Origin of the sequence: Clostridium sp. Marseille-P299, assembly GCF_900078195.1 — a bacterium.
GTDB lineage: Bacteria > Bacillota > Clostridia > Lachnospirales > Lachnospiraceae > Lachnoclostridium.
In genome coordinates this window covers 807400-865070 of record NZ_FJVE01000007.1, presented here as the reverse complement: position 1 = coordinate 865070, position 57671 = coordinate 807400, and the positions used below count along the sequence as shown (strand labels likewise).

The following is a 57671-nucleotide window of genomic DNA, read 5'->3' as shown; positions in this document are numbered from 1 at the left end:
CGCTGTTATGTCTTTTATGTTTAATCCGCTAGCATCCAAATATTCTAGGTTTGTAAGCTTACTTAAATCTTTTAGACTCTTAACTCCCGTAGATAACTTAAGTCGATAAATGTTTTGTAACTCATATGTTGATATTTTACCAGATGCTTTACCAAGTTTTTCTCGTATTGCCTTTTCTACTGTAGCATCCGTAAAACTTACATATTTACTGCTTCCCGTTGGTAATTTATCATAAGAAATCATTTTAGAGATTATTGTATCCCATCCATTTAGATAGAACTTCTTCCCTGTTGTATCATTATAATCTGGTAGATTTGAAAGACTCCAAAGTGAGATACCACCAAGGTTATAAGTTCTTGCTAAATCAATTTTTGCGCTGATACTATTACTATCCTCATAGATTATCACATTATACGACTTATCTGCTTTATTATAATACTGAATATATGGGCTTTGTAATTCATTATTGTACCCATAACTTATATTCACTCCATTACCATCCGTATTGTCCACACGTTCCTTAATTGATTTATATAATGGCGTAAGTCTTTTACTTCTACTTAAGGTCGTATCTGCTAGAGTCTCCCAATCCTTTGCACTTTTAACATCAAACTGCCACTGAGCAGCGTCAAAAGTAATCTGTAACCATACCTTGGAAAGTTGCGTAGAATCTGTTGCTGCACTCTGTATTTCATTTAAAGCTTTTCTTACCATTTCTATAGGTGCTAAACTATTAATTGGTTCTAATACATCATAGCCTGTATACTGTTCAATCTGATATTTTTGAAGTTTCCCAGTTGGTTCATAATCATGAGCCATAAGAATTACACGGTCTGCGATAGTAAGGATATTTGTATAATCATAACCATCATAATACAATCCTGGATTTACTGCTACGTATAGCTTTTTCCCTATGAGGTCAAATTCATTTTTTAGTTCTCTTAAAAACTGAATATAATAATCGCTGATTGGCTTTCCATAATAAAGAATAGATTTATTATTTCCATCCGTATTACGAAGTCCTTCAAAATCAATGACTGCACCATCATAATAAAGGCCACTTCCCAGAGAAAGATCCTCCTGCATCGCATTTACTATTGCTGATACCATGGCTGAGCGGCTACTCTCTTCAGGTAGTAATTTCACACAATCGCTACCATCCATATAAATACTTAACTGGATTGATTTTCCCTGGCTCTTTGCATATTCTAACGGTTTTAAATAATCGTTCGGATAATAAAAACCATAGTTTCCATTCTTTCCTTTTACAGTATTTAAACTACTTGAATCTTTAGCATCTATCCTGCTCCATGCAAAACTTATGGAGTCTAAATTATCTATGTATGTTTGCATCTTCTCAGAAAATGTTGCATTTGCAGGGTAAAATGCATGAAGCACACCTTGATTCTTAGTTCTCACTGTGCTCTTAGCTGCTGCATTGTCATTTGAGGTGCTTTCATCTGCTAGAACAGGTAATGGCTGCATGATGCATGTTGCTATTAATATCATACAAATGCACAATGTGACTAAGCTTTTCATCGGCTGCTTTAAACTATTATTTTTAAATCGTTTAAAATAATTCCTATTCATCGAATCCCTCCTTATATAATTACACTCGGCACTATGGTATAGAATTTAAAATCCGAGATATTTTACCTATTTTTACTATAATTCTTTTATATTAAAAAGTAAATAGAAAATGTACTTGATATCATGGCAAATCATTTTTCACCTTAAATGGCAAAGCATTTATACTTATTACCTAAAAATCTAAAATTAAAGTTTCGTCCTAAAAAAGGGCAATCTGCACAACTTCTAAAGACTCCTGCTTCGATTTCAATGCATAAGGTGTTCTAACATCTAACGCATTTCCACAGACGCATTCGTTCTTTTGCTTTGTGCAAATTGCCATTATAGTTTTAAAAAGGGCTTTGCCCGAATCTTTATTAAAACAAAGGAACTGTAACATGTACTTCCTATTATTCTTATTACTCTTATTACTCCTATTATTCTAATTATTCTTTTTATTCTTTATAAATCTATTTACTAGTTATCTTAAATTAATGTTTTCCATCAATTCTACAAGCTGCTGCCTGGTTTTTAAATTCAGGAGAAATTACATCAACATATTTTTCTTCATTTTTATGAAACCAGCCATTTGCATAAGAACAAGAAGCCGTTGCCTTTAATTTCTGTTCTCTTAAATACCCTACTACCGTTAACATCGTCTTACCTGCAACTCCCTGTCCTCTATATTCAGGGCTGACATAAACGTGCTCAATATCAATTGTATCATTATTCTTCTTAACAAAATCCACCTGAGATATTATAGTTCCATTTTCATCTACACTTACAATTTGATTTTCTTTATAGTTCCAATTCATTGTCTTATCCTTTCTCTATACAAAATAAAATTACATTATTAATAGTTACAAGTAACTATCATTTAATATTTATATGATACTCCATTTGAATTAATGTAATCATAAAAGCTACATGAATTCCCTTTATTAAATTACCTTAATTAATTTGCCTTTATTACATAACCTTAATTACTTTACCTTTATTACTAAACCTTTATTACTTTACCTTTATATTTTACTTTTATTACTTTACTTTTATTATACTACAAATCTGTATTATATAAAATCCTAATTCATTTCATATTCTAAAATAAGACACACCCACTCCCAGGCGTGTCTTGTTTATATGCTTTGTACTAAAACTATGAATCAATTGCTGGAATCGTTATAAGAATCTCATTTCCATCTATTTTTGATGAAAATGAATATACTGGTTGATAGAAACCTTTAGTATCCATTACATAATCAAGAGTTACGCCATCGATTATAATCTCACCTATATTATCACCAGAATAATAACGAAACTTTCCATCTTGTAACTCTTCATAAGCTTCTCTTTCACTTTTTATAGTTACATCCTTGGTCTTTTCATAGGTTACTAAATTATTTCTTATTTGTTTGATTGTATTATCACTATAATAAGTGCAGTCAATTTCCCCATCAATTAGATTATCACCATCTATATATTTATCAACACTAAAAGAATAATAACCGCTCTTCTCTTTTATAAATTCAGCTTCAAAAGGAACCTTAATTCCATATCCATTTAAAATTTCTAACAAGGTTGCTTCATCGATCTCTTTAGGCTCTACCCCATCATCAAAACTAGAAAAATCAGTAAAATTATAAGTCCCGCCTATATTATAAAACCATATACTATAGGTTGGCTCACCTCTTCTCCAATATAAAGCATTCTCGCTATAAGCATCAATTTCTAGCTCTGGTGCATCAATCTCCATACGTTTGAATATATCTTTTACATACTCTTTCGCCTCATCCTTGGTATAAGTAGGGGCTTTGTATACAGAAGCAATGGATTCAGTTTCATTAAGAGTCGTATTTAAAATTACATTTGTGTTTTTTAAATTCATTTTATTAATATAATTTACTGCTAAATTACCAAATTCTTTGTTTTCATAATAGACAAACATGCCTATAAAACCACATACCGTAAGAACAAAAGGTGTTAGATATCCAGCTATCTTAAGCCCTTTTTTTCTACTTGTTCCAACCCCAGTGATGAAAACCATAATGATACCATACCCTACAATACCACCTAATGTATTGTTAAAAATATCATCGATTTCAAAGATACCCTTTCCAGTTACATATTGAAACAATTCAATAAAAACAGTAAATAATAATGTAGCAATCAAAGTGTAGTGTACTTTTTGAAACCTTTTATTAAGTAAAGGTAATAAAAAGCCAAAAGGCACAAACATAAATATATTCAGTATAATAAGTTGCCAATCCCTAAAACTAAAGGAATACCATGCTTCCTTATAAGAACTAAGAAAATCAAGATTCATACTTCCTTTAAAATTTGAACCTCTACTTAAAAAAGTAACACCAAACACCATAATCATGTATATCGTCAATAGACTTCCTATTAAAACCTGTTTCTTTGAAATACTCTTTTTACCTCCAAGTATTTTTTTATATACAATAAAATAACCAAAAATACCTACAAAACCTAATACCAATAAGCCAATGACTCCTAATACCAGGTATGTCTTAAAATAATACATCACTTCGTGAATTCTCATTTTTTCCTCCGTTTTCTTCAATAAATAATTACTTATCTTTATGCAGATTATTGCCTAAGTTATTAGAATCTATAATCTTGTTCCAGTTTTTACTATATTTTATCATAATGTTAAACCATTTACTATAATATTGTAAACGAAAACCAACCATATTAAATATATGGTTGGCATCTATTTTCTTACTTTTTCATTAACTCAAACTTCATCTTCACCGGATTATGGTCTGAATACAAGAAACCGTTATCCACCGTTTGTACCTGATTTAATTTCACATTATCAGAAATAATAAAGCCGTCTACCATAGTCACAAAGGTAGTTTCTTCATTATATGGATGATCTGCATTTCGGCAAGATGGTATTAATTCACTTCTTTGCTCATCACTTAAATAATCATATACTACCTGAAATCCTTCTGGTAAAAATTCCGTAGGAAAAGCTTTTGCCCAGTTTTCTTCAATTTCTGGTGTACCAAAAATAGCTGGTGAATTTCCTAGCAAATCTTGATTAAAGTCTCCACCACAGATTACATAATTCCCTTCTTCGTAATCTTTTTTCATATCCTCACTTAACATCTTAATCTGATTCTTTACAATACTTTCATCCTTTGTGTATGCGGATAGATGGACATTATAAAGACATAGATACTTACCATCTTCTACTAATATTCTTGTTTTCGTATAGCAACGATCCAAATCTATTAGCTTATACACAGATGTATCAATTGGTAGACTACGTCTAATAGAATCAACCATCGGTAATTTTGAAATCGTAACAATACTAGACTTTGACTTCCCATGTGGCTTTAAAAATGGATACATTAAGTATGCGGAATCATAATTAATGGCAAGCACTGACGAAGAATTATGGAATGCATCAAATATCATAGTACTCTCATTTACCCCATAACTTCTTGTTGATTTAATATCTACCTCTTGTAAAAACATAAAATCTGCGTCTTGCTTTTTTAAAACATCTATACTGCCATTCATATTATCTAAAACTGCTTGCTTATTGTAAGCTCTAGAATATTTTCCTCCATCCATAAAAAAACTGTAATCTGAGGAGTATGCGCCAAACCCTATATTATAGGTTACAATGGAATATTCTGTATCCAATGCTAATGCCTCATCTTTTATCTCACCATTTGTATGAATAGAAAGCGATTGATTGTCCTCAATTCTTTTATAGGTTAGAAAAACATAGGCTACATAAATTAATATAATTATAAGAAAAAGGGCTGCCACAATCCCTAAAATTTTTCCCACTCTTTTCATTCTCATTTTTTAATCCTTTCTTATTTTTCGTTAAATATACTTTTTGCTAAACTTAAGTTTAAGTTTTCATTGCGTATTTATATTTAACCTATATTTGAGTAATGCAGTAATTTAATTTTATCAAAGTTAGCACTCTATTTCTATATCAATATAGCAATTTTAATTGAAAGTCGTAAATGTATAAAACTAATTCTATTTTATTAATTTGTTTTATGTTTTCCTAAAATATTTTGTTAATTCATTGACAATATTCCAATATATAGTATAATGAAACCAATATTTCAACACTTTACTACGCGACAGTCGCGAAACTAAAACTATAACTAAGCGAGGTATAAAAATGGAAAATAAAACTTACAATCCTTATGTTTCTGCTCAAACACAGTTTGATAATGTGGCCAGCCTAATAGATCTCGATCAAGCAACTAGAGAATTACTTAGACAGCCAAGTCGAGAATTTCATGTTACTATTCCAGTAAAAATGGATGATGGTACAACAAAGATATTTAACGGTTATCGAATCCAACATAACGATGCTAGAGGTCCAGCAAAGGGAGGTATCCGCTTCCATCCACAAGAAACTATTGATACAATTCGTGCGTTATCTTTATGGATGACTTGGAAATGTGCGGTTGTTGATATTCCTTTAGGTGGAGCTAAAGGTGGAATTATCTGTGATCCTCATAATATGTCAATGGCAGAACAAGAAAGACTATGTCGTGGGTATGTTAGACAATTGTCAAAGGTTATGGGCCCAGTTTGTGACGTTCCAGCTCCTGATGTTATGACCAATGGCCAGCACATGTTATGGATGATGGATGAATATGAGGTAATCAATGGTGGTCATTATCCTGGAACGATTACTGGAAAGCCTGTTGGAATGGGTGGTTCTTTAGGCCGTACGGAAGCTACTGGTTATGGCGTTATTTACACCTTAAGAGAAGCACTTAAAACACAAAATATTGATATTGCTACTACAACTGCTAGTATTCAAGGCTTTGGTAATGTTGCTGAGTATGCTGCCCGCCTTTATACAAAGCTTGGTGGTAAAATCATTGCAATTTCTTGTTGGGATAACGAAGACCAAAAGTCATATACATACCGCAACCTTAATGGCATTAATGTAGAGCAAATGGTATCCATAAAGAACTCCTTTGGTTCTATTAATAAACAAAAAGCTCTTAACTTAGGCTTAGAATTGTTAGACGGAGAAGAATGGATTGCACAGGATGTTGATATTTTACTACCATGTGCGTTAGAAAATCAGATAACACCTTCAACAATTGCTAAGATTAGTGATCAAGTAAAAGTAATCTGTGAAGGTGCCAATGGTCCAACCACACCAGATAGTGATGAAATTATAAAAGCGAAAAATATTTATCTTATTCCTGATTTCCTTTGCAATGCTGGTGGCGTTACATGTAGCTACTTTGAACAAGTTCAATGCAATATGAATTATTTCTGGCCAAAAGAAGAAGTTTTAGAAAAACTAGATCAAAAAATGACCAGTGCTTTCCAAGCTGTACATAAGCTTTCACAAGAAAAGAATCTATATATGCGTGATGCTGCATATGTTATAGCAATCAATCGCGTTGCCGAAGCTGTAAAACTTCGTGGCTGGATATAATAAAAAAGATTGTGCAAAGCAACATTCTTCTTTATTTACAACAAACGAGCCCAGATCCTTTTGAGGCACAGTTTCAATTTGTACCTACTAAGTGGCAAAAACTTCTGACGTAACGATATAAACATGTGAGATAAAACATGCATTTTGTTGCATGTTTTATCTCTATAAGGCTCAAAATTCTTGAGATTTTTTTTAGGACTTCATTGTTACTTTTTTATCATTCTTTTATATCATGAAAAGGTGGGTAAGCAGCATGAACCAATATAATAAAATATCTAAGGATGATTTGGTAGAAAGGGCGAAAGAATTAGAATGCCTATACTTAATTGAAGAGTCATTAACCAAAGATTCTCTACACGAAAGTCTAGAAAAAATCACGTCCATCATACCCATGGGCTTTCGAAACACAGATAGCTGCAAGGCAGTGATTCAATTTGATGATCTAATTTTCAATCAAGACTCAATAATCTTAGATGGAAATAATTTAGATACTGCTATTATCGTAAACAATAAAAAGCGAGGATACATTAAAGTAATGTACCCAATGCACACCTTTAAAGAGGATGATGTTATTTTCTTAGAACATGAAATCAGGCTTTTAAATACTATTGCTAGAAGAATTTCTGAAACTATTGAAAAAAAAGACTCCTCTCTAATTTACAATTATAGAAATCGCTGGGAAGCAATTCTTGCTTTATTGCAAAAAACAGATCTTGATATCCTACTATATGTCTGCGAGAAAATGCTTGCTCTCTTGGCTTCAATTAATCCAAATATCGTTGATACTATTTTCAAGGAAATGAATTGGGAAAAATATAATCTACAAAGTGAGATTAATTTTCCGCTAGATGCACTTCCTGAAGTTGATATCATACGCTTTAGTAAAATTTTATTTGAGAGTTCAATGAAAATTCTTGAGGATTCTCAAATTTATGACTACATTAGTTTATGGGTTTATCAAGGCAAAACCTATGAATTAATAAAAATAGTTGATAAAAGAGATTCTGATGTTAAAAAAATCTCAGGGGCACTGTCTTCTTATTTAAAAGCAGTAAATAATAATGAAATGTCAAGCGAAGCAACGAAACGGTGGTTAAAAGTAGAATTAACAAGGCGTTTTATCACAAGTAACCCAAATGTTATTGCTAGAATCCATAAACATGTTCATGTAGAAGCTTTTCTTAAACTTCTTGATAATTTTATCTGTTCCCCAAGAAGTATTGGGAGGATTGGTGGAAAAGGTTCTGGATTCTTTCTAGCAAACCAGATTATTGAAGCTCATAAAAATGAATATAAAGAATTTGAAAATATTATGATTCCAAAAACTTGGTACATCTCCTCAGATGAGTTTGGATTCCTACTAGAGGATAACGGATATGATGAATTAAATGAACACAAATACTTAGACATGATAGAAATCCGCACCAGTTATCCAAGAGTGATCCAGATGATGAAACATTCTCGAATGTCACCTTATATTTTAAACGAACTTCATAAAATACTTGATACTTGTGAAGATTTCCCTTTAATTATTCGCTCTTCTAGTCTCCTTGAAGATCAGCTTGACACCTCATTTTCTGGAAAATACAAAAGTCTTTTTATAACAAATAGTGGTACCAGAACGGAACGTTTGAAAATGTTAGTTGAAGGTATTTTAGAAGTCTATGCCTCGATTTTTAATGCGGATTCCATACAATATCGAATTAAAAATAATCTACTTGATTGCAATGAGGCAATGGGAATCATGATTCAAGAAGTTGTAGGCTATAAGGTAGGAACATACTACTTTCCACTCTTTGCTGGTGTTGCATTTAGTAATAATGAACTTCGTTGGTCCCCACGTATTAAGAGAGAAGATGGTTTATTGCGAATGGTTATGGGCTTAGGAACAAGGGCTGTCGATCGTATAGGAGAAGACTATCCGCTTCTACTCTCCCCTGGTATGGCAAATCTTCGCGTGAATAATACACCCCAGGATTTATTAAAGTACTCACCTCAGTATATGGATTTAATTGATTTGAAAAATAATCAATTTGTTACACTACCAATTCATGAGCTTATTAAAGAATATGGTGATCAAATTCCATATCTAAGCCTAGTCGCATCCGTATTAAAAAATGATATCCTTATAGACTCAAATCCTCTCACAACAGATTATAAGAATGACAATATTTTAATTACCTTCGATAAACTTATAAAAAATACTACTTTCGTTAAGCAAGTAAAATCCATTCTCACTTTACTACAAACGGAGCTTGGTTATCCTGTTGATATTGAATTTGCTAGTGATGGTAAGAATTTTTATTTACTTCAATGTAGACCCCAAAGTCAGAACTACGATAATGCTATCGTTGCTATTCCTACTAATATTTCCTTCCAAAGTACCATTTTTACCGCTAACAAATATATTTCAAATGGAAAAGTTACAGGTATAAAGACTGTAGTTTACGTTGACCCATATGAATATTCAAAATTAGAAAATCACGAGGATTATATAAACATTCGAAATATAATCCATGAGTTAAACCAATTGTTACCTCGTCGTAGCTTCATTTTAATGGGTCCTGGCCGTTGGGGAAGTAGAGGTGATATTAAACTTGGAGTTCCAGTTGCTTATTCTGACATTAATAATACTGCCATGCTAATTGAAGTTGCCAGTAAGCAATCAAAATATGAGCCCGAACTTTCCTTTGGTACCCACTTCTTCCAAGATCTTGTGGAAGAAAATATTAAATACCTACCGCTGTATCCAGAAGATAGTGATTCCATATTTAATAAAGCTTTTTTTAGAAGTTCAAAAAATGCCTTATCTAGTATTTTACCGAAATATTCTTACCTCAGCGATGTTGTAAAAATAATAAATATAGATGAAACGTATTTTGATAAAGAACTTGTTATATTAATGAATGGTGATCTACAAAAGGCGATTGCTTATCTAGAACATCCCTCTTCCATAAATGCTGTATCAAATTCTGATTATCATACAATTCCTGAAATCAGTGATTCCGATGAAGATGGATGGAAATGGCGTCATTATATGGCTGAACAAATAGCAAAGCAACTAGATATGAAAGCTTATTCTGTAAAAGGGATCTACTTATTTGGTAGCACTAATAACTGCACCGCTAGTTTAAACAGTGATATTGATTTATTAATTCACTTTGATGGAACAAGTGAAGAAAAGGAAAAGTTGAATCAGTGGCTTGATGGTTGGAGCTTGGCTTTATCTGAGATTAATTACATTAAAACTGGTTATAAAACCAATGGTTTGCTAGACATTCATTATATTACCGATCAGGACATTAAAGACAGAACTTCATATGCAATTAAGATTAATTCCATTTATGATCCTGCATATCCACTGAGACTTTGTCCGTAGTTATAATTTAAGTATTTTTCTAAGAATATTGTGAAATTAAATCATGACAAAAAAAAAGCTTACAATTGTTAGGTATATAGCCTGATTGCTAGCGTTTCAAGGTATAATACTTTTATTTTAATAAAAAAGGGAGTTAGCTATTTGTCCAAGGTCATTTACTAATTAAATGACCTTGGCTATTTATCTAACTCCTTTTTAGTACTATAAACTATTCTATCATTTCTATTATATTTCGATTTTGTATTATATTTTTATTTTTCTTATATATTTGTTTTGTATTATATATTTATTTCTATTATATTTTTATTTCTTAAATAAAATCAATACTAAGCGTTATATTTTTCAATATCTAACTCATTTTCATTCTTCGCAATAATTAATGCACTTGCCGCTGCTGCACTTACATTCGTTGCAGTACGTGCCATATCTACAATTGAACTAATTGGTGCTAGTATTACTATAATCTCAATTGGTAATCCTGCTGCAGCAAATACTGCAGTTGCAGTAATCGTAGATGTTCCTGGAACTCCAACCGTTCCAATACTAACTAATGTAGTAATTAATATTAAAAAGAAATACTGCCCAATGGAATATTCAATGTTTAATCCGTTAATTGCAAAAACTGCTAATAATGTAGGCCAGATACCTGCACAACCAGGCATACCAACATTCGCTCCCAAAGGTACAACAAAGGAAGAAATACTTTCCGATACCCCTGCTTTTCTCAAGCACTTATCAGTTGCTGGAATCGTACCAATACTACTTTGAGTCGTAAAAGCAATTACCTGTGCTGGCCAAATATGTTTAAAAAACTTTATCGGATTTAATTTAGCCAGTGCACCTATTAATATACTATTTACACCAAAAGTTTGAATGAAGCACAATAAATAAGCTACAATCAATACAAATAAAAGTGGTACTAGTTTATCTGGGCCATTATTAGATACCGCATTTGCAACCAAAGCTAATACCGCGTATGGTGTAAATTCTATAATATAGGAAATAACTGTGTTAATTATTTTCGAAGCCGAATCTATAAAATCTTTAAAAGGTTTAACACCTTGCGGATCTTTCGTAGAAAGAGATACTACCGCAATACCAATAAATAGTGAAAATATAATAACTGGTACAATTGCATTCGAAGAAGCCTGACTAAAAAAGTTTTTTGGAAATAAATCAATAACTACCTGTGAAATTTCAGGAACTTCCTTCGCTACATAATCGCTTGGTAGAGTAATACTAGTACCTTTACCAACTTTTAATAGCAATGATATTACTATCGTAATTGTTGATGCAATAAATGTTGTAAAGACTAATAAGCCTGCGCTTTTTAGACCTATGGTTTTCAATTTATTTATATTCTCTAAATTTGTTACACTAGAAATAACACTAAATAATAAAAGTGGCACTACAAAAGCCGAAATTAGATTTGCATACACTGTACCAATTGGTTTAATAAAATTTGTGTGACCTTCAAAGATGATTCCTAATACCAATCCGAATACAAGAGCTATAATCGTTCTTAGACCGAAATCCACCTTTCTTTTACTTAAAAAAACTAAAATGCCGATTAACAGAAGTGCTGCTGCTAATGCTCCTATTGCTATAAAATCGGTGCTCATATTTATCCTCCTTAAATTCTGTTGCTTTTAACATATAAATTATTAAAATAGTCTGATTCCATCCATTACAAAGAATCTTAATTATCTTTTTTGTTAAAATTAGAATCTACAACAGGAGCAACAATTTGTACTAGCCTCTCTTAAGATTTTTTTCGTAATTTCTGTCAAAGTTTTCATATGGATCCCCCTTTTATATTGTATTCATATTGGTTTAGTATGAATTAGACTTATTTTATATTATAAAGGCTTGTTTTGTCAATTACTAAATTTAAAATTAGGTAATTTTTATGAAATAATTTATTTAGTGCACATAAAAACTGGATTAAAAACCTTCTCTTGTATGAGCTAATAGTCTCCTATTCTATCTACAACAGAGACAACTATATACCAGTGCATACCAATTAACTTAAATAAAAAAGACCCGATATATCTCAATACATCTGCTCTTGACTGGCTTCCCAAAAAACTGTTATAAATGCTTAATCATAATGGGAAATCAGTTACAAATGTACTTCAATATACCGGGTCTTTAAAATTTACATATTATTTTCTTGCTCTTGTTTATATTCCTCTAACAATTGCAATATTCTAGGTGTGCATCGTCTTCCTCCACAACTTCCACTTCCTGCTGAAGTTGCCTTCTGAACCTTTTCTAAGGTATCCGCACCTTCTCTAATAATCTTTTTCATCGTACTTTTACTAATGGATTTACATATACAAATTTTTGTGTATTTATCTATAATATCTTGATTTTCTTCAGACATAACTGTTAATTACTCCTTAAATTAAAATTAAACCATTGATAACCATATATTATATACATTCTTCATATATAATTTTCAACATGGTTATCAAATATTCTAACCTTACTATAAAACTTTCGCTAAGCCATGTCAACTCCGTTTATTCTATTACAATTCACCCTCATTAATAAGCGAGGCTTCAAAATCAGCTAATTTCTTATTAAAAATCAATTTATCTGCTATAACAGCAAGTATGATTCCAAGTAATACATAAAAAACTCTCTCTAAAGCGGTTATAAGAGTACCATTAACCAATGAAACTGTTGCAACTACAGACATTGTTACACAAATCATTTTATCTCTATAATTTGTAGTATAGCTATCTAAGTATCCTCCTACTAAAACAATCAATCCTCGGATGGTATTATCCTTAATAAACATAAACAATATCAATATAATTATCGCACCGATAATTGTTCCTTGCAATCTTTGTTTTGATCTTATCTTACAATTCTCTGAATATAACTCTATTAATGAAAATATCGTATAAACAATCCATCTTCCCTGTTGCAATTCAAAATAACTTACTATAAACGCAGCAATCGCAGTTAATAAGCCAATTCTAAAGGCATATGCTGCTCTTACCTTATTTATTTTATATTTTTCAAATAATTGAATATATTCAAATGTATCGTATTGATTTCGTTCCCTTTTTTCTACTTTAGCTCTATCGTTTTTTCTATGTATTAGAAACTGAACAGCCATAATCAATACTGATCCAACACCCAGACACAATAATCTTTTTGTGTAATCAATTCCTGTCACCGGTGTATATAGCATAAATAAATATTGTAGTCCAAAAGGAACTATTATAACTTTATTCATATTTGCACTTAGAAAATAGCCGATTCCTGATAAAGCAATGAAATTTACTATAAATCCGGTCCAAATGTTAAGAATTGCTAAATATGAAAATACTCCCAAAATGATATTTATTAAGAACAATCTTGTCAAGTTTTTAGCGAAGTCTTTCGTTAAATCTTCTTGCATCAATACTAAAATAGATATGATTACTGTTACAGCAACTAGGTTATTATTGGAGCCAAAAATTCTTTCAAAAACTTTTACAAATAATAAAATTGTGCCAAACAAAATTGTATTTGATAAAATTTTCTTTCTCACATATCTTCCCCCTTCTTAAACAAATGGTAATATTATCATAGGTTTCTCATATTTACAAGATATATTTTCTTGACGAAAGGTATAATTAATGGCAACGCTCACTTAGTTTTATATTCCTTCAACATTTCATATGAAATTATATTTAATCATTCGTTACTCATGATTTCTTATCATGTATTACATTACATTTATCCTTCTATTACATATTACTTCTTGTAAGATGTTAACTTCATAACACAATTTTGGTATCTCATTTATAATAGGCAATTCCTTAGGCTGATATTGCTTTTTCTCATCAATTGCCAAAATCATTGTTCCATATACATCCACCAACGCAGAAACTTCTTTCGATGAACTATTTAAAAATCCTTTCAATAAATAAATTTGCTCTAAGAGATAGCTTATATATTCAAGAGAATATACAAATGAACTCATCTCTTCAACGCGCTCTCTATTACTTCCTATCTCTCCTAAGGCTGTTGAGTAAGTGAGCTTTAAATTTGTAAGGTTGATTTCCATCTTTTCAACAATAACTGCGAGTTTCTTAGCATCTCTTTTATTACTTACCAATTCTTCAATCACTAAGACTTGGCTATTCATTAATTTAAGCAACATATTTTTCAAACGATTTGAAGCAGAATGGCGCCCCATAATAAACGTTCCTATTAAACCTATTGCTGAACCTATACTAACATTAATAAATCGTGCACTTAGAAAAACTCCCGGATCGATAAACGGTGCTTTGCTCTCAGCAATAAGTATGGCATTTGTTGTAATGAAAATCGTTGCAATTGCATAATTTCTTAAAATTACGAATTCCGTAATTGCTGATAATAGCATAGCAAATATCATTAATTCGAAGCCCTTTGGTTCTAAACTTAATACAAGTGCTGCAAGTCCAAGTCCTATAAAAGTTCCTACACACCGTTGTATGGCACGATTCATAGTACCTATAATTGTAGCTCCTAACATGACAGATGCACAAGAGAGTGGAATCCAATACGGTTTATAAAAAGGTACCATATAAGATACTGCACTTGCTATTGCTAGTATTACTCCATAGCGAATCGCTTTATTTAATACAATTGACTCATTCTTAAATGCTTCTTTCAGCATTATTTTTTTAGAACGTTTTGATTTCTTTAATTCCAATTTAACATCTTCTAATTGAAGATTCATAATATGTTCAATCTCATAAAAAACATCAATCAAATCCTTGTATTTTAATTGGTCTTCCTTGGAGACATTCTTTAGCAACTTAGCAATATCTATATTTGAATTAAATTCAATATTTTTGATTTTAGTTCTTTTTAATTTAATTTCTTTCGCTATCATTTTAATAATTTGACTGATATTTTCAGGAATAATAAGCTCTTTATCACGGGATAAATCAAGTAATTTAATAAACAAACGGTTTGCCTGTTCATATAAAAGTAGCAGCTTATTATACAATAACGATTGTTTCCATGGTATATGAGCAGTTAGTAAAGTTTCTTCTGATTCCATCATCTGATTCACTACACGATTTCTTACAGCATGAACGTTTTTTGTTCCAATTGCAAAGCTAAAATCAGCCAAACTCATATAAGTAGTTCTAAGTATTTTAGTTTCAGGGCCATGAGAGTCAAAGGGAGCCACAACCATGCTAGCCAACCATGAAAAGCATGCACTAAAAAACACAATAAGAGCTCGCTCTAATGCAGCCCCCTGATCAAGAGGCATCGAAGTTGTCATTAAATAAACTAATACAAAAAATATTGCTGCTGGGCCTGGAATTCTTAATACACCATATAGAAACGTAGCAAGGGCACCAATTAGGCCCAATATAATTACTACAAGAGCTGGATATGGCGCAATTAAAGTTCCTAAAAACACGGTCAGTGTAAATCCGATTACCACACAGAGCATTTTCTTTGCTCGCCTGTAATAGGTTTCATTGGTAACATATAAATACGCAAAACTTCCCAAACCACCAATGGAACTCCATTGTGCCTGATCAAATATTATACCAAGAAGCATAGGCACACCCGTACAAACTGCGATACCTATAGATTTTTGCCATGGGCTTGGTATTTTTTTCATTTCAAAGAATTGCTTTAGGAAGTTGAGAATTGAATGTACTCTTTTTAAGTATGTACTATCTTTCAATCTAGATTTCTTTTTCGTTTTTATCACATTTTAATCCCCTTTCTTGCGCAGTTTCTTAGCGCATAGCAAGATTGTGTTGCATTAGCACAAACTTGCGTATAAATTTATTTTTCTTTTTCACTCATCTAAACTATGTAGACATAGTCACTGTTATATAATAAATCAACTTTCCTTACAAGAAATGATTTAATATACTTTTATTTCCAATAAAGTGTCGAAAAAAGCGGACCTTAAAAGATCCGCTTTTCAATTAATTGATTATTCAGCATCAAACTTTGGTTTTGTCTTAACAGAAAATAAGAATAAACATAATGCTACAAAAGCTAATACAATAAGCACATATAAAAGTGTTGTATAGGAGTTATTGATATTGTAAATCATTCCTGATACTAATGGACAAATTGCTGCACCTAAAGATGAGAATAAAGAAACGATACCATATTTTGCTCCATATTCTTTTTCACCATATAGGGATGCTGTTATATAAGATGGTGTAACGGTTACTGCTGTTGCACCGAATCCTGTAAATACTGCATATAAAACAGCTGGAATAATTAAATTTCCTTTTAATAAAAATGCAAAGCTTGCGATATTGGAAACACAAATTAAGACTAATACTAAATTTAATCCTAATTTATCAAAAAATCTTCCTACAAACAATTTACCAAGTATAACCATAGCTGAGCTTAAGGATAAAATCATAGCAGCTGTATTCGCTGATGCACCGATATCAGTTAAGTATGGGCTTAGGTTAACAATCATACTATTTACAACTACACCAGAAACAACGATAGCAAGACAAAGTGACCAAAATGACACTGACTTAACTGCTTGACCTTGAGTAATACCTTTTAATTCTCCAGCCTTTCCGTTAATAACAACTTTAGTATCACCATATGCTTTTAAACCAAGATCAGCTGGGCTAAATCTAATTAAAAATAATGTAAAAGGTACAATAAGTACTATAATCATAATTCCTGTTACAAGGTAGGATGCTCTCCAACCATAGGATGTTATGATCCAGTTGTTTAATGGGCTTAAGATGATACCACCAAAACCGCTACCACTTAATGCAAGTCCTAAACAAAGACCACGTTTTTCAACAAACCAATTTGTTATTAAAACAGAAGTAGGAATGATTGCTGCTCCTGCAAGGGATATTCCCATTGGTACTGCTAATAAATAAAAATGAACTAATTTTGTTGAAAATGAAAATCCGATATATGATAATGCACCAAGAATTGTGCATACTGTTAAATAAAGTCGAATATCAATTTTTCTCATTAATTTTCCGGCGATTGGGCAAGCAACCATGGAAACTAATGCCATAATTGTGTAATACGTACTAAACTGTGTTCTTCCAATTCCAAGTTCCTCAGTAACTGGCTTTGTATAAAGCGAAACTAAGTTAACAATTGGTGTATATAAAAATGTCATAATCATAAAGGATGCGATTACAATCCACCATCCATAAAAAAGCTTCTTCTTATTCATTTTTATTCTTCCTCTCCATTATTAACATTATCTTCTAACCAACGAATTGCACAATTCGCAAGAACTGCAGCTCCGATTGGTAAAGCTCTTTCATCAAATACAACATTAGGATTGTGTAATGGATAGTTATCCTTTTTACCTGCACCTAACCATAAGTACATAGATGGTACTTCTTCACTTACATATGCAAAATCTTCTGTTCCAGATAATGGCTTTTCACTTAACGTTACATTACCCTCACCAACAACTTCTTCAATAAAAGGATGCAATGCATCACATAATTTCGCATCATTTATTACAGAAGGTGTGTAGAATTTCTGTACAGTATAGCTTCCTCTCATGGTTTTTGTCACTTCATCAATGATTTCGTATACTCTCTTAGAAAGATGATTTCTTGTTTCTTTATCAAAACATCTTAATCCACCTTCTAATACTGCTGTATCTGGTATAATATTAGCTGCTGTACCACCACCCATTTTACCAATAGTTAATACTGCTGTTTGGAATGGATCTGCTTCTTTACCAACTAAACTATTTAGCATTGTATAAATTGTATTAACAATCATTAGTGGATCAATTCCTAGCTGAGGTGTTGAACTATGAGCACCTTTTCCTTGTACTTTAACAAGGAAAGCATCCATAGATGCGGAAGCAACTCCTTTTTTATATTCTAATTTTCCTGGTTCCATTTCTGGATTTACATGAAGTGCCAATGCTGCATCGACTTTATTATTTTTAAATAATCCCGCCTCAATCATTGACTTAGCACCCTGTCCAACTTCTTCACCAGGTTGGAACATCAGTATAACTGTTCCCTTAAGCTCAGACTCTTTTTCTTTTAAAATTTTCGCTGCGCCTAATAAATTTGCAGTGTGTATATCGTGACCACATAAATGTGCATTATGATTACAAGATTTAAAAGAAAGATCTGCGTTTTCATCCATTGGAAGAGCATCCATATCAGCTCTTAAAAGAATTGTTTTATCGCCTTTACCGATCTTGGCAATAACACCTGTTTTCGTAATATATTCAGGTTCAAGTCCCATCTCTTTTAATTTGCTAACAACATATTCTGTTGTTTTTTCTAATTCAAGTCCTATTTCAGGATTAGAGTGAATATGTCTTCTGTTTTCGACTAATTCATTTTCTAATTCTTTTGCGATTTCTAATATTTGATTCATATTTACCCACTCCTTTTATATTTAATTATTCCATTTGGAGGAAGTCTTCCGGAATTACTTCCTTCATCGATTCTGAATTATACTCCGTTTCAGGCTATATTCAATTCAAACTTTTCATATCAATATTCCAAAAATGAATAACACAATATTTTTAGAGTATAAATTTTACACTTAAATATTGTAAAAAAATAAGTTGAAACAGTAAAAATACTATTTCAACTTTAATAAATATAAATATTAAATTAGAGTTTAAGCCTTAATTCTTATGTAATATAGGCAATTCGTAACGCTTCATAAATACCATTTTATATAGAATTTAGATTCCTCTCTTATACTGGTAATATTATTTTAATTATTCCAATTTGTAATGTTTTTGGTTTATAATTCCATCAAAAATTATATGTTTTTGCTTATAGTTTAAAACATATTTTTCTTACATTTATAGCTTCTTATTCCATAATTAGTATAATATTGTTATTTCTCCAGCATGTAATTTTTAAAAATTAATGACGATGGCTTCATCGCTCTCCCCTTTGGAATTGCTAATACAAGCTTTAATTTTTTTGTTTCTGATAGCGGTACAATTTTTAAGTTATCATTAACCATAGGCTCCACTATTTTCTTTATTAATATGGAAACACATTTGGTTTCTTCTATCATGTGTACAATTGTCGCTGTTCTTGTATTTTGGAAACGAATTTGTGGCGTAAATCCATTCTCTTGACAAAGATCAATTACCGCGTAAAATAAGTCAGAACCTGCATTTAATAGAATAAACGGCTCATCCTTTAAATCCGTAATGCTAATTTTCTTCCTATTACTTAAATAATGATCACTTGGAACAACAGCAACAAATTCATCATGTCCTAATGTGAAAGTATTTGCTACCGCGTCAAGTTTTGGAGAATCATATAAAAGTCCTACATCAATATTATTATTATGAATTTGACTGATTATCGTATCACTGTCTTCTTCCATAAAATTTATATTAATGTGTGGATGATCATTAATAAATTTAGTTAATCTTTCAATAATCCCATATTGACTCTTCACAGGAATACTTGCAATAGAAACATGTCCCTTTTCTAATGAAAGATATTTTTTCATACTACTTTTCATTTCTTCATATTCCATAATAAGTTTTTTTGCATGATTATAAAAGTCATGGCCCGCTTCTGTTATGATAAATTTTCTCTTATTTTTTGTATCAAATAAAATGTTGCCGATTTCATTTTCTAAGGATTTAATTTGTTTGGAAAGTGATGATTGAGAAATGGAAAGATTTTCAGCTGCAAAAGAAAAACTTTCTTGCTCATAAACTTCCACATAAAATTTTAATTGTTCAAATGTCATTTATTTTCCTCCGAAAAGTAATTGGAATCTCTCCTATAATACTTTGCCATAAAATGACTTATAATACAATAGAAAAACTCTTCCACTTTTTATCTAAAATAGAAAACTCAGAGGAAGCTATAAGAATAATATCTAAATCAAGCATTTTAATTGAGAACCTATACTATCAAAGTCTATCTCTATCTTCTTTTAGAAAATGCTATGTTAAAGCATTATAAATGAATAAAATAATATGTATTAGAAATAATGAATACGAGAATCTAAACTCAATATACGCACAACAATGAGTAAAGTATTGTGCAAATAAACGTTTATAGGAGAATTTAATATGCCAAGCAATAAGCCAAAATTTTATTCCTGTGAAAAATGCCACGTTGTCATTGAAGAAATCAGTGGTAATAGGCAAAATTACTCTTGCGATGATACAAAATTAACTGAATTATCTGCAAACACCTCAGAAGGTGCTCAAGAAAAGCATTTACCAGTGGTTGAGAAAGACGGAAATCAAGTTACAGTAAAAGTAGGAAGTGTTTCTCACCCAATGTCTGAGGAACATAGCATTGAATGGGTATACCTTGAAACTGAAAAAGGTTGTCAAAGAGTGAATCTAAAAGCCAATGATGAACCAGTCGCAATATTCCTAATTCCAGAAGGAGATCGCCCGATTTCTGCCTATGCGTACTGCAATTTGCATGGTTTCTGGAAAACTGATATTTAATAAAAAGCCGTCCAAAAAGGACGGCATTTTTTATGAAAGAATAATTTATTACTTTAAAAAACTTTTCCCCTTACGATACAACACGTACATACACAAGAATTGCTCTAGAGCATTTCTAACCTAACTTCTCCATGTCGGACATCCAGCTGAAGTACACCTTTTCTTCCAACCGACCGTAATACAAAATATAGCTATGATTAGCAAACAAATCATTCCGATAAGAACTAATAAATAACTTTTTGTTAAATCATATATAAACCCATACACTGGTATTAGAATGATGGAAGCAATCGGAGCACCCATCGATACCTTTGCAAATATTTTCTCATAATCTTTTTGCCCATAAAATTTAATTGTTAAAATAGGCGCTAAAACCATAATACTAGAGCTTACTAATCCATTCAAAAAGGTAGATAATCCAAAGATTATAAAGTTATTTCCACTCATTAAAAATCCGAGAATTGCAAGTATTCCAATTCCAATCATTCCATAGCAAGTCTTTAGTCCACCTATTTTATCACTAATAATTCCAATTGCTATCGAACCGATTGCACTACCTATGGAGGCATAGGCTAAGGCTTTTCCAGTATCATTAACGCTATAACCTAATAAGGAACCATAGGTGGGAATATGTTGCATAAATACACCTACACCAGTGATGGCTACCATAAATAAAAGTAATAAATAAAAGGAGGCAGAACGAGTAGCTACCTCTTCTGATATTTCTACAACATCATCTCCTTGACTTCTCACCGCTTTTGTTGCGCCTTGTGAATTCGCTCCGTAAGCAGATATTCTTTTATCTTCTGGTTTATTTCTAAGAAGGATAATAGCTGTTAATATAACAATTATAAATGTTAAACCACCAATAAAATAATAAGCATTTCTCCATCCTTTTTGTGAAATGATTGAAGATGTAAATGGCTGCAATATAGCTCCAAATAAGCCGACAAATGCCATTTGAATTCCCATCATCATTCCCGCATTTTTTGCAAACCATCGATTAATGAGTATTGGACCTAATAAATTTACTAGGATGGCTGCTCCCATGGCGTATGGTATGGATAGTAAATACCAACCGTACACGGTGTGCATAAATCCAAATGCAATAAAAGAAAATGCTTGTAGAACTGCTCCTACGATTGCTATGATTCGAATATCGTATTTGTTAATTAGTTTTCCCGCAAATGGAAGCCACAAGACCATTACAACAGATGTAATACTTAAATAAATAGATAAAGTACCGATTCCTACACCAATCTCTTGTGAAACAGGTGATAAGAAAAGACCGGATGTCATATTGATACCGCCACCAGCAAAACCACGAATCAATATAACTCCTAATAGAATGAACCATGCATAATGAATTTTTCGTTTTTCCATTTCTATTCTCCCTCGTCAATTAAATCAAGGATTTTTTCAATGCTTTGAGCACCAAAGGTAAGTTTAGTCTTATTGATTAAAATTGCTGGTACACTCATAATATTATTACTTTTTTATCTATTAAATTTTACCTATTAAATCTAAGCTAGGAGCAAGGGTCTCAGCGCCCGGTTTCCATTTTGCTGGACAAACTTGATCTCCGTGTGCAGCAACAAATTGTGCAGCTTGAACCTTTCTTAAAAGTTCATCTGCATCACGACCAATACTATTATCGTTTACTTCATATGCTTTAATCGTTGCTTCTGGATTAACAATAAAGGTTCCTCGAAGGGCTAGGCCTTCTTCTTCAATTAAAACATCAAACATACGTGCAAGTTTTGCAGTCGGATCCGCTAACATAGGATATTTAATTTTTTTGATTGTATCTGATGTATCAGCCCAAGCTTTATGAACAAAATGAGTATCGGTTGATACGGAGTAAACTTCACAGCCAATTTCTTTAAATTTTTCGTAATTATCAGCTAAATCTCCAAGTTCCGTTGGGCAAACAAACGTAAAGTCTGCTGGGTAAAATACAAATACAGACCAATGCCCTTCAAGGCTATTTTTTGTTACTTCTTTAAATTGACCATCTTGATAAGCTTGTACTTTAAATTCATCTAGTTTTTTATTAATTAATGACATAATTGTCCTCCATGAATGTATTTTAAAAATTAGTATCTTCTTATCTATAATTTTTATTCATTATTCATGTATATCAAAAGACAAAATCATCAAAAAAGGATAGGAAAACGTATACGAATCGTTTTACCTATCCTTATTTGAAAACATCTAATATTTATCAATCAAAATAATATCCTAACGCCTCTTCTTTCTTATCTAATATAATATCAGAATCAGCCACACTTCTAGATCGTAAGTGCTGTATGATATCCTTAATAAATCCATCATTTCCTACGACATAGTAAATTGGATTATCTAAATTTATTAATTGATCTAGTTTCTTATAAAAGTCCGCTCTAGAATTTAGCCAGTAATTCTTATAGTGATCATTTTCAATCAAAGACAATTCATTTTTATAGATAGTATTTGATGAGTCTACATTCACATTATATAAATCTGGAATGTTGGATGTATCAGCGATAAAAGAAAGAATAAGCGGTCTCATTGTAGCAATTCCAACACCCATTGATAATAAAACAATTGGTCTATTATAGCGCCTTAATTGCATTCTTGATCCTATTTTGAAGGTAACAAGCTCATCTCCAACGTGTAATTTTGATAATTTGTCTTTAAATTCAGATGGATTTTCTTGCACTCTTGTAGTAAAGCCAAGTTTTTTCTCAGTAGGTAGCGTCATGATAGACATATGCCGAACTAAGCTTTTATTTGGCAACTCACCTTCATCAAAACCAACAATTCCAATATGGATATGAGAACCCTCCTCCCATATTTCATTCTCTGGTTTTTCAAGTAAGTATGTCTTAATTCCTTTTGCTTCATCTATAATATCAATAATTTTCACTTGTGTCTTCATATGAACTCCTTCTTAGATTGCACCTCTTTTTATATCATCCTGTAATAAAAAATTATACCAATCTATTATGTTTGTCTTCGTTAAAATGTAAGGTTCTATAATTGAATCCATCACAATAACTATTTATTTGTATCATATCAGACATTTTGTAGCACGTCTATATTCCTTTCCACTAAATTAACTGACAATAACTCTTTTTTTATATCACTATTTTTTTATATCTTTTTTCGCTTAAATCTCAAAAAGTTAGTTATGCACAACCAGTGAATACATAAGAACTTTCTTTATGTACAATTGAAACAGAAAAACATATATTTCAAAATGTTCATAATATAAAGCAATTATTAATTCTTACTATATGACAATCATTCGTTCTCACTACGAGACAATCATTCGTTCCCACTATACTTAATACAATAGATAAAGGGGATGCCTTACATAGATTTATATTAATAATCTATATTAAGACATCCCCTTTATTAGGCTACATTGTTAATATTACGGAATTAACAATATCTAAAATTTAATTATTCTTATTCACCCACAGCTGCTTCTCTAGTCCTAGCACCTTTTATGGATATTATTTTTAGTTCAGGATCAATTTCTGAAGTAATGCCTTCTGGAAGTTTTATATCTTTAAATAAAACACCATCTCCAGAATTTAATTTAGACACGTCAATCTCAATTTCATGTGGAATATCGTGTGGTAAGCCGAATACTGGAATGATATCTACATGGCTATTAAGAAGTAATCTTTTAGACTCAAGAAATTCTGTACCAACAATCTTGATCACTACATCCTGTTTCACCCCTTCTGTTAGGGATACTAGTTGAAAGTCCACATGGGACAATTCATTAATAATCGGTGCAATATGAAGTTCTTTCGCCATTACTGTATACTCCTCACCATTCGGTGTTACGAGCTTAAATACAGCGTTTCTACCATAATCTTTTAAGGATTTTCTAAATTCGTCTCTTCTAACAGCGATTGAAATGGAATCAATACCTTTTCCAAAAATATTTCCTGGAATATAGCCATTTTTCCTTAATAACTTATTTGCACCTTTGCTTGTACTACTTCTTGGTTCAATGTTCATTAATGCGGTTTCTTGCATCATAAAAACCCTCCTTAATAATAATTATTGCATGATAATCCTCTCAAAACCCTATTTGCTTTGAAATGAAAATCAATAATATCAGCATAGTTTTTCCTATCCAACACACAAATTTAAAAGATCTAAACAATTCATAGATAATTGCTAGATCTAAAAAATAATTTTTAAAATATAATCTTTTTGTGTTGGTTTTTTATTATTAAATTTTATTCAGAATAAATAATTTTATAATCTTTTAAAAATTTTATAATAAATAGTAAATATTACAATAACTATATTATAATATATTTCAGAAAATAGTCAACCATATTTTTTTATTTTCTGAAAATATAATCTTTTTTTACACTTTTTATCTCTTATAAATAATACAGTTCTTGTTTGAAAAACAAATCATTTCTACATTTAAGTCTATAAAAAAGAGAAGATTTCTCCGTCCTTAAATTAAAAGAACCCCGTAGGCTAGACACCGTTTTTATAAGTGTCTAACCCACAGGGTCATTTTAATATAAGCGAAGCTTTCTTCTCTTTTATATTATGATTTATTCCAAAACTATCCTATATTATAATTTATCTCCAAACTAGCCGATGCCTTTATAAATAATACCTAAAATTAAAATCAAAATAGTAATTGGAACATATACATATCTTGCTATAATTGAAAATGCCTTCGGTAATTCTTTTTTTCTTCCACAATTTAATTCTTCTTCAATCTTATTTTTTCCGAGTATATAATAGATCGATACTGCGCCAAATACTGCGCCTAATGGAACTACAAAAATCGTAATGAAATCCATTAATTTACCTACATTTAACTCATTTTCAAAGAATACCCCTATAATAAATGATATGGAAATACTAGCAAACGCTGCAATATTTCTTGATATCTTATATTTATTTTGTAGGCTTTCTATGACAGCTTCAAACATGTTAATTAAAGAAGTAATTCCTGCTAAAAGTACTGAAAAGAAGAAGATACACGCTATTATCCTACCAAATGCCATTTGTCTAAAGATATCAGGCATAACTAAAAACATAAGAGATGGACCAGTCGTTGGCTTTATTCCAAATGAAAATACAGCTGGCATAATTACTAGTGCTGATAATAAAGAAGCTGCGGTATCAAATATGGAAGTCTTTATTGAAGCACTAACAATATTCTCTTTTTTATCAAGATAAGCTCCATACACAATCATTCCAGAACCTGTAATTGACAATGAAAAGAACGCCTGCCCCATGGCCATAATCCAGGTTTCCATATGTAATAATGCGTCCCATTTTGGTATAAATAAAAATTTATATCCTTCCACCGCACTTGATAAAAATAACACTCGGATGGCTAAAATGATAAATAATATATAAAATACTGGCATTAACACTTTACTCACCTTTTCAATTCGTGACACTGAGTCTGTAAATAAGATAAGAAGGGTTAGTCCTAAAATGACAATATGCCATATTACGCTACCAAAATTTCCTGTAGCCTGGGAAAAATAATTTGCACTTGTTTGTTCAAATATAGCTCCCGTTGCAGATCCAAATAAAGATCTTAGTACCCATCCAATGATAATCGCATATCCTGTTGCTATTCCAAGAGAGCCTACTAAAGGAACCCAACCAAAGGTCTTTCCTGCTTTACTAAATTTATTCTTTTTCCAGCAAACCTCATATGCACCAAGAGTACCGGTTTTCGCCTTCCTCCCGATTGCAAACTCTGCTGACAAACCTACGTAACCAAAAAGGAATACGAATAATAAATATGGAATCAAAAAGGCCGCTCCTCCATATTGCCCTAGTCGATATGGAAACATCCAAATATTTCCCAAACCAACTGCCGATCCAACACAAGCTAATATAAATCCCCATCTGCTACCAAATACTGCATTTTTATGTTCCGTTTCTTTCTTCTTCGTTTGCATACTATCTATCCTCATTATTTTAATATTGATGTTCTATGTTAAGTACTATATCATAATACATAGAATAAACAAAATTGATAATTTAGATGATATCATCAATATTTTAGATGCTAAAGGAGAAAAAATGGATTTTAAAAATATACATACCTTTATAAAAGTAGCTGAACTAAAAAGTTTTTCATCAGCAGCCCTTGAGCTGGGTTATTCTCAATCAGCCGTATCTACCCAGATCATTAATTTAGAAAAAGAATTAGGCCATTCACTCTTTGACCGAATTGGGCACAAAATTACGCTTACTACAAATGGTATAAAATTTCTGCAATATGCACAAAATATCCAGTTATTAACGAAAGAGCTAGACGAACAGCTAAATGGATCTGCTGATGTTGTCTCTGGTACCATTCGAATTGCAATGGCGGATTCCATCTGTACCTCAATGTTTCCAAAGATACTAAGTAATTTTCAGAAACAATATGCAAATGTAAAAATAGTGATAAAAACCGGTGTGACCTCCGATATGTTTTCTCTACTTACTCATAATGAGGTAGATTTAGTTTATACACTAGATACTAAAATACAGCGTCCTGATCTTGTTATATTAAAGGAGTCTGCTGTAAACACTAATTTTTATATTTCCTCCGATCACCCTCTTGCAAGTTATGAAAATGTTTGTATCTCTGATATTAGAAAATATCCATTGTATGTTACCGAAGAAAATATAAGTTATCGTAAAGAATTAGAACATATTATCGCAAAATTAGATGAATTTATAGTTCCCACTTACGAAATTGGTAATGTGCAAGTAATTAAAGAACTTATTTTAAATTCAACTGGTATTGGCTTTATACCTGAGTTTGTTGTGCAAAAAGAACTAATGGAAAAATCTATTTTACCAATTTCTAACTCGAACTTTCCAATTACAATATGTAGACAATTAATATGCCATAGAGGAAAGGCATTAACTCCAGCCATGACTGCTTTCATCAATTTTATTGATGTTTAAAAATCCATCTAAGTAATAGACAATAAAGGAATTTATAAAAGAAGCTTTAAACCCACGCGCAATACAAAATGTTATGTTGAAAATACTTTAAAATGCAGCGCTATATAAAATGTTATATTGAAAATACTTCAAATGCAGCGCTATATAAAATGTATATTGAAGATACTTTTAATGCAGCGCTATATAAATTCTTATATAGAAGAAGGTGAATGAATGCTAATAAAGAATAGAATTGGTTATGCATGTACTCCAATATCCCTACCATATAAAACTACAAGAAGCTTTCTACTTAAAAATTTTAATGAGGAAATCTTTATAAAGTGTGTAAAAGAGAATTTAAATGATTTAATGAATATTTTAAAATGGAATGTTAAAAACGAAATCTACATGTTTCGGATTAGTTCAGATACAATACCGTTTGCAAGTCATTCCATTAACAATATTAAATGGTGGGAAATTTTTAAAGAAGAGTTCTCTAATTGTGGTAAGTTTATAAAAACTCATCACATACGAGTGTCTATGCATCCCGGTCAATATACTGTTCTAAATTCGCCGAATGAAGCTGTGGTTTTAAAGAGCATTAAAGATTTGGAGTATCACTGCAAGTTCCTAGATTCCTTAGAAGTAGATTACACAAATAAGATTATACTCCATGTCGGAGGAGTTTATAATGATAAAGAAATTGCTATGAAACGATTTGTAGAAAACTTTTATAAATTATCCACTTCCTTACAAAAACGACTTGTAATTGAAAATGATGATAAAAACTACACGATACAAGAGGTTCTTTCCATCTGTGATGAAATTAAAATTCCAGTAGTATTTGATAATCTTCATCATAAGCTTAACCCATGTTCATTAACATGGAATGAAATCATATCTCTGGTTAAAAATACTTGGTCTTCAAAAGACGGACCTGTTAAATTACATTATTCAGATCAGGATGAGATTAAAAAAGGAGGTGCTCATTCTAAAACGATTGTTACTGATAATTTTTTAGATTATATAAAGCGGATTAAAAATTTAAATGCAGATATCATGCTTGAGGTTAAAGATAAAGAATTATCCGCTATAAAATGTATTCATTCATTAAAAGAATCCACAGAACTATCTTTTCGAATGGATCAATGGGCAAAGTATAAGTATTGTGTTATGGAAAAAGGCCATTCGTATTATATCAAGTGCAATCATTTAATAAATTCACAAGTACCAATGCATGAAGTATATTCTTATATTGATCAATGTTTGTTCTTACCCTTTGATGAAGAGAATTTTAGAAATGTGATATTACATGTTTATGACGACTTAAAAAACAAGCTCACATTTAGGGAGGATGAAAAACTAAATACCCTATTAAAGAATGTAATTGAAAATAAAACCAAGTTAAAAGAATTTCTTTCTAAGCTCTGTAAAAAATACAATGTAGAGAATGTTAATGATTCATATTTTTTTTTCTACTAGAATCAGCTGAGACTAGAGTTAGCTAAGTATCCTTTCATATTAAAAAGTTGTTATTTTTAAAATTAAAAAGTTGTTATTTTAAAATTAGTTTAAAAATAATTTTTAAATTTTGAAAAAAGAATTAAGTATCAACAATATTAAGGGCTAAAAAATGTTATAAAAATTGCTATCGTAAATTAGAAAACCTATTTTACGATAGCCCTTTTTAACATAATTTTTCTATTTATTCCGTCCTAATTTCGAATTAAATAATCAAATGCGCTTAATGCTGCATTTGCACCTGAACCCATAGATATCACAATCTGTTTATAAGGGCCGTTAGAGCAATCTCCTGCCGCAAATACTCCTGGTATATTGGTAGCATTATGATTATCAACTACAATTTCACCACAGTGATTACGCTCCACACTGTCTCCTAACCACTCGGTATTTGGAACCAATCCGATTTGAACAAATACACCTTGAAGTTCAATATGATGTTCCTCATTCGAATCTCGGTCTACATAGGTAATACCATCTACCTTATTCGTTCCTGTTATTTCTTTCGTTTGAACATTTTTTAATACCGTAACATTAGGCAATGAATATAAGCGTTCTTGAAGCACCTTATCCGCTTTTAACTCTGGTAAAAATTCAAGAACCGTCACATGATTTACGATACCTGCTAAATCAATCGCTGCTTCAATTCCAGAGTTACCACCACCAATTACCGCAACATGCTTTCCTTTATAAAGTGGACCATCGCAATGAGGGCAATATGCAACTCCTTTATTCTTAAATTCCATTTCACCTGGTACACCTACATTACGCCAACGTGCTCCTGTAGATAGAATAACTGTTTTACTCTTTAAAACAGCTCCATTTTCCAGTTCTATTTCTATATAATCTTTCTTACTTAAGCCTTTCGCTCGCTGTAAGGTCATAATATCCACATCATACTCTCGAACGTGAGCTTCTAAATTATCCGCAAGAGTAGGTCCTTCAATATACTTTAGACCAATTAAGTTCTCAATGCCTAAAGTATCTCTCACCTGTCCTCCAAATCTCTCTGCCACAACGCCTGTACGTATGCCTTTTCTTGCAGCATAAATAGCCGCACTGCTTCCAGCTGGCCCACCACCAATGACTAAAACATCATATGGTTCTTTCTCTTGAAATTCAGATATATCCTTTGTATTTCCAAGTTTAGCAAGTATTTCTTCTAGCGTCATCCTTCCATTACCAAAAGGTTCTCCGTTTAGATAAATAGAAGGAACTGCCATGATATCCTTACTCTCTACTTCCTGTTTAAATACTCCACCATCAATCATAGTATGCGAAATATTTGAATTAAGCACGCTCATTACATTAAGAGCTTGCACTACCTCAGGGCAGTTATGACAGCTTAAACTAATAAAGGACTCAAATTTATATTTATCCTTTATTCCTTTAATCTGTTCAATCACTTGTTCTTCCACTTTCGGCGCTCTTCCGCTCACTTGTAAAAGTGCTAATACTAATGATGTAAATTCATGCCCTAAAGGGATCCCTGCAAAAGTGATTCCTGTTTCTTCACCCATACGATTGATACTAAAACTTGGAGTTCTCTCTAAGCTTGACTGCTCTATCTTTATTTTAGGAGACATTTCTGCTAATTCATTTACCAAAGACATCATGTCTTTGGATATTTGGTCTGACCCGGTACTTACTTTTAGCAAAATCTCATTCTCCATGAGTTTCAGATACTCAGCCAATTGTCCTTTTATTTCAGCATCCAGTATCATAATCACCTCTCAATCCGCTGCCAACAGGCAGCATAAAATCTAGAACAAAAGTGAGCTTCACACACTCGCGCACAAGCAAAAACTTATATAGCACACCTTTTGTTCCGCACGCGCAGCTGCGCATCCATAGCGGAGCGATTTTAAAATGTTAGGATCAAACATCTATGCTTTTATTTCCTATCATTTTAAAAAGAAGCCGCATTGCGGCCTCTTTTTGAGTGAAATTACTTTTCACCCTGTCAACATGTCACAATTCTTTCGTGTCATATTATTAAAAGAAGTTTTTAAATAGAATTCCCTTCATTCTATTCTGATATTCTTTCATAAGGAGTTAATTTTTCATTTCACTTTTATCATAATTGATTCTTTAAATTTTACCTACAAGATCAAGGCTTGGCTTTAATGTTGCAGAACCTTCTTTCCATTTTGCTGGGCACACCTCACCTGGATTATTTCTTACATATTGTGCCGCTTTTATCTTATTAATAAGTATACTTGCATCACGTCCAATGCTTCCTGCATTGATTTCAACTGATTGAATAATACCATCTGGATCAATAATGAAAGTACCACGATCTGCTAGTCCATCTTCTTCAATCAAAACATCAAAATTACGAGATAATGTATGAGAAGGATCTCCAATCATTGTATAGGTTATCTTTTTAATTGCTTCCGAACTATCATGCCATGCTTTGTGTGTAAAATGAGTATCTGTTGATACAGAATAAACTTCCGCTCCTAATTTCTTAAGCTCTTCATAATTTTCCTGTAAATCCTCTAACTCTGTTGGGCACACAAATGTAAAATCTGCAGGATAAAAGCAAACGATGCTCCACTTTCCTTTAAAATTTTCTTCCGTTACATCAATAAACTTTCCGTTTTGAAACGCCTGTGCTTTAAATGGTTGTACTTCTTTTCCGATTAATGACATAATCTAGACCTCCTTAAATATTTTAATTTTTATATAAACTGTAAAGTGACTTATTTTGAAAATAGTAATCATTACTATTTATGTTTTGATATTATTATTTTTTTAACAACTTGTCAAGAAGTAAATCCTTACTTGAGCATTTTTATCACTTCGATTAAAAATTTATTGTATACATTGAATACAAATCCTATATTTCTAACCAATTTCACTTAATTAAGATAAAAAATGCTCTTTCGATAATAGATTTCTGTTACGATCTGTGGTATAATAGAAAAACTTTAATTAATACAGAGTTAAAAAAATGTCAAACAATAGAAGAAACCAACTTCATTGCTTGAGATGATTTTAGTACAGAAGAAAGGAATGTATATGTAATAATTTAAGATATATAATGTCTAGATATATTATATATGGATAGGATAACATGCACGAAAGAGTAAAAAACAAACTTTTAAAGATTAAGAAGAAAATTTTAGTAACTTTACCAGTCATTCTATTTTTTCTTTTTTTATTTTATACAATTATTTATTTCTTTAATATAAGATTTGCAATTATTATATCTGCCATTACACTTTTATTTAAAACTAATATAAGAAAACAGCATACAATTAAGAGTCTATCGTATTTAATCATAACACAGTTTATTCTGATGTATCTTGCATTTTTTGCAACTCTAAATATACCACTTTGTATACTTCTAAATTTAACAGTACCTTTTATTCTTGTATTCATACAAGCATCACATTTTAATCAACTTGGCTATTTCGCTAGTTGTATGATTTTTGTATTCCTACAGCTAAGGCCTATTTCATGGAACGGACTTTTATACCAAACAGGGGTTATGGCTTATGCTATGACTGTATTTGTCTTAGCGATTACTTTATATAATTTAAAAAAGAAGCCACAGGACTATAAAACTGCAAAAAAAGGCCTTATTCTATTGGCTAATGCATTACGTACAAAGATGGAACAAAAAGAGGATTCTACTGTTACCAGTGAGATTTTTCAGATTCAACAAGGTCTTTATAAGGAGGCATATCAAAGTAAAGGAATCACATATCTAGTCAATGGGGCAGGAAAAATCAAGTATATGTTTGCATTATTATTTGAAAGAGCTGTATTTTTCTTAAATCATTCTCATCAAAACGATGGAGATTTAAATAAAACTACGTACGATTTCTTAAAAGAGCTTGCCGATTACATCGAAGAAGCAGGAACACAAAATTTTACCCAGGATTCTCTTTTTAATAAAGGACAGCTCTTATTAAATCATGCAGATAAAAATGAAGGAGAAGTTTATGTGTTTGCTCAGAATTTCTTGTTTCAGTTTTTACTAATTCTTGAAAATCTTAAGAATGTGAAAGAAAAAAAGCCACAGTATGACTGGCAGCTACCAGAATTCAGAAAACCATTGAGAAAAATATTTTATCAAATGCGTCTAGATTCCTTCGAAATGAGATTTGCATTACGTTTGAGTATTGTACTTACCATTGGATTTTTATATAATATTTTAATTCCAGCTGAACATGGATATTGGCTTGTACTAAATGCATTCATCCTTTTAAGACCAACGTATGAAGACAGTGTTTATCGAATGAAGACAAGATTCATAGGTACAGTTTTAGGTTGTATTATTATAAATTTTCTACTAATTGGTGCTCACAATACAGAATCGCATTTTATTATAGCAAGCCTTATGGTAATCGGAATGTATACAGAGGTTCCTGGAACATGGATTCATACAGTATTTGTTACTTGTTATTCTCTAATGTTAACAACCCTGGCAATCCCTCAGACAATTGCATTAGGACTGCGTCTTCTATATGTTGTAGTGGCAGTATTTTTAGTACTTATCGTAAATAAATTCTTTTTGCCTACAAATATGAAAAATCAATTTCAATATAATATAAGATTACTATTTCATTATCAGAACTTATATCTTCGGATGCTTGTTGATAGTTTAGATAAACCGATTGGCTATGGTTATATTTACGATACTCAAGTTCATTTTCATCTTGTTTATGATCAAATTAATCAGTATTTAAAAAACATTGACGATATTAACGAAAAAGAACAATATAACAAACTACTATCCGCTTCGTGGTTTATGATATCAGAAGCAGAACAAATATTATTTTTAATTAATAACAAAAAAGTTGATATCAAAGATAAACAACAGTTAGAACAATTATTAATTGATACTGTTCATGCTCTAAATAAAATTCAACATATGATGCAAGTAAAACCATATAACAGAAGTTATCAAAACGAAATTTCTGTTGTAAATTATGAAGATACATTGGCAGAGACACAAAGCTTAATGCAGTTAATGGATCACTATACAAAGCATGTTTCTGAAGTATATAATGTTGTCTTAATGTGTAAAATTTAGTTTATATATAAATTTATAGAATAACGATTTTCTATTTATTAAATATCAAAGACGAGGATATCTATCAAATTTAGATATCCCCGTCTTTTTTGACCGAAAGAGTTTCGTTATACTCTTCAAATAATTTACATTCTATACATTTTTTTCAGTTGATATACTTATTCTTAAGGATTAATAAAAATCTAACATGACCGAAGAAATAAACTTCTATATATTCTTATGAGATGCTGCTGGAATCCAAGGATAACGTTCCATGACCCCTAGCTCAAATTCATGCAACGAGCGCATATCTGCAACAATCTTCTTCATATCCAGTCTTCTTACGATTTCTTCAATGATTGGTGCTCCTTCCTTTGCTAACTCTTCCCTACGCTCATTTGTTGGTATTAATGGAGTACTCATGTGATCTTTTTGTTCTCCAAAACAATATCCGATACTACCACTCTGATATGCCAATCCAAATAGCCCATCAAAGTTAGCAGTACTCTCTGGCTCTTGGTGATAATATTTTGTGGTTAGAGGCACATCCGAGATTCTTCCCATGATGTCGTAAGCAGCTACAGTTATTGCATGGAAGCTGTCCAGACTCTTAAATAACTCTCTCGCCCCTTTTAGCATCTGCATATTTAAATCAATATACATAATAGGTACGCCTGTTTCATCAAAAAAATCACGAACCATAGGACTACACGGGAATTTCGAAATGCTCATGAAAATCGTGTAGGAAGTAACTGATTTAGACAAAATAAAATCCAGACAGTAGGCAACCACCTCCAAAGGAGATTAGCTGGCTACAGTCTGGATTTTTTCAGAATTTTCAGAGATGAAACTCAGTTTCTCTCCTTGTATATTAAAATCTTTCGTTAGAAAGACGCTTTTTATGGTACTTCCTCTTATTTTATTTTAAATATAACATTACCATTAGAGGCATCGTCACGATACATACAATCGTTGTCAATACATTAATTGAACTTGCATAGCTAGGTTCCTGATCATATAACTGCGCTAGCTGTACTACTGTTGTCGCAGATGGGGTAATTACGGCTATCAAACTAATTAATAAAATAGTCTGTCCATTTGGTACAAGTGTAGAAAGTGGAGAAAACTTTAAAATCAATAGTATCACTGCTGGGCAAACAATCATTTTTAGTATTGTAATAATATAAATTCTTGTATCTAAAAATACTTTTTTCCATTCAATCTGAGCCATTGTCATTCCCAACATCATCATACTGACTGGTCCCAATGTTGCAGATAAATTACTCATTGTAGTACCTACAATTTCAGGCATTTTAATCTGCGTAAAAAATAATATAATTCCTATTAATACTGCTATTAAATTAACATTATGTATGATTTTTTTCCAGTTGAACTGTACTTTTTGCTCCATTAGAGATTGTCCGTGTGTCCATAATATTAACAACTGAACACATAAAAATGCATTGGCATAAATTACCCATTCATTACCTAGTACAGCCATAACAAGGGGAATCACAAGATTTCCTGCATTTGAATAAATTAAAGATGTTTTTTCTACTACATTTAATTTTAAAAAACGTCCCAAAACCCATGTGAGAAAAAGTAGAACAATATGTATGATGATTGCCGCTAAAACAGCAAGTAAAAATCCATTTCTAATGCTACTTGAATACTCTATCTGAAAAGAATTAATAACCACACAGGGCATAAGAATATAAATACAAATTACTGATAAGGTTTTACTACTATCTGCCTTCAGTAATTTGGATTTTACAAGAATAAATCCACACATCATTGTGAGAAACAATACTGCAATTTGTTTCATTAATAATAACGCTATCATTTTTTATTGTCGTCCTCCAAAATATTTATCTTCCATAGTATAAACGTCTGTTCGTAGATATACAAGTGAAAAAAATGTATTTCTTTTTCTTTTTAATATTTCATATTCCTTTTTCATTCAAACTTTTACAGTAACGCACTGATAAAAGAAAGCGATTACCATATGTAATCGCTTCTTTTAATCATTTTCTTTTCACTTATTCAACTTTGAACGGCTAAAATAATTAATGATAACATTAAATACTACTCTGTTTTACAGTTATAATTTTACGCTCTTACTTCACTGTTAACTTAATCTTTTTCTCTACTTTTCCTACTTTTGCTGTAATATATGTGGTGCCCTTTTTCTTAGCAGTGAGTTTTCCTGTCTTGCTATCAATAATTGCTATTTTTTTATCTGATACACTCCATTTAATAACTCCTGTAACCCCGTATGCTTTTGCAGTTAAAGTATAACTCTTACCGACTACAATTTTTTTAGGAATATTCTCAATCTTTACATAAGGAGCTTTTACAGTAATATTAAATTTTACTGTCTTTGATGCACCATCAATAGAAACTCTTGCTGTTATTGTTACTTTACCTGCTTTTTTCGTTATTATCTTTCCTTCTTTTGATACTGTAGCAATCTTATTATTACTACTCTTATAGAAGGTAGTTATTACTTCTTGTTTTATATTTTCAGGTAAGGTTATAACAACTTCTCTTGTATCTCCAACATATATAGTTTCTTTGCTAGATAATTCTATCTTCACATCTTTTAATAAATCTTTTGGAACCGTAGGTTTTGGTGTTGGTGTTGGCGCTATCGTAAGGGTCGGTGTTGGTGTTGCTGTTGGCGCCTTTGTTGGTGCTGCTGTTGGCGCCTTTGTTGGTACCGCTGTTGGTGCTGTTGTTGGCGCCGCTGTTGGTGCTGCTGTTGGCGCTGTTGTTGGTTCTACTGTTGGTACTGCTGTTGGTTCCACCGTTGGTACTGCTGTTGGTTCTACTGTTGGTACTGCTGTTGGTTCCACCGTTGGTACTGCTGTTGGTTCTACCGTTGGTACTGCTGTTGGTTCCACCGTTGGTATTGCTGTTGGCTCTACTGTTGGGATTGCTGTTGGTTCCACCGTTGGTATTGCTGTTGGTTCCACCGTTGGTATTGCTGTTGGTTCTACCGTTGGTACTGCTGTTGGTTCTACTGTTGGGATTGCTGTTGGTTCTACCGTTGGCACTGCTGTTGGCTCTACTGTTGGGATTGCTGTTGGTTCTGCACTTGGCGTCGGATCTATGCTTGGTGTTGGTTCTACACTTGGTGTTGGGTCAATACTAGGTGTTGGTTCTATACTTGGTGAAGGAATCACGCTAGGTTCTCCTACAACTGTAACGGTACAACTAGCCGTCTTTCCAAAAATCGTTGTAGCTGTAATAACTGTTTCACCAATGGCAAGCGCTACAACTTTTCCATCTGTCACAGACGCTACCTCTTGGTTGGATGATTCCCATGTAACAAAAGTAGCAACATCAGGATCAGTAATTACATGTAATTCAGTTTCTTCTCCTACTTGTAATGTAAGTTCTAATTGATCAAATTCTATACTATTAACATCATAGCTAACAGCATATGCCCCTTCATTAACAGCGTAATCAATTACTGAAAATCCAAACATAGCATTACTATAATCCGTAACATCAAAGGTAATTGTTGAAACAGCACCTTTATTATCCTCATTTAAAAATTTAAAATCTAATTCTTCATCTAATACATTTTTCTTTATTGAATATAATCCTACATAAGCAACGTATTGATTGTCGGATACAACAACGTCAACATATTTTCTACCATCTTTCACATACATCGTTGAAGCTAAGATGCCAGGAATGGTAGTATCAATGGTTACTGGGAATTCCCATGAATCTTTTTCATTATTTGCCGGATGCTTAGAATAATCTAGTGTACCAGTAATCTTATATGTATAGATTGAATCCTCTGGTAAAACATTTTCTTCTACATCCAGTCCATACCAAGGAACCAAATTTAAAGCATAATTCATTATATCAAGTGATGATATATAAAATGATTTTCTATCATACTCCATTACTGTATTATAAATCACCTTATTATCTTTATCGGTTATTGTATAATCCATCGTTCTGGCATTACGAAGTAAACTTGTAGTAACAGCATCTACGCTATCAAAAAATCCATCATTATTCGGGGATATTGCAATTTTATTCTTATCATGTGGTAAAACTATACCATTTAATACTGCGAAAAGATTTTCACCAAGTCTATATTCATATTCTCCAAACACAAAATTATATGCTTCGCTCGTGGTTTGTGAATAGCTTGCATCATCATATAAAGAGGAACTATCCATAATCGGCGCTTTCGTCCAATCACCATAAAATCCCATGAAAGGTATGGATAGATTCACATCTTCTTCACTATTTAAATAAACAAAACCTTCTACAAACTCACCATTTGGGAAATTACTATCAATATAAGCTTTATCTTCTTGTGATAATATAATTGCCACTTCCACTTTCACGTCCGTATTTGGAGCTACTGTAAGTTGATTTCCTTCTAATGTACCGCCAACTACATTTATGGTAACCGTTGGTGTAAGCATTTTAGGTGATTCGGCAATATAAATACCATCTACAATAGCTTCTGTTAAAGTAGCCGTATCTAATGTATAAGTTACAGCAGTGTCTGAAATATTTTTTACATTAAAATCAAACCCATAGCTGCCTGATTTCTCTACATCATCGCCTAATTCAATTTTAGTTCGATCTTTACCATTTACATATAAATAAGCTTTGGATGTTACTGCTCCATACACCTGTAACATACCTGCGCCTTGCTTACGTGGTGAATATGGTAACCCTTCACCATTTGTTACTACTTTTGCTGTAGACATAAGAATTTGATTAATTAAAATCTCTTTTTCTAAAGCAGTGAATGAATCCCCATATTTATCATCCATATATTGCTTCATAATCGCAGTAGCACCAGCTATGTGTGGGCTTGCCATGGATGTTCCGCTCATACTTGCATAACCAGAATTAACAGATGAGTAAATGCCTTCCCCTGGAGCTGCTATTTCAGGTTTTAATTTCAAATCAGGTGTTACTCCCCAAGATGAAAAATCAGACGCCTGACCAGCCACATCAATATTAAGGGACGGATCAATTGTTATCTTATTCTCTGATAAATTTAATAAATATTCACCATCTACTAAAGTTATAGAAACAGCAGGAATATCATAATTTTCAATTGCCATGCTTATTTTACCTGCAACATTATTAAATACAATAACCGCCGCAGCCCCTGCCTTGGCTGCGTTTATTTTTTTATCATTAAAGGTAATCTTACCTCTTCTGATTAAAGCTATTTTACCTTTTACATCTAAATTCGCAAAATCGCTTTCTGTTCCTAAACCTGCATAAACAAATTCATGGGTTCCTATGAGATTCCCTAATTTATCTTCTCCTGATGCATTATCTGTGTAAACAATCTCTTTATCCCCAGCTTTAAATAACTCAATAAAGATGCCTGAATTCTTAACGCTAGCAACAGAAAGTGAAGCTTCATAAGTAGAAGGTGATCCAACCACTGAGGTATCTGGATTAGTAGCTAGTGCCTTACCACCATTATTATTCGCATAGCTAAGACTATAACTATTTCCTGCTGAAACAACTAAATTAATACCACCTTCAACGACTCTATTATAAACCTCTTCTATTCCCGATTCACTTTCATATGTAAAACCTGCTCCAGAGCCTAAACTCATATTAATAACATCGACTCCTAGTTTAGTTGCATCATCTATTGCTGCTAAAATATCTATTGAATTAGCTCCAGATTCTGTATCACTAAATACTTTTAAAATGACTAATTGTGCCTCTGGTGCTACACCTTTGATTCCATCATCTTTTGGTGTAATAGAACCGGAAGCTGCTACCGTACCTGCAACATGGGTTCCGTGATCATCTCCACCAGAAACATTGTTATCTTTATCTGCATAGTCAAACACAAACGGGATCTTATTGCTTATAAACACATCATCCGCTGTTATTGCGCCATACTTTTTCACACTTAAATCTGCTGTTGCTAAAACATTAGTAATATCAGCTTTCGATATTCTTGGAGAACTAGGTTGAATTTCAAATGCTTCATGTTCTGTAAACAGACCTGTATCAACTACTGCAACAACTGTCCCCTCCCCTTGATATCCAAGTTCAGCCCATGTCTTATCCGCTCCAATAAATGGAACGCTCTCTGTCATAGTTGGGCTAATTAACTCATATGTTGGAGCGATATATGCACTTTTAACCTCAGGTAATTTTTTGATACTTTCTAAAAGACCATAGCTTGCTTTAATAGAAAAGCCATTAAGTACGGATGTATACTTATAAATTGTACTTATATTCCCTTGATTATGGAAATTATTTATCTTCTCCAACACTAAATCTTGGCTTTTTATAAGTTTGCTATTTAAAGCCTTTCCTGTACTAGAAATGGCATATTTATCAAATGTTATATTCTCTTTACTTTTATTAATATGTATTCTGTTTATGTAGCTATCAAGAAGAGATTCTTCTTTTAATTCAACAATAATCTCTACCTCATCCTCTGGGGAATAACCTAAGTCAATATTCTTTTGATAATTTGATATTTGCTCCATTTGTTTACTTAAATCTTCTAGCTTTTTAGTTCCTTCTAGTTCAGTAATAGAACCTATAATACCTGCCTTACTCTCCTCTACTTCAACTGCCAATACCTTAATATTGCTCAAGGTTGCTGTAGCTATTAATATGACCACAAGTAGAGTTGCTAAAATACGCTTTCTTTTTCTCATACTCTTCCCTCTTTCTGAAAAATCGTTTCCATGGTTACCTAGGCTTTCTTGCCCTACTCTTCACACCTCCTTTGCTAATGCGTCACACTAAATGGTTAAATTTGTAATTTATCATATTAAAAAATGAACTAGGTTACAAGCTATTTACATCGCAAGTTTTTTGAAATTTCGATTGTACATGAAGGTTTATTGCTTATTTTATATTTTGAAATAGGAATTTGACGAAAAGAATGTTGTATGCGATTAAGAATTGCTTTTAGATTTTTATTATGCTTATTGTTTCTCAATAAAAAGACTGTCTCTATTAAGAAAGGCACTATCACTTATATTTCTATAAATGATAGTGCCTTATATCGAATTTAACCATTCTTATTGAGTCTCAGGTACAATTTCTACCTTTTCTATTGTATATCTCCCATTCTCAACAGACATATTACACATAGTAATTTCTAGACCAAAACGCCGCTTTCCACAACTTCCAGGGTTTAGCATTAAAACTCCTTTCTCTTCATTTACCCCATATTTGTGTGAATGGCCATAGACAATAACATCAATCTCTTTTAAATCCTTTGGTATCTCTTTTTTATTATGAATGATAAAAAATCGAACTCCTTCTATTGTAACAAAAAGTTGTTCTGGTATATCCTCTGCCCACTCTTTATCATTGTTCCCTCTGACAATATAAAGAGTTGCATAGCGTTTCAGTTCATCCACAATTGTCTGGGTATTAATGTCTCCCGCATGTATAATTACATCTGCTTGTTTTAATTCTTCTTTTACTTCATCACGAAGTAGTCCATGTGTATCTGATAAAATAGCTACTCGTTTCATTTTCAATTCCTCATAAGCCTTTAAATTCAAATCTATTTATTTCTGAATGATTGCCCCTGATGGCAAAGCCCCCATAACAATATTCTCCCAAGGGGTTCCAATAACAGAATCCAAGAATACAATGGTACCTTCATCCTCTTCAGTACGGATTAATCTTCCACACCCTTGCTTTAACTTAAGTCCCATTTCAGGATAATCAACGGTAGTGACTGGGTCCAAGCCTTGTATCTTTGCTTCCTTTTTCTGTGCTTCAATAAGAGGGTCTAGTGCTGGAAACGGTAACTGCCAAATGATTAACAAGGTTAGCGCATCACCGGGTACATCGATTCCCTCCCAAAAGTTTGCACCTATGAGTACTGAGGTTTCCTCCTCTTTGAACTTACGTAAAAGATAACCTCGCTCTCCTTTATCTTCCCATAAAAGTTCAAAAGGTAATTGATACTCTTCTATTCTCTTTCTAATTTTTCGAACTTCCTTCATCGAATTTGTAAGAACAAGGGCTCGTCCTCCATTTTCTTTTAATAGGGAAACCAATTTTTCAACACGAGAATTAAAGGTATCTTCCTCTCCTTTTTGGGACTTAGACAAATCAACTTTTACTTTATCTTCTATGTCAAAAGGACTTCCAACACTAGATTTTGTTGGCATTTCTAATCCTAACGTTCGAATGAAATAATCAAAATTTCCTTCATTACTTAAGGTAGCAGAGGTGAATACTACTGGTAAGCCTTTCTTATATAAATGTTGATTTAATAACTCACTTAAATTCCTTGGTACAACCCAAAAACTTCCATCGTTTACATCTACCCAAGGTATTACGTTAGATCCATTATTTCTACAAAACCTACTAAGAGCAAGAATACCCCTTTCGATTAATCCTTCAAACGCTTGAATGTGAGTCGGAGATAATGACTCAATATATAACTCTTGCTCAATCTGTAATTCTAAAAGAAGATGATCCAAAGTCTTACGAAACTGATTTGCAGATTTAAGTAATTTCTCATTGACACGTATGGATAATCGTTCTGTGCTTTCAGCTTTTATTACCGATTGACTAAGATTTTCAAAAAACTCATTTGATATATTATCCAAGGAGACAGTGATTGTTTCTAAAGATTCCCTTACACCTTGTATCTCTTCAAAGGAAGAAATCATATTTTGAATTTCTTCCTGATTTATTTGATGCCCAGCCTGCATTGCGGCAGGAAGCAAAATCTTATGTCCCTCATCAAAAATAACCGCTGAATAACTTGGAAGTATCGGTAATTTCCCATCTATTATTCTTTCTTCTCTTGTCCATAAATCATGGAAAAAGGTCTCGTGATCTACAATTATTAAATCCTGCGTTGTTCTATAAGCTTCTCTTGCCTTTACTAACTTACAAAAACCTCGATTTTGACATGTTTCACATGGCATTGACTCATCCCAACTAATTTTCTTCCAAATATAATCTGGAACCATGGGAATTTCTGATCGTTCTCCGAATTTTGTTTTGTTTATCCACTCATTTAGTTCACTTGACATTTCATCAAATTCATTTATATTTTCAGTTGCTTTCACATCACAGATATACTGACGTGGATCTTTTGCCATTCGAGCATCAATTTCTAATCCAAGTAGTTTAAAAAGAGTTTTTATATCGCCTTTATCGCCAGCAAGTTGTTCTTGAAGTGCTGTAGTGGCACACGCTATTACAACTGGCTTTTTGCTAAAACGTGCATAAGGAATTGCTGATAATAAATAGGCGAAGGTTTTACCTGTTCCAAGTCCAGCTTCTGCTAAGTGAATTTTATTATTACAAATGGCATCTGCAATCTGAAATGCAGTAAAAATCTGTTCATCCCTGATTTCATATCCATGTTCAGGAAGGATATCATATAAAACATCACCAATCCATTCCACCAATTTCTCATGAAACTCATCTCTATTTTTATATTCAAAAGGTTCTTTTAATCTTGCACACATGTTACTTGTTCTCCTATGTTACTGATTTATCGTTTCTAGTTCATCTATACTACCTGTTTTATATTACATGTTATTTTATATTACATGCTTCAGACCAAAGTAAAAGGTTGTTTTAAATTAAAAACTCTAATTTCATCAATTTTGTTTATCTATTTTTTCACGGCTTTGACGGTCAATTTCTTCCTTTAGACTCTTTAAGTAGTCTGAGAATTCCACTTGCTCTTTTCCATACGTAAACTGAAGTTCATACTCTAATGGAATCCATGTGGAAATATCGGCCCGATTATGCTGAATTATCGCTTCCATTTTATCCAGTGCCTTATATATCTTAGCTTCCTCGGTCTGTAAAGCTTCCATTTCCTTATATAACTCTGTGAATTTTTCGCGATATGGCTCAGGAAACGAAGAAATCCATTCCATCAATGATTTTTTTTCAATTTCCTCATGCTCACTAGTCTTTTCAAATGCTGGAATGTCCCCTGTAATCGCTTCTCCAAGATCATGAATCAGGCACATATGAATTACCTTATTGATATCAGCATTTGGGAACTCATCTTGAACAAGCAGTGCCATCATCGCTAACTGCCAACTATGCTCTGCCACACTTTCACGTCGCCCACTAGACGTCCATGAGTGTCTTGTATTGCATTTCAATTTCTCCGTTGTTTTCAATATTTCCAAAAATAATTTTGTATCCATAATAGTCCTTTCCTTGGAATTTTTTTATTTTATAACAAATATTTCTTGACTTATTACGAATTTTTCTTATTTTATTACAAATCCGCATTAATTACCATATTAAATATATTCCCTTTTTCATATTTCCTTAGACTACATATTAAGGAAATGATTGAAATTAACGCTAGAAAATGTTATTCTATCAAACGGAAAACGAAAAAGCAAATCTTTATAATAAAGACATACAATCGCCAATTATAAGGTATCATTTTATGGACTTGAAAATGCCCTTGCTTGGCATAATAAAGTATACAAACGTTTAAAATATAACAGAAAACAAAAGTGTGCTTCACACACCCTTGCAAGCAAGTACTTATATAGCACACTTTGTTTACACAAAGAAAGGTAATCATATGATATTAGTAGAAAACTTATCCTACTCATTTCCGCAGAAGGATCTATATAATAATATTTCATTTACATTAGAAGACGGTCAACATTGTGCTTTCATAGGAACCAGTGGCACTGGAAAAAGTACCTTAATTGATCTCATTATGCATCCTGAGAATTATCTCTACGATGGAAAGTTAGAAATCTCCCCAAATTGCAGAATTGGTTATGTAAGCCAATTCTCACAGTTAGATAAAACCGAAGATATTACCGTATTTGAATATCTATCAGAAGAATTTACTAAATTGCAAAATGAAATGAACTCACTTTGTACTGAAATGGAAACATCTTCTGATATTGAATCCTTATTAGAAAAGTACCAAAATGCATTGGATTCCTTTGATGCAATTGGTGGCAATGATTTTGAAAGCAATATTACAAAAAAACTGAATCTAGCAAATCTAGGCAGACATGAAAATTTAAAATTATCACAGCTTAGCGGCGGTGAATTTAAATTAATACAAGTCATTAAAGCAATGCTAGTAAATCCAGACTTAATGATTATGGATGAACCTGATGTGTTTTTAGATTTTGAGCGACTAAACGCTTTAAAAGATTTAATTAATTCCCACAAAGGAATACTATTGGTTATCACACATAACCGCTACTTACTAAATCATTGTTTTAATAAAATTATACACTTAGAAAACACTGAACTCCAAGAGTTTAATGGACGGTATATCGATTATAACTTTGCATTACTTCAGCGTAAAATCGAGTTACAAGAGCAAGTAACTGCAGAAGAAGAAGAAATTGAGAGAAATAAAAAAATCGTTGATCAAATGCGATTTAATGCAACATATTATACCTGTGCCACAAGAGGACGAGCTCTACATGCAAAAGTTTCTCATTTAGAACGATTAGAAGCGCGTAGAATCAAAGCGCCATTTGTTGAAATTAAGCAACCACAAATCAAGCTTTATACAGATCATGTTCTTGAAGATACAGCTGCTTTAACTGTTGATGATTATAGCGTCTCCTTTGATGAAACCCTTTTAGAACATGTAAGCTTTGAAATCAACTCCACCGATAAAGTGGCTTTGATTGGACCAAATGGTACTGGTAAAACAACTTTACTTCGAGATATTTATAAAAATAATCATGATTCTATCAAAATCAACGACGGAATAGAAGTTGCTTTCTTGTCACAGTTACAAGGCGAGATGTTAAATGAATCAAATACAATCTTTGATGAATTTTTAGATGCTGGTTTTCAAACTTATGATGAAATTCGTTCCTACCTAATTAATTATGGTTTTGAAAATGAAGTACTTAATCAAAAAATAGGTGCTTTATCTGGTGGTGAAAAAAATATACTTCAATTAGCTAAAATTGCAGCTAGTAATGCGAACTTACTACTTCTTGATGAACCAACCAGCCATTTAGACACTTATTCACAAATAGCCCTAGAAACTGCAATTGCAAATTACAATGGTGCAATTCTTATGGTATCCCATGATTTTTATACCATTGCAAATTGTGTAGATTATGTTTTAATTATTGAGGATCAGACGATTCGTAAAATGAGCACACGTAAATTTAGAAAGATGATTTATTCAAATCATTTTGATAAAGATTATTTGGAAAATGAACAAAAGAAAAAAGAGATTGAAACTAAAATAGCCGTAGCTTTACAAGATAAGAATTTTGAACTTGCAAAAGATTTATCTGAAAAGTTGGAGACATTGATTAAAGTACTTTAATACATTATAAAAGAGGTGAAGCATTTAAATTTGCTTCACCTCTTTTATAAATATTCTTAGCTTACTTTTCTATTAAACTGTTTTATTCTTATTTTTAATTCTACTTTTCTATTAAACTAATTTATTCTCTTTTTTATTCTTCTTTTTGCAACATCTATATATAGTTTTTGGAGGTGAATATAACTTAATCTAGCTTTTTAATTCTATATCCATTTCTTCCATTCCGTTTTACTTCATAAAGCATTTTATCTGCTTCTTGGTATAAGTGATCAAAATCACAAATTTGGTTTGTAATAACAGCCCCTATACTGAGAGAAATTTTTTGACTGATTCCCATATAATTTAGTTCTTTATTCATAATATTACAAATTTCTTGTAATTTTTTATCAACAATTTCTAGATTTTTTGTTTCAAGTTTCGTCATAAAAACAACAAATTCATCTCCACCCAATCGAAAAATAATGTCTGTTGGTGAAAATACCTGTTTTGCTACTTGGCTAAATTCGATTAATAACTCATCTCCCCTCTGGTGTCCCAATAAATCATTAATCTGCTTAAAGTAATCAATATCTATAATGGCTAAAGCACTATATTCGGAATCCTTATTTTTCTGTAATGAAGCAGTAACTAGTTCTTCACCAGTAACACGATTATATACCCTTGTTAAAGCATCTATCTTTGTTTTTTCCAGTAACACTAATTTATCTTCTGCTAAACGCTTATATCCATTTCTTACATTAATATAAATTAAGAGTAAAATTAACAAAATAATAGCAATACAAAACATCGTATTATTAACAAAAAATTGTTTCAAGGTGTAAGCTTTTTCTCCACTCAGTAAATTTGTGTAAACAATGTTACTCATTTCACTGTCTGATATACTGGACAAAGATTTATTTAAAATATTCAATAAGATTACATTGATTGGTTTTGAAAGCCCAATACATATATGTAATGATGAATCATCAAAAACAAAGGATAAATTAGTATAATACCCTGTGGTGATATAATTCGATATAGTATTACTGTTCCCATAGGTTAAATCTGCTTTGCCTTCGTTTACTGCAATTAAACAATCCTCAACGGTTTCGTAATACCGAATTTCATACTCACCATCTAGTTCATCATAAATGTACCCCACAGGAAGAGCAAGGATTTGTTCTCCTTCTTTACTCTTTCCATTCATATTATAAACTCGCACCATACTAATTGTTGTATATCCTTGAGTCAGTGCGTATTCATATTCGATTGCTTTTGAATAACTATCAGGAATTCCAATGATGATATCAGCTTCTTTATTCTTTATCATTTCAAGGGCCTGCTTATAGGTACTTACTTTGACCAAATTGTATTTAAGTCCTGTTTTTTCAGCTATTAATTCCATAACATCAATATAAGTTCCTTCAGCTTTCATTGTCTTCTGATTATAATCTTGCAATGGTGCAAAATTATCCACATAGACAGCTTTTAATGATGTCATATTATTTATGTAGTCTTGCTCCTCTGGAGTTAAGTGAACAACAGGATCAATATAATTTAGAAAATACCTATTATATAGCTCTCGCTCAAAACTTGCATTGTTTTGTTTTATTTTAGAAAGTGCATAGTTTAACCCAGTCAATATATCCTTATTTCCTTTTGTAGTTGCAAAATAGTAAGGGGTAGCTCCAAATGTAGCCACTATTTTTTGTTCCCCTTGTATTAATAAATTTCCTCCAAGAATGGCATCTATCTCTTTCCTTTTTAATGCATCTAACATAGGATTGCTTCCATCATCGGTATATGGGATTAGTTTAATATCTTTAATTCCATTATTTTCACAAAACTTTAAAAAGCTATCCAGATTTGTACTAGAAGTTCCATAATACCCAATTTTAATACCATTCAGTGTATTATAATTAGAACTACTAATGGAGTCATTATCCTTTAAAACAGATACGGTTTTGTAGGTAAAACCAGCATTTTCTTCAGGAAAGTCATATAACTCTGTTGTGTAATCATTTTGAAGCATCCCCCCTGCAATATCTATTTCCCCATCTCTTAACATTTCAAGCATGTCTTTGACATTAACTTCAATAAACTCATATTCCCAACCCGTATATTTTGCAATCTCCATTAGATATTCATATGCGTAGCCTGAATAAACTCCTTCTTTGATTTCTGTAAAACCAGTAACCTCTGGATATCCGACTCTAACTATAGTAGATTCAGCAGCGTAGATATGCTTTGGTTGAATAAATACACCTAAGAAAATTACTATAAATATAAAAGCTATTCGATATCTTTTTATAAATTTAACTATTTTATTATGTATCATCACATCAACCTTTCTATTAAATCTATATAAATAGTTATCCATACAATTAGTTATCCATAAATATAGTGAATCACTTCCTTGTACAAAGGTTTATTATCAAATACAACTGCTTTTAAGCATTTTAATTTCTTAGAATTACCTCACTTATCTGTAATTTAATATACTACTAAGCATGTCATAATATCAAAATTTTGGATGATATAATCAGAATGAGAATAAGAATGTTTACTAATAAATTAGACTCTGAATTTAAAAATATTCTGTACATCAATTTAATAAAATCACACGGATATACTTAGACTAAAGTAATTATTTAGGGCGCGATATGATCCTATGGTCGTCAATATTATAAAAAATACATAAATAATTCAAATCAGAACATACAATAAGTCGAGAAATAAAGAGCTTAAACTCCCCCCTATCACAGGGCGTTAATAGCTATCAAAGTTATAAATCTTAAAATCAATTTGCATTTTTTTCATTATTATAAAACTTAGTGAAAAATTTTTCAAGATTTTATTTTACATGTTTTTTCTAAATAAAAGTGAGTAACCAGTTCATTGAGAATATTCCTAGCATTATTGAAAAAAATTCATGACCACTAGCAGATTTTCTTTTTTGCAATACAAAAATAGCGGTTTAAAATCAAATTTTATAACCGCTACTTAAATGTATTTATTAACTTTTAACCGATAAATACAATCAATTCGTTCCACCGTAATACTATCTTAATTAATATTTTCGCACAATATTTAGAATTTCATCTCCATATTTATTTACCTTAATCTCACCAAAACCTGCAACTGCTAATAGTTCTTCTCTACTTCTTGGCATCTTTGATATCAAGTCCTTTGATAGGAATCCAAAAAACTTAGAAATCCACTTTATCTGGATGAATCCCTGAACTTCCATAATCAGTTAACTTATCAATTTTCTCAATGTCATGCGCGCTAATTTCAAAGTCAAATACCTCGAAATTACTTCTAATTCTCTCAGGTGTAACAGACTTAGGTAATGGAACAATATTTCCCTTTCTGATTTACTATCGTATGAAATTTGTCATAACACGCTCTTCTTCTACAGGAAGAGGTATCTTCTCTTTACCAGCATCAATTGTCTTTAAAAGCCAAGCCATTGATCGAGCATTTTTACGTATGGTTTGAATACCTTCTTCATCCTGATGAACTTCTCCTTTTTCCAAGCCATATGCTATCGTCCAATATTGATATGGTGGCATAACCGTCTCAGCTAAGTTAAGATAGTTATTTAGCTGATGTACAACATCTACACCACCAGCTCGTCTTACAACTGCAATAGAAGTTGCTACTTTGTATTTGAAATATTCTGAACTTGTATAAAATACTCTATCCAAAAAAGCCTTCATTGTTCCTGCTATGCCTGCATAATAGGTAGGGGATGCGAGGATGAAGCCATCTGCTTCACGCATTTTTTTGGCAACCTCATTCACAATGTCATCTTTAAAAACACAATGATTTTCCTCAGAAGTCCAGCAGTATCCACAGCCAATACATCCGTGAATATTAAGCTGACCAATATGAATGATTTCAACTTCTATTCCCTGTTTTTCAAGCTCATTAGCCATAACGCCAAGCGCTTGGCTTGTATTTCCGTTTTTACGAGGACTTCCATTAATTGCTACTACTTTCATAATTTCACTCTCCTTTGTTGATAGGACAAGTATACCACTTACACTTAACTGTAAGGCAATAGTATTTATTAAAAAAATTCTCACAAATCTCCTTGACTTAGAGTTAAGTGTAAGCTGTATAATGTGTACAAAACTATATGAGGTGATGAAAGTGAACTATACCATTACACAAGCTGCTAAGAAAATGAATTTAACAACATACACATTAAGATACTATGACCGTGAAGGACTGCTCTCTAATATAAAAAGAGATAAATCAGGCAATCGTATCTTTACAAAAGATGATATGGAAATGCTCTCCCTCATTTGCTGTCTTAAGAATACTGGAATGCCTATTAAAGAAATAAAACATTTTATAGACTGGCAGAATGCAGGGAATGATACACTCCACGAACGTAACCTTATGTTAATCGACCACAAAAAAAATGTTTTAAAGCAAATTGAAGATCTTCAAAAATATCTTCGTTTGATTGAGCGCAAACTCGATTACTATCATGATGCTTGCGAGGCCTATGATACTGGCTTACCAATCCCGACCTGCTGTTCATATACAGACGATGAGTTGGAATTTTAGATCTAATTTAACAAGTGTATTTATCGAAAGAATTTTGGGATACAGTAATTTGTTCCATAAAAAGCGGCAGAATTTCAAATGAAAATTCTGCCGCATAGTTTCTATTTATTTTATTTATTTTATTTATTTTATTTACATTCCATATATTTAAAATTCCCTCTATTCTTTAGGATTATGGAATTCATCAATTATTCTTACAGCTATCTCAGGATTACTATTATGAATCTGATTCAAATATCTAAAATTACTACCTTCATATGATTGGATCTCTCCAAATAAACCTATCTCATAGCAATTACGAACAACATTAATGATACAATTGTCAAAATGATTTTCATTACATGATTTGCACATTCTCAAAATATGAGCAATTCCTTTTATTAATGTTTCTTCATCATATACCTTGAAATCAACATACGGTATACCATCTTGACCATTTTCTACATATGTAACATCATTTTTAAAGCATTTATTAATGCTATTTATAGCATAACCAACTATACAGTCAGGCTTAGAACAATTACCACACACTCCTTCAGTCAAACAACAATTGCTTAAATCATTTAACACCATATTAAAATCCATATCTTTTGTAATAATTCCCATTTCTGTCTCCTTCTTGGTCAATTCAGAAAAATATAAATTATAAGAGAACATCAAAATCATATACTATAGTTCATCTTATAACTATTTTTCATCCTTCATAAATATCATCTTTTGTAATTTATCAGTATATAATATCATATTTTAATAATTATAACAATTATCCGAATAAATAATAAGATTGCAATTACCATATTAAAAGTATTTTTAATAGAGAAGAACTTTCCTTAGGGATAATTCGCAAATAAACATTTTAATTGCTAGATCTTAAATTTTAAAATCTCTTCTTCTAATCTTTCTGAACTAATTCCTGATTTTTTTGTTAATTCCAATACCTCATTGCACTTTATAGTGATTTCCATTATCCTTTGAGCAATATTTGATGTTCCAATGGCTCCTTCATTCGCCGCATTCGCTACTCCGCTAATTATTTCTAACACATCATCAATTGTAGCTAATAAATCTTCTGAAGTAGTGCTAAACTCTGTAACAAGGTTGTCTACAAATATTGCATCTTCACTATACTTATTTGCAACCAGAAGCAATGTGTTATAATCATTTTGAACATCATTGGATACAAAATTCAATAATTTACTTGAACTATTTGAAAGTTCATTCACTGATGATGTGACCTGAGCTGTTACCTTCTGAATATCAACTACTGTATCCTTGGATTGCTCTGCTAATTTTCTAATTTCATCAGCTACTACTGCAAATCCTCTTCCCGCTTCGCCGGCACGTGCAGATTCAATACTTGCATTTAAAGAAAGTAAATTGGTTTGCTCCGCAATTTCCATGATAACTTTAGATAAAGTACTTATTTTATCAACTACCTTTGAATTTTCAATTGCTCTTTCTAGTTCTTCTTTCGTCACTAGTAAAATTTCATTGGCTTTTTTTTGTGCATCATTAACACTATTTTTTGTATGAATTGCTCTTTTATTAATCTCTAAAACCTCAATGGAGCCATTTTTTGAAATCTCTGCTATACCTTGTACAGCATTTTGAATCACTTGTGCAGTTGCCTTCATTTCTTCGGCTGATGCAGCTGTCTCTTCCATAACAGCAGACAATTCTTGAGTGCTAGCTGATACCTCTTCTACACCAATGTTTAGATGAACCATATTTCCGCCAACATTTTCTACTGCAAGCTTACAAGTATTTGATTCCTTATGTACATTTTTAATAAGATTCCTTACTCCATCCTGCATTGACTGGGATGATTTTAAAAGCACTCCTATTTCATCTTTCATTTTCAAATATTTATCCGATATATTCCTAGTTAAATCACCTTTTGCTAATATGCCCATATGTTTGGAGCATTCTTCAATTGGTTTGGCAATTCTTTTACCAATATAAAGAGCCACCATTACAGAGATTAACACCCCTATAAGAATGACTAAAATATTAACATAGATCATCGAATATAAATCTTTTAATACTTCTGAACGTAGTACGTTAATACCAATTATTTGACCATTATCCATTCGATAATAAGCCATTAAACTTTGTTTTCCTTCATACTTTATATCTATCACTGAAGATTGATTTTTACTCATTTCATCGGTTATATTTTTATATTCTCCGCCATTCATAGTACTCAAATTATCTTCAGAGGTTTTATTTTGATCAACTACGAAATTATAGGATTCATTCAATAAAAAAGCATTGCCAGTATCATATACTTTTGTAGCTAGTATTAAGCTCTTTAATTCTTCAAAGGATATATCAATACCAGTTACCCCCAATAATTTATAATTAAAATATACGGGCATTGTATAGGATATCACTTCTTTTCCACTAAGACTATCTTCATATATATCAGACCATACGCCTTTTTTCGCCGTTATCGCTTCATAATACCATGCTAAATCTTCATTATCTTCTTTATAATCTTCCACTTCATATGAATTGGTAGCGACAGCACTTTCTTTTTTGATTTCGTCGTAAGTATAAGATACGTCAAAATTTCTGTTGCCACTAGTAAACTTAGGATCAAAGTTCATATATACATCTAAAATTTTCTCATTACTATCTCCCAAGCCTTTTAAAATATTACCCAATTCTTTTTCAAAATTTTCTAAATAATTATCGTCTTTAACTCTAGATACATCTATACTTTCTATTATTATATTTGCTAATTCATTTACCGTATTTTCAACCTTTGAAGTTTGTATCGCATATTCATTCCCTCGACTGGAAGCTAAATTTAACAACTTATCTTTTGCTTCTCTTTCAATAACACTTGAAGACTTTAATATACTTGTAATACCTACAATAGCTGATATTAATACTGAACATAATAATATAGCAGTAACTATTTTACTACTTAACTTTTTCATCCTACCTTATCCTTCCGTATTTAATTCTTTAAACCGACTCCTCATTATACATGAAATCTTTACACAATTCTACTAATATTTGGTTGATATAACATTATATTTCTTCTATTGTAGTTCGAAGCTATATTTTTTATTTCTTATAATAAATTTGCATAACGAAGGGATTTTTTAATGATAGGACAAAGCATATTTTCTTTTCTTATATAAAATAAAAACAGACACTCTTTCGAGTGTCTGCGCATATTAAAATTCTCCTATGTTATAAAATTTCCAAATGCAATATTATATACGTAAGAGGTTAAATATTTCTACCCATTTCATAAGCGGATAAGAGTATTTTTTCATTATTTTTTATTGACCCAATACTATCCGAACCAACACCTTTTACAACTCCTTTTAAGTTTGAACGTTCAAAGCAGGAAATCCATCCCTGCATCCCTTTTACTGCACCATCCATTGCATTTTCTTCATAATCTGCTGATGTAGCCAGTAAGTAAATATCCCTAAATGCATAATCTGATGTATATAATGGATTCGTTCGATCTAGTAAAGTTTTCATTTGACCACTCATCTCATAAAAATAAATAGGTGTAGCAAATACAATAACATCTGCTACTAACATTTTTTGTATTATCAAATTAGCATCATCCTCAATGACACAATGCTGTGTTTTTTGGCAAGCTAGACATCCTTTACAAAATCCAATATTTTTATCATATAAGTTTACTTTTTCAATTTTATGTCCGGACTCTTGAGCGCCTTTTATAAATTCATCCGCTAATATTTCTGAGTTACCACATTTGCGTGGACTAGTAGAAATAACCAATACTTTTTTATTCATTATAATGTCTCCTTTAAATTTCTTTTATAAATTTTGCAGGGACTCCACCTACTACAGTATTTGATGGAACATTCTTAGTTACCACTGAGCCAGCAGCAATAATGGAGTTATCTCCAATTGTTATCCCTGGAACAATCGTTACATTAGCTCCTATCCATACATTTTTCCCGATTAAAATAGGAGACGGAATTGTTGTCCCACGTTCTTCGGGTTTGAAATCATGGTTAAGGGTGCAAAGAATAACCTTTGGACCAATCAACACACCATCACCGATGACTATTCCACCTTGATCTTGAAAGTGACAACCAGCATTAATAAATACATTTCTACCCAGTGAAATATTTTTTCCACAATCCGTATAAAAAGGTGGAAACATAGAAAAGCTATCATCTACCGGTTTTCCGATTAATTTAGAAAAAATATCTCTTATCTCTTTTTGGTCATGATAAGTATTATTTAATTCAGCCGTTAACTTCATTGCTTCATTGCTAAGTTTAATCATATATTTGTGGAATTCCGAGTTTACTGGAACAGGTGACCCACTATTTACATATTTTAAAAACTCTTTTAGTTCCATAATTCTATGCTCCTCCTTTAAAATATTATAGTTTTGCTACTTTTAAATTACAAATACTTATATCAAATGATTACATATGCTTGAAAGGCATATGTAAAAGTGATACATTTTAAAAAAGGAGGTATTCAACATGGAAGTAAGAGTACTACGATATTTTCTTGCAGTGGCAAAAGAAGAAACTATATCAGGGGCTGCAGAATTATTACATATTTCTCAACCGACACTTTCTAGACAATTAATGGACTTAGAAAAAGAATTAGGAAAGCAATTATTTATACGTGGTAATCGTAAACTTACACTTACTGAAAACGGAATTTTTTTACGCAAAAGAGCTCAGGAAATTGTTGACTTGATGGATAAAACGCAATCAGAGTTTAATACCACGGATGAAATAATTGGCGGTGACGTCTTTATCGGTAGTGGTGAAACCGATGCCATGAGATTAATCGCTAAAATAGCTCATGAACTTCAGCAAAATCATCCTAATATTCGTTACCGTCTATTTAGTGGTAATGGTGATGATGTTATAGATAAATTAGATAAAGGCTTAATCGATTTTGGAATTGTTATTGATCCGATTGATGTGACCAAGTATGATTTTATGCGTATACCTGCGAAAGATACTTGGGGCTTGCTAATGCGTAAAGATAGTATTTTAGCCTCAAAAGATTATATAGAACCTTCTGACCTCTTGAATATCCCCATCATCACCTCAAACCAAACACTAGTGAATGACGAGATGTCAAAATGGCTAGGTAAAGATTTTGAGATGCTAAATATTGTTTCCACTTATAATTTAGTGTACAATGCTTCATTGCTAGTGGAACAAGGTATGGGATACGCTCTATGCCTTGACAAATTAATTAATACAACAGGCGATAGTCCCCTTTGCTTTAAACCTTTGTATCCACCTTTAGAAGCTAATCTAAATGTTATTTGGAAGAAATATCAAGTATTTTCAAAAGCTTCTGATATATTTTTAAAATATATGATTCATGAGTTTAATAAGTTTAACTAATCTTTTAAAAGTATACATCAGAGAGAATGAGTTTAACAGTAAAACTACTTTTGCATTGGGTTCACCTTCTCTTCATATTTATAAAAAAATCGAGACTCTGTAAGAAGTCTCGATTTTTCCATAATAAATCTAAATTATATAATCATGTTTTTCTTTTTTCAAAATCCTCTGCACCGCAAATTTTCCTGTAGCGGCTGCAACTGGCAAACCACCAGGCGCTTGTAACCATTGACTAGCAATAAAAACATTATTTAATCCTTTTACGATACCTTTCATACGAAATGACTTTACATTTTTTTTCGTTATAAAGCTCATATATGCACCATGGTAAGAATTACAGTATATTTCATATGTTACAGGGGTCCAACAATCTAGCAATTCTATATGACCTATCAACTCAGGAAACTTTCTTAATATTTGTTCTTCAACAACTTTTGCCAACTCAATTTTTTTTCGTTTGTATTCTTCTTTACTTAGAGATTTCCACTGTCTGTAATCATTATCATATTGTATTATATTTGCTTGTAATACCGTTTTTCCTTCTGGTGCAAATGTAGGCTCATACTCGTATGATTTTACCGACATACGGTGAACCATTTTATCATTCATTTTGAAAGGCTCACAATCAAAAAATACGGTATCCGTGTGATCATAAAATTTTGTATCGATAGAAAAGGCAACCTGAAATCCACTAAATAATGGATAATTCTGCTCATCGTTGTAGCAACTTCTCCATTTATTATTCATATATTTTCTTCCAACTAGCTTCTCAAACATCTCCATAGTATCCGTTGCACATATTACATAGTCAGCAGGAATCATTTCATCATTCTCTAGTTCTATTCCAATTGCTCTGCTACCCTCTACTACAATTCTTTTTACCGCACGGCTACAATATAATTTTCCACCCATCTTTTCAAATCGTTCCTTAATCCGCTCTGTCATTGCCAAAGAGCCACCAACAGGCACATCTCCATTTCCACTTGCAACTGTAGCATATGACACGATAAAGGAAGATGCCGTATATTCTATAGGCAAATAATCTGTTATAAGTGCTTTTAGTAGCGGATGTTTAAACTTATCCGCC

At 31.9% G+C, this 57671-nt stretch carries 41 protein-coding genes (2 of these 41 only partly in view); 9 read left to right on the top strand and 32 right to left on the bottom strand.

The features are described from left to right. The 4 genes from BN4220_RS11945 to BN4220_RS11925 form a co-directional block, all read right to left on the bottom strand. Positions 1–1590, bottom strand: partial view of a leucine-rich repeat domain-containing protein gene (locus BN4220_RS11945; RefSeq protein WP_066716440.1) — the 5' portion only. Its footprint begins 714 nt before the window's first position; the window shows 1590 of its 2304 coding nt (coding positions 1–1590); it begins with the start codon at positions 1588–1590; the stop codon falls past the left edge of the window. 470 nt (positions 1591–2060) lie between these two features. After that, positions 2061–2384, bottom strand: a complete 324-nt coding sequence (locus BN4220_RS11935) for a GNAT family N-acetyltransferase (protein WP_066716431.1) — start codon at positions 2382–2384, stop codon at positions 2061–2063. Between the two features lie 341 nt (positions 2385–2725). After that, positions 2726–4129, bottom strand: coding sequence for a VanZ family protein (locus BN4220_RS11930; RefSeq protein WP_066716428.1), 1404 nt, complete (start codon positions 4127–4129; stop codon positions 2726–2728). A 179-nt stretch (positions 4130–4308) separates the two neighbouring features. After that, positions 4309–5409, bottom strand: a complete 1101-nt coding sequence (locus tag BN4220_RS11925) for an endonuclease/exonuclease/phosphatase family protein (protein WP_066716424.1) — start codon at positions 5407–5409, stop codon at positions 4309–4311. A gap of 334 nt (positions 5410–5743) precedes the next feature. On the opposite strand from BN4220_RS11925, the gene BN4220_RS11920 reads away from it, so the two are divergent. After that, positions 5744–7030, top strand: coding sequence for a Glu/Leu/Phe/Val family dehydrogenase (locus BN4220_RS11920; RefSeq protein ID WP_066716414.1), 1287 nt, complete (start codon positions 5744–5746; stop codon positions 7028–7030). A gap of 253 nt (positions 7031–7283) precedes the next feature. Further along, complete coding sequence (locus BN4220_RS11915; protein WP_066716412.1) at positions 7284–10409, top strand: PEP/pyruvate-binding domain-containing protein; 3126 nt, start codon at positions 7284–7286, stop codon at positions 10407–10409. A 326-nt stretch (positions 10410–10735) separates the two neighbouring features. Here BN4220_RS11915 and BN4220_RS11910 read toward each other — a convergent pair whose 3' ends face one another. The 7 genes from BN4220_RS11910 to BN4220_RS11880 all read right to left on the bottom strand — a co-directional run bounded on the left by BN4220_RS11910 (position 10736) and on the right by BN4220_RS11880 (position 20132). After that, positions 10736–12031 (bottom strand): dicarboxylate/amino acid:cation symporter, encoded by a 1296-nt coding sequence (locus BN4220_RS11910; RefSeq protein WP_066716406.1) that lies wholly within the window; start codon positions 12029–12031, stop codon positions 10736–10738. A gap of 536 nt (positions 12032–12567) precedes the next feature. Further along, positions 12568–12795, bottom strand: coding sequence for a (2Fe-2S)-binding protein (locus tag BN4220_RS11905; RefSeq protein ID WP_066716401.1), 228 nt, complete (start codon positions 12793–12795; stop codon positions 12568–12570). Positions 12796–12942: 147 nt separating this feature from the next. Then, positions 12943–13956, bottom strand: a complete 1014-nt coding sequence (locus tag BN4220_RS11900; protein WP_066716398.1) for an FUSC family protein — start codon at positions 13954–13956, stop codon at positions 12943–12945. 177 nt (positions 13957–14133) lie between these two features. Beyond that, a complete protein-coding gene (locus BN4220_RS11895; protein WP_066716396.1) occupies positions 14134–16131 on the bottom strand; it encodes an FUSC family protein in 1998 nt (665 codons plus the stop codon). 231 nt (positions 16132–16362) lie between these two features. After that, positions 16363–17598: an MFS transporter gene (locus tag BN4220_RS11890; protein WP_066716393.1), complete on the bottom strand. Its 1236-nt coding sequence runs from the start codon at positions 17596–17598 to the stop codon at positions 16363–16365. 2 nt (positions 17599–17600) lie between these two features. After that, complete coding sequence (locus tag BN4220_RS11885) at positions 17601–18779, bottom strand: M20 metallopeptidase family protein (RefSeq protein WP_066716390.1); 1179 nt, start codon at positions 18777–18779, stop codon at positions 17601–17603. A gap of 474 nt (positions 18780–19253) precedes the next feature. Beyond that, a complete protein-coding gene (locus BN4220_RS11880) occupies positions 19254–20132 on the bottom strand; it encodes a LysR family transcriptional regulator (protein ID WP_066716387.1) in 879 nt (292 codons plus the stop codon). Positions 20133–20460: 328 nt separating this feature from the next. On the opposite strand from BN4220_RS11880, the gene BN4220_RS11875 reads away from it, so the two are divergent. Further along, positions 20461–20850: a desulfoferrodoxin family protein gene (locus BN4220_RS11875; RefSeq protein ID WP_066716385.1), complete on the top strand. Its 390-nt coding sequence runs from the start codon at positions 20461–20463 to the stop codon at positions 20848–20850. 120 nt (positions 20851–20970) lie between these two features. Here BN4220_RS11875 and BN4220_RS11870 read toward each other — a convergent pair whose 3' ends face one another. The 5 genes from BN4220_RS11870 to BN4220_RS11850 form a co-directional block, all read right to left on the bottom strand. Next, entirely contained in the window at positions 20971–22233 is a 1263-nt protein-coding gene (locus tag BN4220_RS11870) for an MFS transporter (protein WP_066716382.1), read from the bottom strand. Positions 22234–22353: 120 nt separating this feature from the next. Then, positions 22354–22917, bottom strand: a complete 564-nt coding sequence (gene ahpC / locus BN4220_RS11865; protein ID WP_066716379.1) for an alkyl hydroperoxide reductase subunit C — start codon at positions 22915–22917, stop codon at positions 22354–22356. Positions 22918–23074: 157 nt separating this feature from the next. Then, on the bottom strand, positions 23075–23770 hold the full coding sequence (locus BN4220_RS11860; protein WP_066716377.1) for a hypothetical protein: 696 nt from the start codon (positions 23768–23770) through the stop codon (positions 23075–23077). Between the two features lie 533 nt (positions 23771–24303). Beyond that, complete coding sequence (locus BN4220_RS11855; protein ID WP_242867789.1) at positions 24304–24888, bottom strand: 50S ribosomal protein L25; 585 nt, start codon at positions 24886–24888, stop codon at positions 24304–24306. 575 nt (positions 24889–25463) lie between these two features. Next, positions 25464–26801, bottom strand: a complete 1338-nt coding sequence (locus BN4220_RS11850; protein ID WP_066716375.1) for a sodium-dependent transporter — start codon at positions 26799–26801, stop codon at positions 25464–25466. Positions 26802–26925: 124 nt separating this feature from the next. Here BN4220_RS11850 and BN4220_RS11845 point away from each other — a divergent pair, with 124 nt between their 5' ends. After that, the gene (locus BN4220_RS11845; RefSeq protein WP_066716372.1) at positions 26926–27804 is read left to right on the top strand and encodes a LysR family transcriptional regulator; all 879 of its coding nucleotides are present in this window, start codon (positions 26926–26928) and stop codon (positions 27802–27804) included. A gap of 213 nt (positions 27805–28017) precedes the next feature. Continuing rightward, positions 28018–29265, top strand: a complete 1248-nt coding sequence (gene uvsE / locus BN4220_RS11840; protein ID WP_066716369.1) for a UV DNA damage repair endonuclease UvsE — start codon at positions 28018–28020, stop codon at positions 29263–29265. 233 nt (positions 29266–29498) lie between these two features. Here the strand turns inward: uvsE and ahpF are convergent, their stop codons facing one another. After that, the gene (gene ahpF / locus BN4220_RS11835) at positions 29499–31028 is read right to left on the bottom strand and encodes an alkyl hydroperoxide reductase subunit F (protein ID WP_066716366.1); all 1530 of its coding nucleotides are present in this window, start codon (positions 31026–31028) and stop codon (positions 29499–29501) included. A gap of 367 nt (positions 31029–31395) precedes the next feature. Continuing rightward, complete coding sequence (ahpC, locus tag BN4220_RS11830) at positions 31396–31959, bottom strand: alkyl hydroperoxide reductase subunit C (RefSeq protein ID WP_066716363.1); 564 nt, start codon at positions 31957–31959, stop codon at positions 31396–31398. A gap of 424 nt (positions 31960–32383) precedes the next feature. Between ahpC (BN4220_RS11830) and BN4220_RS11825 the strand changes: the two genes are divergently transcribed. Continuing rightward, a complete protein-coding gene (locus BN4220_RS11825; protein WP_066716361.1) occupies positions 32384–34351 on the top strand; it encodes an FUSC family protein in 1968 nt (655 codons plus the stop codon). A gap of 207 nt (positions 34352–34558) precedes the next feature. On the opposite strand, the gene BN4220_RS11820 is transcribed toward BN4220_RS11825, so the two are convergent. The 6 genes from BN4220_RS11820 to BN4220_RS11795 form a co-directional block, all read right to left on the bottom strand. Next, positions 34559–35095, bottom strand: coding sequence for a hypothetical protein (locus BN4220_RS11820; protein ID WP_197467927.1), 537 nt, complete (start codon positions 35093–35095; stop codon positions 34559–34561). A 154-nt stretch (positions 35096–35249) separates the two neighbouring features. Beyond that, on the bottom strand, positions 35250–36173 hold the full coding sequence (locus tag BN4220_RS11815; protein ID WP_066716358.1) for an AEC family transporter: 924 nt from the start codon (positions 36171–36173) through the stop codon (positions 35250–35252). A 274-nt stretch (positions 36174–36447) separates the two neighbouring features. Next, the gene (locus tag BN4220_RS11810) at positions 36448–41016 is read right to left on the bottom strand and encodes a S8 family serine peptidase (RefSeq protein WP_066716355.1); all 4569 of its coding nucleotides are present in this window, start codon (positions 41014–41016) and stop codon (positions 36448–36450) included. A gap of 369 nt (positions 41017–41385) precedes the next feature. Further along, positions 41386–41847: a metallophosphoesterase family protein gene (locus BN4220_RS11805; protein ID WP_066716352.1), complete on the bottom strand. Its 462-nt coding sequence runs from the start codon at positions 41845–41847 to the stop codon at positions 41386–41388. A 36-nt stretch (positions 41848–41883) separates the two neighbouring features. Beyond that, the gene (locus tag BN4220_RS11800) at positions 41884–43812 is read right to left on the bottom strand and encodes an ATP-dependent DNA helicase (protein WP_066716347.1); all 1929 of its coding nucleotides are present in this window, start codon (positions 43810–43812) and stop codon (positions 41884–41886) included. A gap of 135 nt (positions 43813–43947) precedes the next feature. Continuing rightward, positions 43948–44511 (bottom strand): HD domain-containing protein, encoded by a 564-nt coding sequence (locus tag BN4220_RS11795; protein ID WP_066716342.1) that lies wholly within the window; start codon positions 44509–44511, stop codon positions 43948–43950. Positions 44512–44903: 392 nt separating this feature from the next. Between BN4220_RS11795 and BN4220_RS11790 the strand changes: the two genes are divergently transcribed. After that, positions 44904–46643, top strand: a complete 1740-nt coding sequence (locus BN4220_RS11790) for an ABC-F family ATP-binding cassette domain-containing protein (protein ID WP_066716338.1) — start codon at positions 44904–44906, stop codon at positions 46641–46643. A 184-nt stretch (positions 46644–46827) separates the two neighbouring features. Here BN4220_RS11790 and BN4220_RS11785 read toward each other — a convergent pair whose 3' ends face one another. From BN4220_RS11785 to BN4220_RS11775, 3 genes are all read right to left on the bottom strand, one after another. Next, a complete protein-coding gene (locus tag BN4220_RS11785; protein WP_066716335.1) occupies positions 46828–48960 on the bottom strand; it encodes a diguanylate cyclase domain-containing protein in 2133 nt (710 codons plus the stop codon). 732 nt (positions 48961–49692) lie between these two features. Further along, positions 49693–49872 carry an HRDC domain-containing protein gene (locus tag BN4220_RS11780; protein WP_066716332.1) on the bottom strand — a complete coding sequence of 60 codons (180 nt, stop codon included), beginning with the start codon at positions 49870–49872 and terminating at the stop codon, positions 49693–49695. A gap of 130 nt (positions 49873–50002) precedes the next feature. Further along, positions 50003–50629 (bottom strand): flavodoxin family protein, encoded by a 627-nt coding sequence (locus BN4220_RS11775; protein ID WP_066720894.1) that lies wholly within the window; start codon positions 50627–50629, stop codon positions 50003–50005. Between the two features lie 151 nt (positions 50630–50780). Here BN4220_RS11775 and BN4220_RS11770 point away from each other — a divergent pair, with 151 nt between their 5' ends. Then, positions 50781–51203, top strand: coding sequence for a MerR family transcriptional regulator (locus BN4220_RS11770; protein ID WP_066716329.1), 423 nt, complete (start codon positions 50781–50783; stop codon positions 51201–51203). A 159-nt stretch (positions 51204–51362) separates the two neighbouring features. On the opposite strand, the gene BN4220_RS11765 is transcribed toward BN4220_RS11770, so the two are convergent. The 4 genes from BN4220_RS11765 to BN4220_RS11750 form a co-directional block, all read right to left on the bottom strand. Continuing rightward, positions 51363–51809, bottom strand: coding sequence for a hypothetical protein (locus tag BN4220_RS11765; protein WP_066716326.1), 447 nt, complete (start codon positions 51807–51809; stop codon positions 51363–51365). Between the two features lie 257 nt (positions 51810–52066). After that, positions 52067–54148: a methyl-accepting chemotaxis protein gene (locus BN4220_RS11760; RefSeq protein ID WP_066716323.1), complete on the bottom strand. Its 2082-nt coding sequence runs from the start codon at positions 54146–54148 to the stop codon at positions 52067–52069. Positions 54149–54446: 298 nt separating this feature from the next. Continuing rightward, on the bottom strand, positions 54447–54989 hold the full coding sequence (locus BN4220_RS11755) for a flavodoxin family protein (protein WP_066716320.1): 543 nt from the start codon (positions 54987–54989) through the stop codon (positions 54447–54449). 13 nt (positions 54990–55002) lie between these two features. Beyond that, positions 55003–55566, bottom strand: a complete 564-nt coding sequence (locus tag BN4220_RS11750; RefSeq protein ID WP_066716318.1) for a sugar O-acetyltransferase — start codon at positions 55564–55566, stop codon at positions 55003–55005. A gap of 130 nt (positions 55567–55696) precedes the next feature. Between BN4220_RS11750 and BN4220_RS11745 the strand changes: the two genes are divergently transcribed. Continuing rightward, positions 55697–56584 (top strand): LysR family transcriptional regulator, encoded by an 888-nt coding sequence (locus BN4220_RS11745; protein WP_066716315.1) that lies wholly within the window; start codon positions 55697–55699, stop codon positions 56582–56584. 129 nt (positions 56585–56713) lie between these two features. Here the strand turns inward: BN4220_RS11745 and BN4220_RS11740 are convergent, their stop codons facing one another. Continuing rightward, positions 56714–57671 carry the 3' portion of a phytoene desaturase family protein gene (locus tag BN4220_RS11740; protein ID WP_066716312.1) on the bottom strand. Its footprint extends 527 nt past the window's final position, so only the last 958 of its 1485 coding nucleotides appear in the window; its start codon lies beyond the right edge, outside the window; its stop codon occupies positions 56714–56716.

Excerpts from the sequence above, each read along its gene's own strand:
- BN4220_RS11760 (WP_066716323.1), bottom strand. The coding sequence starts at position 54,148 with ATGAAAAAGTTAAGTAGTAAAATAGTTACTGCTATATTATTATGTTCA.
- BN4220_RS11915 (WP_066716412.1), top strand. The coding sequence starts at position 7,284 with ATGAACCAATATAATAAAATATCTAAGGATGATTTGGTAGAAAGGGCG.
- BN4220_RS11785 (WP_066716335.1), bottom strand. The coding sequence starts at position 48,960 with ATGATACATAATAAAATAGTTAAATTTATAAAAAGATATCGAATAGCT.
- BN4220_RS11885 (WP_066716390.1), bottom strand. The coding sequence starts at position 18,779 with ATGAATCAAATATTAGAAATCGCAAAAGAATTAGAAAATGAATTAGTC.
- BN4220_RS11775 (WP_066720894.1), bottom strand. The coding sequence starts at position 50,629 with ATGAAAGTAGTAGCAATTAATGGAAGTCCTCGTAAAAACGGAAATACA.
- BN4220_RS11745 (WP_066716315.1), top strand. The coding sequence starts at position 55,697 with ATGGAAGTAAGAGTACTACGATATTTTCTTGCAGTGGCAAAAGAAGAA.
- BN4220_RS11810 (WP_066716355.1), bottom strand. The coding sequence starts at position 41,016 with ATGAGAAAAAGAAAGCGTATTTTAGCAACTCTACTTGTGGTCATATTA.
- BN4220_RS11815 (WP_066716358.1), bottom strand. The coding sequence starts at position 36,173 with ATGATAGCGTTATTATTAATGAAACAAATTGCAGTATTGTTTCTCACA.
- BN4220_RS11795 (WP_066716342.1), bottom strand. The coding sequence starts at position 44,511 with ATGGATACAAAATTATTTTTGGAAATATTGAAAACAACGGAGAAATTG.
- BN4220_RS11780 (WP_066716332.1), bottom strand. The coding sequence starts at position 49,872 with ATGGAAGTTCAGGGATTCATCCAGATAAAGTGGATTTCTAAGTTTTTT.
- BN4220_RS11805 (WP_066716352.1), bottom strand. The coding sequence starts at position 41,847 with ATGAAACGAGTAGCTATTTTATCAGATACACATGGACTACTTCGTGAT.
- BN4220_RS11890 (WP_066716393.1), bottom strand. The coding sequence starts at position 17,598 with ATGAATAAGAAGAAGCTTTTTTATGGATGGTGGATTGTAATCGCATCC.
- BN4220_RS11875 (WP_066716385.1), top strand. The coding sequence starts at position 20,461 with ATGCCAAGCAATAAGCCAAAATTTTATTCCTGTGAAAAATGCCACGTT.
- ahpC (WP_066716379.1), bottom strand. The coding sequence starts at position 22,917 with ATGTCATTAATTAATAAAAAACTAGATGAATTTAAAGTACAAGCTTAT.
- BN4220_RS11765 (WP_066716326.1), bottom strand. The coding sequence starts at position 51,809 with ATGGGAATTATTACAAAAGATATGGATTTTAATATGGTGTTAAATGAT.
- BN4220_RS11880 (WP_066716387.1), bottom strand. The coding sequence starts at position 20,132 with ATGACATTTGAACAATTAAAATTTTATGTGGAAGTTTATGAGCAAGAA.
- BN4220_RS11825 (WP_066716361.1), top strand. The coding sequence starts at position 32,384 with ATGCACGAAAGAGTAAAAAACAAACTTTTAAAGATTAAGAAGAAAATT.
- BN4220_RS11855 (WP_242867789.1), bottom strand. The coding sequence starts at position 24,888 with ATGATGCAAGAAACCGCATTAATGAACATTGAACCAAGAAGTAGTACA.
- BN4220_RS11935 (WP_066716431.1), bottom strand. The coding sequence starts at position 2,384 with ATGAATTGGAACTATAAAGAAAATCAAATTGTAAGTGTAGATGAAAAT.
- BN4220_RS11870 (WP_066716382.1), bottom strand. The coding sequence starts at position 22,233 with ATGGAAAAACGAAAAATTCATTATGCATGGTTCATTCTATTAGGAGTT.
- BN4220_RS11750 (WP_066716318.1), bottom strand. The coding sequence starts at position 55,566 with ATGGAACTAAAAGAGTTTTTAAAATATGTAAATAGTGGGTCACCTGTT.
- BN4220_RS11845 (WP_066716372.1), top strand. The coding sequence starts at position 26,926 with ATGGATTTTAAAAATATACATACCTTTATAAAAGTAGCTGAACTAAAA.
- BN4220_RS11790 (WP_066716338.1), top strand. The coding sequence starts at position 44,904 with ATGATATTAGTAGAAAACTTATCCTACTCATTTCCGCAGAAGGATCTA.
- BN4220_RS11930 (WP_066716428.1), bottom strand. The coding sequence starts at position 4,129 with ATGAGAATTCACGAAGTGATGTATTATTTTAAGACATACCTGGTATTA.
- BN4220_RS11920 (WP_066716414.1), top strand. The coding sequence starts at position 5,744 with ATGGAAAATAAAACTTACAATCCTTATGTTTCTGCTCAAACACAGTTT.
- ahpF (WP_066716366.1), bottom strand. The coding sequence starts at position 31,028 with ATGATACTGGATGCTGAAATAAAAGGACAATTGGCTGAGTATCTGAAA.
- BN4220_RS11905 (WP_066716401.1), bottom strand. The coding sequence starts at position 12,795 with ATGTCTGAAGAAAATCAAGATATTATAGATAAATACACAAAAATTTGT.
- BN4220_RS11755 (WP_066716320.1), bottom strand. The coding sequence starts at position 54,989 with ATGAATAAAAAAGTATTGGTTATTTCTACTAGTCCACGCAAATGTGGT.
- BN4220_RS11910 (WP_066716406.1), bottom strand. The coding sequence starts at position 12,031 with ATGAGCACCGATTTTATAGCAATAGGAGCATTAGCAGCAGCACTTCTG.
- BN4220_RS11925 (WP_066716424.1), bottom strand. The coding sequence starts at position 5,409 with ATGAGAATGAAAAGAGTGGGAAAAATTTTAGGGATTGTGGCAGCCCTT.
- BN4220_RS11850 (WP_066716375.1), bottom strand. The coding sequence starts at position 26,801 with ATGCAAACGAAGAAGAAAGAAACGGAACATAAAAATGCAGTATTTGGT.
- BN4220_RS11800 (WP_066716347.1), bottom strand. The coding sequence starts at position 43,812 with ATGTGTGCAAGATTAAAAGAACCTTTTGAATATAAAAATAGAGATGAG.
- uvsE (WP_066716369.1), top strand. The coding sequence starts at position 28,018 with ATGCTAATAAAGAATAGAATTGGTTATGCATGTACTCCAATATCCCTA.
- ahpC (WP_066716363.1), bottom strand. The coding sequence starts at position 31,959 with ATGTCATTAATCGGAAAAGAAGTACAACCATTTAAAGCACAGGCGTTT.
- BN4220_RS11860 (WP_066716377.1), bottom strand. The coding sequence starts at position 23,770 with ATGAAGACACAAGTGAAAATTATTGATATTATAGATGAAGCAAAAGGA.